General features: G+C 62.3%; 52 protein-coding genes, 1 tRNA gene and 1 pseudogene (2 of these 54 cut by a window edge). 35 read left to right on the plus strand and 19 right to left on the minus strand.

What is annotated here, in order from left to right:
- The 4 genes from yacG to AC4NN3_RS00300 all read left to right on the plus strand — a co-directional run.
- Positions 1-78: the 3' end of a DNA gyrase inhibitor YacG gene (yacG, locus tag AC4NN3_RS00285; protein WP_193336891.1), read on the plus strand. Its footprint begins 132 nt before the window's first position; 78 of the gene's 210 nt are visible here — the last part of the coding sequence; its start codon lies beyond the left edge, outside the window; it ends in the stop codon at positions 76-78.
- 270 nt (positions 79-348) lie between these two features.
- Positions 349-424, plus strand: a tRNA-Phe gene (locus AC4NN3_RS00290).
- Positions 425-522: 98 nt separating this feature from the next.
- Positions 523-1956: a site-specific integrase gene (locus AC4NN3_RS00295; RefSeq protein ID WP_491925143.1), complete on the plus strand. Its 1434-nt coding sequence runs from the start codon at positions 523-525 to the stop codon at positions 1954-1956.
- A 68-nt stretch (positions 1957-2024) separates the two neighbouring features.
- On the plus strand, positions 2025-4364 hold the full coding sequence (locus AC4NN3_RS00300; RefSeq protein ID WP_491925144.1) for a hypothetical protein: 2340 nt from the start codon (positions 2025-2027) through the stop codon (positions 4362-4364).
- A 62-nt stretch (positions 4365-4426) separates the two neighbouring features.
- On the opposite strand, the gene AC4NN3_RS00305 is transcribed toward AC4NN3_RS00300, so the two are convergent.
- The 6 genes from AC4NN3_RS00305 to AC4NN3_RS00330 form a co-directional block, all read right to left on the minus strand.
- Positions 4427-4948, minus strand: a complete 522-nt coding sequence (locus tag AC4NN3_RS00305) for a ribonuclease H family protein (protein ID WP_491925145.1) — start codon at positions 4946-4948, stop codon at positions 4427-4429.
- 185 nt (positions 4949-5133) lie between these two features.
- Complete coding sequence (locus AC4NN3_RS00310) at positions 5134-5988, minus strand: hypothetical protein (protein WP_491925146.1); 855 nt, start codon at positions 5986-5988, stop codon at positions 5134-5136.
- Positions 5989-7296: 1308 nt separating this feature from the next.
- Complete coding sequence (locus AC4NN3_RS00315; RefSeq protein WP_491925147.1) at positions 7297-8223, minus strand: tyrosine-type recombinase/integrase; 927 nt, start codon at positions 8221-8223, stop codon at positions 7297-7299.
- Between the two features lie 43 nt (positions 8224-8266).
- On the minus strand, positions 8267-8536 hold the full coding sequence (locus AC4NN3_RS00320) for a hypothetical protein (protein WP_491925148.1): 270 nt from the start codon (positions 8534-8536) through the stop codon (positions 8267-8269).
- Positions 8537-8720: 184 nt separating this feature from the next.
- Positions 8721-9350, minus strand: coding sequence for a recombinase family protein (locus AC4NN3_RS00325; protein WP_491925149.1), 630 nt, complete (start codon positions 9348-9350; stop codon positions 8721-8723).
- Positions 9351-9459: 109 nt separating this feature from the next.
- The gene (locus tag AC4NN3_RS00330) at positions 9460-10014 is read right to left on the minus strand and encodes a hypothetical protein (protein WP_491925150.1); all 555 of its coding nucleotides are present in this window, start codon (positions 10012-10014) and stop codon (positions 9460-9462) included.
- A 665-nt stretch (positions 10015-10679) separates the two neighbouring features.
- Here AC4NN3_RS00330 and AC4NN3_RS00335 point away from each other — a divergent pair.
- Positions 10680-11015 (plus strand): hypothetical protein, encoded by a 336-nt coding sequence (locus tag AC4NN3_RS00335; protein ID WP_491925151.1) that lies wholly within the window; start codon positions 10680-10682, stop codon positions 11013-11015.
- Between the two features lie 125 nt (positions 11016-11140).
- Here AC4NN3_RS00335 and AC4NN3_RS00340 read toward each other — a convergent pair whose 3' ends face one another.
- Positions 11141-12172, minus strand: coding sequence for a DUF262 domain-containing protein (locus AC4NN3_RS00340; protein ID WP_491925152.1), 1032 nt, complete (start codon positions 12170-12172; stop codon positions 11141-11143).
- Complete coding sequence (locus AC4NN3_RS00345) at positions 12169-12771, minus strand: hypothetical protein (protein WP_491925153.1); 603 nt, start codon at positions 12769-12771, stop codon at positions 12169-12171. The genes AC4NN3_RS00340 and AC4NN3_RS00345 overlap by 4 nt, the downstream gene beginning before the upstream one ends.
- Positions 12772-13358: 587 nt before the next feature.
- On the opposite strand from AC4NN3_RS00345, the gene AC4NN3_RS00350 reads away from it, so the two are divergent.
- The 4 genes from AC4NN3_RS00350 (at position 13359) to AC4NN3_RS00365 (ending at position 16362) form a co-directional block, all read left to right on the plus strand.
- Complete coding sequence (locus tag AC4NN3_RS00350; RefSeq protein ID WP_491925154.1) at positions 13359-13610, plus strand: hypothetical protein; 252 nt, start codon at positions 13359-13361, stop codon at positions 13608-13610.
- A gap of 190 nt (positions 13611-13800) precedes the next feature.
- A complete protein-coding gene (locus AC4NN3_RS00355) occupies positions 13801-14271 on the plus strand; it encodes a Ros/MucR family transcriptional regulator (protein WP_491925155.1) in 471 nt (156 codons plus the stop codon).
- A 974-nt stretch (positions 14272-15245) separates the two neighbouring features.
- On the plus strand, positions 15246-15530 hold the full coding sequence (locus AC4NN3_RS00360) for a hypothetical protein (protein ID WP_491925156.1): 285 nt from the start codon (positions 15246-15248) through the stop codon (positions 15528-15530).
- Between the two features lie 400 nt (positions 15531-15930).
- Positions 15931-16362: a hypothetical protein gene (locus AC4NN3_RS00365; protein ID WP_491925157.1), complete on the plus strand. Its 432-nt coding sequence runs from the start codon at positions 15931-15933 to the stop codon at positions 16360-16362.
- Here AC4NN3_RS00365 and AC4NN3_RS00370 read toward each other — a convergent pair.
- Positions 16359-16601, minus strand: a complete 243-nt coding sequence (locus tag AC4NN3_RS00370) for a hypothetical protein (protein ID WP_491925158.1) — start codon at positions 16599-16601, stop codon at positions 16359-16361. The genes AC4NN3_RS00365 and AC4NN3_RS00370 overlap by 4 nt on opposite strands.
- Before the next feature lie 1223 nt (positions 16602-17824).
- Here AC4NN3_RS00370 and AC4NN3_RS00375 point away from each other — a divergent pair.
- The 3 genes from AC4NN3_RS00375 to AC4NN3_RS00385 are packed head-to-tail and all read left to right on the plus strand — an operon-like array spanning position 17825 to position 19515.
- The gene (locus tag AC4NN3_RS00375; protein WP_491925159.1) at positions 17825-18265 is read left to right on the plus strand and encodes a hypothetical protein; all 441 of its coding nucleotides are present in this window, start codon (positions 17825-17827) and stop codon (positions 18263-18265) included.
- A gap of 36 nt (positions 18266-18301) precedes the next feature.
- The gene (locus AC4NN3_RS00380) at positions 18302-18649 is read left to right on the plus strand and encodes a hypothetical protein (protein ID WP_491925160.1); all 348 of its coding nucleotides are present in this window, start codon (positions 18302-18304) and stop codon (positions 18647-18649) included.
- Positions 18643-19515, plus strand: coding sequence for a CsgG/HfaB family protein (locus AC4NN3_RS00385; RefSeq protein ID WP_491925161.1), 873 nt, complete (start codon positions 18643-18645; stop codon positions 19513-19515). Before AC4NN3_RS00380 ends, AC4NN3_RS00385 begins: the two co-directional genes overlap by 7 nt.
- A gap of 106 nt (positions 19516-19621) precedes the next feature.
- Here AC4NN3_RS00385 and AC4NN3_RS00390 read toward each other — a convergent pair whose 3' ends face one another.
- Together AC4NN3_RS00390 and AC4NN3_RS00395 are read right to left on the minus strand one after the other, a co-directional pair.
- The gene (locus AC4NN3_RS00390; RefSeq protein WP_491925162.1) at positions 19622-20659 is read right to left on the minus strand and encodes a hypothetical protein; all 1038 of its coding nucleotides are present in this window, start codon (positions 20657-20659) and stop codon (positions 19622-19624) included.
- Positions 20660-20724: 65 nt separating this feature from the next.
- Positions 20725-21696, minus strand: a complete 972-nt coding sequence (locus AC4NN3_RS00395) for a hypothetical protein (protein WP_491925163.1) — start codon at positions 21694-21696, stop codon at positions 20725-20727.
- Between the two features lie 1448 nt (positions 21697-23144).
- On the opposite strand from AC4NN3_RS00395, the gene AC4NN3_RS00400 reads away from it, so the two are divergent.
- The 6 genes and pseudogenes from AC4NN3_RS00400 (at position 23145) to AC4NN3_RS00425 (ending at position 29088) form a co-directional block, all read left to right on the plus strand.
- Positions 23145-24284 (plus strand): sugar ABC transporter substrate-binding protein, encoded by a 1140-nt coding sequence (locus tag AC4NN3_RS00400; RefSeq protein ID WP_491925164.1) that lies wholly within the window; start codon positions 23145-23147, stop codon positions 24282-24284.
- Positions 24285-24347: 63 nt separating this feature from the next.
- Entirely contained in the window at positions 24348-25877 is a 1530-nt protein-coding gene (locus AC4NN3_RS00405; RefSeq protein WP_491925165.1) for a sugar ABC transporter ATP-binding protein, read from the plus strand.
- The gene (locus tag AC4NN3_RS00410) at positions 25874-26860 is read left to right on the plus strand and encodes an ABC transporter permease (protein ID WP_491925166.1); all 987 of its coding nucleotides are present in this window, start codon (positions 25874-25876) and stop codon (positions 26858-26860) included. Before AC4NN3_RS00405 ends, AC4NN3_RS00410 begins: the two co-directional genes overlap by 4 nt.
- Before the next feature lie 8 nt (positions 26861-26868).
- Positions 26869-27847 (plus strand): annotated as a pseudogene (locus tag AC4NN3_RS00415) (ABC transporter permease).
- 36 nt (positions 27848-27883) lie between these two features.
- The gene (locus AC4NN3_RS00420; protein ID WP_491925167.1) at positions 27884-28018 is read left to right on the plus strand and encodes a hypothetical protein; all 135 of its coding nucleotides are present in this window, start codon (positions 27884-27886) and stop codon (positions 28016-28018) included.
- Between the two features lie 38 nt (positions 28019-28056).
- Entirely contained in the window at positions 28057-29088 is a 1032-nt protein-coding gene (locus AC4NN3_RS00425; RefSeq protein WP_491925168.1) for a LacI family DNA-binding transcriptional regulator, read from the plus strand.
- Between the two features lie 22 nt (positions 29089-29110).
- On the opposite strand, the gene AC4NN3_RS00430 is transcribed toward AC4NN3_RS00425, so the two are convergent.
- Both AC4NN3_RS00430 and AC4NN3_RS00435 read right to left on the minus strand, forming a co-directional pair.
- A complete protein-coding gene (locus tag AC4NN3_RS00430) occupies positions 29111-30112 on the minus strand; it encodes an ABC transporter permease (RefSeq protein ID WP_491925169.1) in 1002 nt (333 codons plus the stop codon).
- 17 nt (positions 30113-30129) lie between these two features.
- Positions 30130-30870 carry an ATP-binding cassette domain-containing protein gene (locus AC4NN3_RS00435; protein WP_491925170.1) on the minus strand — a complete coding sequence of 247 codons (741 nt, stop codon included), beginning with the start codon at positions 30868-30870 and terminating at the stop codon, positions 30130-30132.
- Positions 30871-31192: 322 nt separating this feature from the next.
- Between AC4NN3_RS00435 and AC4NN3_RS00440 the strand changes: the two genes are divergently transcribed.
- The 6 genes from AC4NN3_RS00440 (at position 31193) to AC4NN3_RS00465 (ending at position 38913) form a co-directional block, all read left to right on the plus strand.
- On the plus strand, positions 31193-32164 hold the full coding sequence (locus tag AC4NN3_RS00440) for a substrate-binding domain-containing protein (RefSeq protein ID WP_491925171.1): 972 nt from the start codon (positions 31193-31195) through the stop codon (positions 32162-32164).
- An 89-nt stretch (positions 32165-32253) separates the two neighbouring features.
- A complete protein-coding gene (locus tag AC4NN3_RS00445) occupies positions 32254-33228 on the plus strand; it encodes an NAD-dependent epimerase/dehydratase family protein (protein WP_491925172.1) in 975 nt (324 codons plus the stop codon).
- 167 nt (positions 33229-33395) lie between these two features.
- Positions 33396-34343 carry a sugar-binding protein gene (locus tag AC4NN3_RS00450; protein WP_491925173.1) on the plus strand — a complete coding sequence of 316 codons (948 nt, stop codon included), beginning with the start codon at positions 33396-33398 and terminating at the stop codon, positions 34341-34343.
- Positions 34344-34443: 100 nt separating this feature from the next.
- Positions 34444-35955 carry a sugar ABC transporter ATP-binding protein gene (locus AC4NN3_RS00455; RefSeq protein ID WP_491925174.1) on the plus strand — a complete coding sequence of 504 codons (1512 nt, stop codon included), beginning with the start codon at positions 34444-34446 and terminating at the stop codon, positions 35953-35955.
- Between the two features lie 8 nt (positions 35956-35963).
- On the plus strand, positions 35964-36947 hold the full coding sequence (locus AC4NN3_RS00460; RefSeq protein WP_491925175.1) for an ABC transporter permease: 984 nt from the start codon (positions 35964-35966) through the stop codon (positions 36945-36947).
- 112 nt (positions 36948-37059) lie between these two features.
- Positions 37060-38913: an alpha-amylase family glycosyl hydrolase gene (locus AC4NN3_RS00465; RefSeq protein WP_491925176.1), complete on the plus strand. Its 1854-nt coding sequence runs from the start codon at positions 37060-37062 to the stop codon at positions 38911-38913.
- Positions 38914-39122: 209 nt separating this feature from the next.
- Here the strand turns inward: AC4NN3_RS00465 and AC4NN3_RS00470 are convergent, their stop codons facing one another.
- Both AC4NN3_RS00470 and AC4NN3_RS00475 read right to left on the minus strand, forming a co-directional pair.
- Positions 39123-39755 carry a hypothetical protein gene (locus tag AC4NN3_RS00470; RefSeq protein WP_491925177.1) on the minus strand — a complete coding sequence of 211 codons (633 nt, stop codon included), beginning with the start codon at positions 39753-39755 and terminating at the stop codon, positions 39123-39125.
- Positions 39748-40770, minus strand: a complete 1023-nt coding sequence (locus AC4NN3_RS00475; RefSeq protein ID WP_491925178.1) for a hypothetical protein — start codon at positions 40768-40770, stop codon at positions 39748-39750. The genes AC4NN3_RS00470 and AC4NN3_RS00475 overlap by 8 nt, the downstream gene beginning before the upstream one ends.
- A 324-nt stretch (positions 40771-41094) precedes the next feature.
- Between AC4NN3_RS00475 and AC4NN3_RS00480 the strand changes: the two genes are divergently transcribed.
- From AC4NN3_RS00480 to AC4NN3_RS00525, 10 genes are all read left to right on the plus strand, one after another.
- Positions 41095-42690, plus strand: coding sequence for an OpgD/OpgG family glucan biosynthesis protein (locus AC4NN3_RS00480; protein WP_491925179.1), 1596 nt, complete (start codon positions 41095-41097; stop codon positions 42688-42690).
- A complete protein-coding gene (locus AC4NN3_RS00485; protein ID WP_491925180.1) occupies positions 42687-42824 on the plus strand; it encodes a hypothetical protein in 138 nt (45 codons plus the stop codon). The genes AC4NN3_RS00480 and AC4NN3_RS00485 overlap by 4 nt, the downstream gene beginning before the upstream one ends.
- A 34-nt stretch (positions 42825-42858) precedes the next feature.
- Positions 42859-44610, plus strand: a complete 1752-nt coding sequence (mdoH, locus tag AC4NN3_RS00490) for a glucans biosynthesis glucosyltransferase MdoH (protein WP_491925181.1) — start codon at positions 42859-42861, stop codon at positions 44608-44610.
- Complete coding sequence (locus tag AC4NN3_RS00495; RefSeq protein ID WP_491925182.1) at positions 44597-45844, plus strand: OpgC family protein; 1248 nt, start codon at positions 44597-44599, stop codon at positions 45842-45844. Before mdoH ends, AC4NN3_RS00495 begins: the two co-directional genes overlap by 14 nt.
- Positions 45845-45846: 2 nt before the next feature.
- Complete coding sequence (locus tag AC4NN3_RS00500; RefSeq protein WP_491925183.1) at positions 45847-46986, plus strand: glycosyltransferase family 2 protein; 1140 nt, start codon at positions 45847-45849, stop codon at positions 46984-46986.
- 152 nt (positions 46987-47138) lie between these two features.
- Positions 47139-47885: an SDR family NAD(P)-dependent oxidoreductase gene (locus AC4NN3_RS00505; protein ID WP_491925184.1), complete on the plus strand. Its 747-nt coding sequence runs from the start codon at positions 47139-47141 to the stop codon at positions 47883-47885.
- A gap of 103 nt (positions 47886-47988) precedes the next feature.
- The gene (locus AC4NN3_RS00510) at positions 47989-49893 is read left to right on the plus strand and encodes a putative bifunctional diguanylate cyclase/phosphodiesterase (RefSeq protein WP_491925185.1); all 1905 of its coding nucleotides are present in this window, start codon (positions 47989-47991) and stop codon (positions 49891-49893) included.
- 95 nt (positions 49894-49988) lie between these two features.
- Positions 49989-50933, plus strand: a complete 945-nt coding sequence (locus AC4NN3_RS00515; protein ID WP_491925186.1) for a Bug family tripartite tricarboxylate transporter substrate binding protein — start codon at positions 49989-49991, stop codon at positions 50931-50933.
- Positions 50930-51415 (plus strand): tripartite tricarboxylate transporter TctB family protein, encoded by a 486-nt coding sequence (locus AC4NN3_RS00520; protein WP_491925187.1) that lies wholly within the window; start codon positions 50930-50932, stop codon positions 51413-51415. The genes AC4NN3_RS00515 and AC4NN3_RS00520 overlap by 4 nt, the downstream gene beginning before the upstream one ends.
- 15 nt (positions 51416-51430) lie before the next feature.
- A complete protein-coding gene (locus AC4NN3_RS00525; RefSeq protein WP_491925188.1) occupies positions 51431-52978 on the plus strand; it encodes a tripartite tricarboxylate transporter permease in 1548 nt (515 codons plus the stop codon).
- A 122-nt stretch (positions 52979-53100) separates the two neighbouring features.
- Here AC4NN3_RS00525 and AC4NN3_RS00530 read toward each other — a convergent pair whose 3' ends face one another.
- The 4 genes from AC4NN3_RS00530 to AC4NN3_RS00545 form a co-directional block, all read right to left on the minus strand.
- A complete protein-coding gene (locus tag AC4NN3_RS00530; RefSeq protein WP_491925189.1) occupies positions 53101-53271 on the minus strand; it encodes a hypothetical protein in 171 nt (56 codons plus the stop codon).
- A 232-nt stretch (positions 53272-53503) separates the two neighbouring features.
- Positions 53504-55972, minus strand: a complete 2469-nt coding sequence (locus AC4NN3_RS00535; RefSeq protein ID WP_491925190.1) for a sensor histidine kinase — start codon at positions 55970-55972, stop codon at positions 53504-53506.
- Positions 55973-56181: 209 nt separating this feature from the next.
- On the minus strand, positions 56182-56853 hold the full coding sequence (locus AC4NN3_RS00540; RefSeq protein WP_491925191.1) for a response regulator transcription factor: 672 nt from the start codon (positions 56851-56853) through the stop codon (positions 56182-56184).
- A 49-nt stretch (positions 56854-56902) separates the two neighbouring features.
- Positions 56903-57034 carry a hypothetical protein gene (locus tag AC4NN3_RS00545; RefSeq protein ID WP_491925192.1) on the minus strand — a complete coding sequence of 44 codons (132 nt, stop codon included), beginning with the start codon at positions 57032-57034 and terminating at the stop codon, positions 56903-56905.
- 250 nt (positions 57035-57284) lie between these two features.
- Here AC4NN3_RS00545 and uxaC point away from each other — a divergent pair, with 250 nt between their 5' ends.
- Positions 57285-57671 carry the 5' portion of a glucuronate isomerase gene (gene uxaC, locus AC4NN3_RS00550; protein WP_491925193.1) on the plus strand. It continues 1020 nt past the right edge of the window, so 387 of the gene's 1407 nt are visible here — the first part of the coding sequence; its start codon is at positions 57285-57287; the stop codon falls past the right edge of the window.

A 57671-nucleotide genomic window follows, 5' to 3' on the forward strand; every position in this document is an offset into this window, starting at 1 on the left:
ATCCCCGCCCGCGATGACGAGCCGCTCCCCGATACCGGCGGCGCCGATTACAGCGACGACGAAGACAACAATATCTGAGCCTGGATCTGGCCTCGGTGTGGCGTGTAGGTGCCCGGACGCGGCTGATCACCCTGGACCGCGCGGCGCAAGGACCGCTTTGCCCCGGTCCGTGGCTGGGATCCGTCAGCCTCGAGCAGGGCGCCGTCGCGGCGACCAACGCCTGCAATCCCGCCGCTCTGCCGTCCTCGATCAATCAGGTTCTCCACAAGCCCTTTTCCCGCTTGCACGGTAAAAACCCTTCCCCTATAAGGCCCATGGCTTTGAGCCGGGCGGACCTTCCGCCCCATTGCCCGGGTAGCTCAGTTGGTAGAGCAGCGGATTGAAAATCCGCGTGTCACTGGTTCGATTCCGGTCCCGGGCACCACCGCTTCCCTAGAAGCGTATAAAAATCAATGATTTCATAGAGATGCTGTTCCTTCCGGTACACAATGCGGTACACACGGAGAACACATGGGGCTCGTCTTGAAATACGTTGTAAGAACGCCAGCGGGTGCTTTTCAGTACCGCCGCAGGGTGCCCAAAGAGGTCGCCACTGTCATCCTCAAGCGCGAGTTTAAGCAACTGCTGGGGGATACCGAGCGGTCAGCTTTAGCAGCCTGGCCACGATGCAATGCACGGGTCGAGCGGGAGATTGCAGACGCCATACTTGGCCTTACTCGTGCGGGCGGTTCCGGCATCAAGACTGAGCGGGAGGACTATCTGGAGGCGTTGAAGCGCGTGGCCGCATTAGAAGCCGCTGTCACGTCCGCCGATGCACTTGAGGCTGCTGCGGACGGCATGATGGATCGTTATCGGCTTGATCCAGAGACCGGCGATCCAGTTGGCGCTGCGCCGGTTGATAGGCACACCATAAACCTCTTGCGGAACGGGACGGGGAACTACCCGGCACCAGAAGTCACCCTCGAAGACGCCAAGCGTCTCTACATTGCTGAAAAGTCGAAGGAGGCCGGGTGGGGCGACGATACCCGCGCGAGCGGGCGTGTTAACCGGGTCATCGGCATGGTTGCGGAGGCTCTTGGACGCAACCCGGTTGTAGCGGGGCTGACGAGGGATGATGCCCGCAAGGTTCGAGACCACATGCTGACGCGTCTCAAGGTCAACGGCGAAAAGATAGCGGCAGCATCCGTTGCCAGAGAGCTAAACGACATTAAGGCAGTGGTCTCTTTCGCCAAAAAAGAGATGGGATTGCTAGGGACGTTTCAGAACCCATTCAACGATCTGTCGGTGGGCAATGGCGATCAGTTTATGTCGGATGCAGAGAAACGCCTTCCACTTCCACCTGAAATTCTCAAAGACGTACGCTCCCGAGTAGTCGCGCACTCAAATCCCGAACTGGCCCTTATCTGGCAATTACTCGAAGGTACGGGGTGTCGCCTAGCCGAGATTGCGGGCCTGCGGGTGCAAGACATTGTTCTAGACGGCCCGTTGGGGAGCGCATTCCCGCATGTCAAAGTCATGTGGCACGAGGATCGTCGGGTTAAGACCCGCGCGTCGCTTCGGCACGTTCCCCTTGTGGGCGCGGCTCTGGATGCCGCTCGGGTAGCCTTGAAACTCCCCCGTGAGGCGCACATGGTATTTCCGGCTTATGGCCGACACAGAGGCTCTGACACTGCGTCTGCGTCTTTGATGAAGCATGTTCGACGCGTAACGCAGGACCGAAAACATGTGGTGCATTCTCTCCGCCACAATATGAAAGATAACCTCGACCTTGCCGAAGTCGGAGCGCTCGACCGAAATCTAATTATGGGTTGGTCGCTGGGCGGCGTTGGGGACCGGGTATATGGCGGTGACACTCGGGCACTTCGAGTGACGACGCGGGCGATGAAGCGGGCAATGGGGATACCACTGACCGACGCCGATAAGGGCGGCGCAGATACACATGACTATCGCCAGTAGACCAACCAGAACGGCCCCAAAACAAAATGTACATACCTCCTTGGACAATCGTGGCCGGTCTGGGCTCTATGAGCCGCGAAGAATTATGCCAGCTTCTTCCGCTCTTTGAGGATGCCACGCTGACCAATCTGGCGGCGGACACCACCAAGGATTTAGCCGGGAAACTGCATCGCCGTGGCCAACCTGAGACTGATCGGGCCTTCCAACGGCGAGTTGCAGCGAGTGCGGATAGGTTCGTTGCCAGCGATATTTCAGACAGCGCACTGAGGTTACTGCTTTGGGATTGGCTCAATCGGACCTTCGGTTTCGCGGCATCTATTCCACTGTCTACGCGGACGGCAAACTCTGCTGCTGCTGAACTGGGGCATCAGGCCGCATTGGTGGCAACCAGCATATCAAAGGACGATTGGGCAGCGGTTGACCGGGCAAAACTACCGGCTGCCATTCTGGCCAGACTAAAACACCGGTTTTCCGCCCCCATCGCTGATTTCAGTTCGGTCGTTGTTGCCCAGGCCGAGCTGGTGGCCCAGACGATTGCGGAGGCGGCCGCTGCTGGCGTTCTAGAACCTCGCGTGGAAGCAGAGCTTGCCGCCAAAATTAAAGCCCACCTATCCGCAATGCCCGCCAACCTGCGAGACAAGACTGCTCAAGACGCCTTGGACGGCGGTGATGCGGCCCTCATTAAGCTCATGGCTTCCGGCACTTCGCTTGTTGGGCTCGGCGTTGCCGTTAAAATGGCAGGGTTTAGCGCATACATTCTCGCGGCTCAGGCAGCAGCATTCATCCCCGTCTTGACTGGGCCGATGGTCGTCTCGGGCCTTTTCATTCTGGCCAATCCGCTGTTCATCGGTGCTACTCTGATAGGAGCGGCTTACTTCACCAGTAAGGGCGTGGCCTCAGGCCAGAAGCGGCTCGCTGCAAATCTTGTGATCCAGCTGGCCTTGCGGGGCATCTCAAGCGAGCGGGATGGTCTGGCAGCAGCCTTGAACGCTTTCAAGTCTGTGCGCCCTGGCGATCTGGCTAGCCTCCCCGCATTGCGCGGCAGGAAGATAGCGGAGGAGATTGAAGACATAAGGATAATCGTCGCAAAGCTTGAGACCACCCCAGGAATGCCTACGGGTGCAATTGCCCGGCGGGAGGACAGGGGCGGAAGTGCCCTAGATGCGGTTTTCTTCGGCAAAAGGGATGCTGGTGAAGCGTTCGTAGTCGGCGGCCTTACGCTAGGCGACGTTCTTTATGATGCCGTAGCCATTGATCCAGCTGTCCTTAGAGCGGCCGATTTTTCCCGCGCCAATGACCTTGGCAACATCTTTGATTTTGGCGCATTCGCCCACAGCGCCGGTGAGATGGCAGAGGTAGCGGCGGCGGGTCTCAGCAACAACCTGCGAGGGTACGTTGCCGAGCAGATTGTCGCGACAAAACTGGTGGAGGCGGGTCATGTGGTCAGCTTACCAGAGACCGCAAACAACGCTGGCTTTGACCTTCTAGTGGATGGGCATCCATTCCAGGTTAAATGCCTTGCCAACCTTTCCGGGCTCAGGGAGCATTTCTCAAAGTATCCTGACCTGCCCGTGTACGCAAATAGCGAGTTGGCCGCTTCGATTAAGGAGTTGGGACCTGAATGGGGTGGCAAGGTATTCTTCCTTGATGGTTTCGACCGGGAATTGACCGACTTTGTTATGCAGACGGCTCTGGATGCAGGTGCGCAACTCCATGATTTTGACGTTCCGTTTTTCGCCGTCGCCGTGTCCTCCGCTCGAAATGCCATCAACTGGTGGCAGGGAAAAACACCACTGTCCGACCTGCCTTTCTCGGTAGCTCTGGATGGCACAATTTCGGGAAGCTTGGCTACGGTAGGCGGCCTTTCCGGTCAGATGCTCGGAATGGTGGTTTTTGGGCCAGCGGGCGCATTGGTTTTTGGAGGCGTGGGAGGGGCCGGTGCCGTGCTTGCCAAAGGCTGGACGCGGGAGCAGGCGACCAAGGCGCTGTCATCAGAATGGCTAGGAGAGCTAAGGGGGGCGGTGGAAAGTTTCCGCGAAAGCCTCTCGCTGGCGACCTTTGCCAAGATCGCAATGTGGAAACAGAAGGTTGCGCTGTCGGGTGAGGCAGACGGAGAAGAAGCCGAGTGGTTCGTCGCCAAAATGTCCGATGAGCTTCTGGCGTTGGCGGAACATGCCGCGTCACTTGGCCGTGTCATGGTTTCTGGCCGCGAGATTGAAGCAGCACATTCGTGTCTCCGAATAATGAAGGAAGCTGCGGTCCATCCTCTGTCGGTGCAGGTCGAACTCGACAGGTTGCTGGACACGATGGCCCGGCGTCCAAACCTGACAACGCTGGCGGGACGCGGCATTCGTGTTCTCACCAGCATCATTCCCAAGACGCCGAAAGCCCCGCGAAAATCGGGATAGAGGAGGCCCCAAGAGGGTATCTCTCGGGGCCGTGGAGGGGAGTAAGTAGGTTGCGGCAGCCTTTATGCTGCTTGACTAAAAGAAGCGCCCACGGCCTTCCACATCTGCTCACCAGCAAGCTCATCGGCCCGCTCGTTGCGCTCATTTCCGGTGTGGCCTTTGACCCATAGCCAATGAACGGTCTTTTCCTCGGCTGCTTTGATAATGCGTTCCCATAGGTCTCGGTTCTCGACGGGCTTTCGGTCGCTCTTGCGCCACCCACGCTCAATCCATCCGGGGAGCCATTCGGTCATTCCTTTGACGATGATTTCGAGATCGGGACGGACAATGATGGGCTGTGGCTCACCAGGCTTAATAAGCTCCAGCGCTTCCGCCACGGCGGTCATTTCCATTTTGATGTTTGAGACAGTGTTGGGGTTGAACCCCTTGCGTTCGACACGCTTGAGTTCGGTGTCGCCGTCCATGCGGCAGATGACTGCCCCCCAGCCACCGGGGCCGGGGTTCTTATGTGCTGCGCCATCGGTGAACATGGAGATATGCAACCCCGCATGTGCGGTGCTGATTGCGTCGTCTAGAATAGTCATTGGGTTCCTTGGTGAGTGGGACCGCCAACTTCGCTTATGGGCCTCGCTATGGGCTCTTTTGGGTTCATATAGGTTATCAATGCGAGGTCCGAACGGTCAGCCAACGGTGGGCGTGGGGTGTTCGATATGATGAGGTAGGGTGCCCTAGATCGACGGAAGACCGACGAAGGTCCGAACCAATAGGGCTATGACTTGAGGGCGACAGGAATGGGCACCCCGGCAATGCGGAGCGCTTCCCGTTCCATGATCCCCTGGGCGATACCGACCACGGAGATAGGGACTAGGACGGCGTCATGGATGGGCAAGGCGACGATGCCCTGTCCAAGGCAGGCCAGCATGACCGCAACCAGAATGTTGCTTTCCATGCGAGACAGCAGATAGCCGGAGATACGGTCCGGCGTGAGAAAGTGAGCAATGGCGGGGTGCCGCAATACAAGCTCCTTGCGGAACCGGCTTACGGGCCATGTTCGGGGCAACAATGGGGTGATCTCGTCATTCCAGCGTTTGGTGCCCCATAGCAGGGCACTGAAACCCCGCTTCACTCCATCTCTGCATGCGTTTCCTGCCTCTGCCTCAAGTGCGGGAAAGGCGTAGAGGTCGCCCCCAGCCGGTGGAACTGCGCCAGCCATCGCGTAGGCCAGCCGGGGAAACACCTGCCCATAGTCAAGTTCGGCCAAGGGCTCCCCGCCGATGCGTAGGTTTGCCCGCAAGTGCTTCTCCATGTTCTGCCAGCAGCCGCCGTACAGTCTCCCGCCATAGTCGAGACAGGGAATGTCAACGGCGATTGGGTGGGAGAAATGCCGAACCAGATAGCGGTCCCCTACGTCCACCGGCGTGTTGCCGACATAGGTGATGTTGGCCTCAGCGAGGCCTGCATTAATGGCATCAACCTGCTCCCTGACTAGCTGCGCCTCTGCCGTGTCGGGAACCGGGATATAGGTCCGAGTTTTGTCCTTATGTTTTCGGGAAAGGCGAAGCCGATCGAAGGCATTTCTTCGGCCAATGTCTCCACCGGACACACCCGCTGCCAAGACCTTCATGCGGAACGCAGCCGTAGGCGCTATGGTGGTCGCCTGACGGGCGTGGCTAGGCTTTTGGAGGGTCAGTAGGCCGATTGCTGAAAGCCCCTCCACTGTCTCACGGAGGCCTTTGCCGAACCCCGCCTGAGGGGCCTCTGCTTGTACCCCCCGTGGGTGCCCCATGGGAAGAATTAGGCTGACGCCATCTCCCGGTGGAAACAGGGTGAAGTGAGCAAAATTGGCGATGATAATGTGGACGGCATTGACCGATCCCGAGAGGTCAGCGGGTTTCCGCCGTCTCTGGCGCACTCCCTCCCTTTCCTCGTGAGCTAACAAGTCGATCATAGCGGCAGCGGCAAGGTCCAACAGTGCGGCACCTTGGGGGACGAGTTCGAGGCGGAACTTGCGGTCCCGCTCCCGCTCAATTGTCATCGGCTCTGTAGAGGGCTTCCGCTATTTCGCGGGGATTGGTGACTGGATCTGAAATTTGCATTGATATTCCTATGGACAGGTTGGAGACGAGTGGGATGCGGCGGCGCGGCAGCTGGGGGGCACTGAATGCCCCCTTTGGGTGAGTTGAATGGGCTCCGTGAGTGTTTTGGGGGGCTGCCTTGGCTTATGCAGCAGGGGATCGTTGAAACAGATAGACGCGCATTGAAGCGGGTCGGTCAGACGTTGAATGGGTACACGCGACGGTCCACCAATTGGACGAGTGGCGTGCGGTGGGATTTCGGCCTTCTTGTCATCGCAGCACATGCTGCTACCGGTAGGCGCACTTGACCGGCTCCCCGCCTCACGGCAGGAATTTCATTTTCACAATGTCAAAGAGCCGACCCCCTCGGCGTTGGCCGAAGGCGTCTTGCGGCGCGAGCCGCGAAGGGTTGGGAAGGATGCTGAGAGGGGCGCATAAGGTGGCCTACGTGCCCGTGCAGGGCGCATGGGTGGCCCTTGGGCAGTCTCAGCTTGAGTGGACGGGGAGCGTATTGCGGCGCCCGGCTGTCATCGTGGTTGTCGGGGTCACGGCCCCATATGGCTTTCACGGGGCGCAGTGGACTGCCCGATAGATGCAATATGGAGCCTGCACGGCAGCCCGTCAACCGAAAGCTCTTTCATTTCAGCAGCTTGGAATGGGTGTCCCTAGACGATATATCTACAACCCAGCCAGCCCCACCAAGGATTTAGCGGCCCCACCTGTGACCCAAACCGGCGCCTTGTGACCAAGGAAAGTGCAGTAATAGCGGCAACCGTGCTGTTTGGCATAGGTCCCGCCTCTTCCATAGAGGGGCACATAATCACCAACCACCGGCAGGCCGGCATCCGGGCAGCTGGTCAGCCAGCATTCTCCAGGACATGAAGCACGTCCTCTAGTCCGCTCGGCTTCATATGCATGTAACGCATGGTGGTGTTGATCGAGCTATGCCCCATCCACTCCATGACGCGTTTCACATCCACCCCGCCAAGCACCAAGCGGGTGCAGCAGGTGTGCCGTAAGGTGTGCGGGTTCACGTCCTCGTAGTTCAGGACCCCCTTCATCTGTCGCCAACGCTCGACCATGGTACTTCTATGGAGCCCCGAAAAGGGTCCCAAGCTGCCCGGCATGAGCTTGCGGCGGACGGTTAGGATTGCGCGTGACCGCTTGGTGAGTGGCACAGTGCGCGGCTTGCCGGTCTTGGTTAGCCAGAACGTGATGGAGGAGAAGTGCGGACCGAAGGCATCCCAGCGGACCGGGCGCATCTCCGACCAACACCGCGCTCCAGTGTCGATCAACAGGACAGTGAGGTCGTGCATGTCCTCATGGCCAGCCGCGCTCCAGTAGTTGAGCAGGACCCGCTCTTCGGTCGTGTCGAGAAAACGGTACTTGGTCTTATCCTCCCGGTTCCAGCGAATGGCTGGCATTTTCGAGATGGCTCCAGCCTCGTAGGCAACCTTGAGCATCTTGGAGAGAGCAGCCACCTTGCGATTGACCGTCGCAGAGGACAGTCCGGTCTCGGCTAGGTCGATCTTGAGTTCGGCAATGTCCGCCGCTGTGATCTCAGCGAGGCGCTTGTGTCGCCCGTAATGCTCCACGATGGTCTTTGCGTTGATGCCCGCTGTCTTGGCAGACTTGAGGGTTGCCCAATCGGTGCGCCATACGTGGTCGAAACAGTTACCTAGCAGGGACAGATCACGGGCGCCGCTATGGCGTGTAAGGTTGCGCGTTGGGGGCAACGGGCTGCCCCTCTCTACCGCCCACCGGGCCCCGTCCTCCCACTCCATGGCCTCCTCCTCAGTCCCGAAAGTGGGCCGGAGGCGAGAGCCGTCAGCATCCCGCACGTCCGCCTGCCAGCGCTTTCCACGCAACCGCACCATGGTACTCTGCTCCGTCCCAATAATGGGATACGGGAAATGTTGATGCGATAAATGCGGTTGCGACAACCAAATATAACGTCACCATATGGCGACAATTCCCAAATAACGTCACCATAAAGTGATGGCTTGTTGATTTTCCACCCTGAACATCGGGGTTTTTAGTCATAATAATTGTCGCCATGTCGTGATGATTATCGAATGTATGGTGACGATTATTCATCAACGGCTTTAGAGGGGTAGCCCTTGACCGAAACACATAGACCGTAAGGGCTGCCTCACGGCTCCCAACATGCCCTAGCGGTGCTGCTGAGGTGTCTACAAAAGGCCCCGGATGACTGCGACCACTCCGCCAATCCCCATGCAAACGATCGAGGTCCATTGGATAATGCCGAGCAGGCCTTCCATCATGGGGTGGCGCCTTCCTCGTGAACCCGCTTTGCCAGCCGTGCCAGCGTGGAGCGGGAGCATTTCGTGGCCGCAACAATCGTGTTCCAGCTTTGACCTGCCCGCAGCATTGCCATGATGGCAGCATTCCGCTCCCCGTCCTCGGGTCGCCCTCGGTACTTGCCATCGGCCTTGGCCGTGACGATGCCCTGAGCCTGCCGCCGTCGCCTGTCGTCATAGTCCTTGCGGGCGATGGCGGTCAGCATGTCGAGGAGCATCCCGTTGATTGCTTCTGCCATGCGCAAGGTGAAATCATCGGCATCGGGCGCAGCCATGCCCCAGGACGTGGGCAGATCAAGCGCCACTACTCGCAGCTGTCGCTGACGTATCTCCGTCTTGAGCTTATCCCAATCGGCCGCATTGAGGCGGCTCAGGCGGTCCACTTGCTCAATCAGCAGAATGTCGCCCGGCTCGCTGTCCTGTAGGAGGCGGAACAGTTCCGGCCTCGCCAGAGATGCACCGCTCTCGTTCTCCATGTACCAACCAGCCACCCGAAGCTTTCGCTCCTTTGCGAAGGCAACTAGGTCAGCCTTGGCCCGGCTGGCATCCTGCTCTTTGGTGGAAGCGCGAAGGTAGGCCCGTACCAGCATCCGATTTCCCGATCAGTTCGTTTTGACTGGTCTGGTATTAATTGGTACGTTTTGGGTAGTCAATGAGATTTATCGAACCATGTTTCCCGTGGTTCGCTTGAGGCATACCCTAATGGTGGGACTGCGGGAGGTTCAGCCCCGTAACCCCACCTTCCCGGTCCACCAGCGCAATTTGTATGCCTGACGCTTTGAGCCGGGGGCGTTCCCGCCAGTCGGCAGCAATGCGGCGGAAGGTTGGTGTGTCCGGCACTGCCGCCACCAGAATGTCCGCAGGGTCAGCCCGAAAGAGCAAGGCTTGGCCGATTGCGGTGGTCAGCAGGGGATACTCGGGGCTACCCGGCTTCCTAACCAGGGGCCCCTTCTTGCACTCCGCGATGACGCGCCCGTTGCCGATCATGGCCTCAACGTCGCCAATGCCCGAGCGTGAGTGAATACGCATGGAGGCGCCGCCACGGCCATATTGCGCTGCCCAATCATTGCGCCCCGTCGCGCTGCCCGCCACCGGCTCCCAGTCGTGTGCGCAGAGGTAGCCCCTTATGTCGAAGACCTCCGCACCACCGACGACCACCGATGCACCGTCAATCGCCACGTCCACTTGCCCATGGAAGCCGGGCTGTTCGGCAAGGAACTCGGCAAGACGGATTGCGACCTCCGCCTCGGGCATCCTATCTGCGGGGCCGTTCCAACCGTACTTCATTGGTCACTCATGGTGTTGTGGCGGGGCACAGGGGGGTTGCGCGGTTCTTCGACTGTCGAGTTCGACCCCTGACATTTTTGGGTCATTTTTAGGCGACCCGCCTCCCGAGACGATAGCGTAGGGTGGCTGTTGTGTGGGGTCGGACCTTCGTCCGTCCTCGGTCGATCTAGGGCACCATGAGCGCCTGTTCAGGGAGGCAGTGGCTCTCCATAACGGGCATACCTAAGTGCCCCATTAATCCCTCTACATAACCTATATGTAACCCGGGGGGAGGTCCTAGTGCGCAACCTAATTGAATAAGGCCTCTCCTCCATGGAGGTATGCCGTCTATAGAACCAGGCGCGGACCTGTGTCACCAAGACGCCTGAGCGCAAATGGACAGCGGCTGGCATTGGGCTGGGGTTTGGCGTTGCCCTGGCGCCCACCTGCCACCGAGTAATGCCAACAAAAAATCCATGCCGCAAAGCACTGCCACCCCTTACGGGCACCTGCTGATGGCCCGGCGGGCCGTCCATAAAAGCATGCTCTGTGGGCACCAGGAGCGAACTACCGAAGTCCGAATACAATCGGGCATTTGAAGTCTGCTCGATGATTGATAAGGACTAGATATCAGTGCGTGATGGGGGCTCGGGATGCGTACGTTTTTGGCGTTAGCCTTGGTGATTGTGGGCACCGGCGCGGGCCGCTCTCAAGAGGAGGCGGGGACTGTCGCGGGGGCGGGATGGGTCTCCTGTGCCGAGTTCGCGCAGCGTTATCAGGCGGACCCGCAAGGCACAGAGCAGTACTTTTACGCTTGGGCGCAGGGGTATATGTCCGGCGTTAATCAAGCGTCGTGGGTGCGAAAAAACCTGCGCGGCTGGCGGATTGAGCAGCAGAAGCAACGCATACGGTCCTATTGCAACGAGCATCCGTTGGCAAATGTGGCTGCTGCTGTTCAGGATGTGTGGAACAATCTGCCAAACCGATAGCGGTTTGCAGCCGGAGTGAATTGCAATGGAACTTCATGCACTGCGGGATACTTCGCGGCGGCTTTGGAACAGGGCGCGGGCCTACGTCACCAAGCATGCCATCATCCTGGCTTCGTAACTGAGGTCTAGTTTAGCATTTGCTCGGCGAGCTTTTCCAAGATCTGCTTGTGTGTCTCGTTGCGCAAAACTCCGCTAAAAATGTAGGCTCTTCGTAGGCGATTGCCACGGTCATTAGACGCTTGAAGCGCAGCTTTGTAGTAGATGCCATGAATTTCTGTCGATTGGGCATCTACGCTATTGTAGAAATCTACCAAAGTTGAGAGGACTTGTCCCGGATCTAAAGCAATACCATCGGCGCCAACTGCCAAGTCCAGCTCAATTATGGCCGTTAATAGGTCGGCCTTTTTCCAAATTCGGCACTTGGGGTCGAAGCCACACTCCTCGATAAAGCCGAAGATCTTGTCGAGCCGGTTGCGAATGTCTTCCGCCTCGGGAAATGTTTCGTTGTAGCGGCTAAGAAGATTTTCATGTTCGCTGTCGCGGTTGAAATACCCCACAAGCATGGTTGCAACCATAGTAAGACAGTACGCAACGTCGCCCATGCGACGCCGGTCAGTCGCAGTAAACACGCGCTTGTCATCAAAGAAGTCATCTTCTGCTATTAACTCACAGAATTTCTTCATCTCACCCGCGTATACCGCGTTGTTGACTTCCATGTCTTTTAAGCCGTACTGGGTGGAGTTAAGTCTCTTAAAAACAGCAACGATCTGCTCTTGACTAAGCTCTCCCAAGTCTCGCACGACCACGGAGTATGCCAAGAAGCTTGCCTTCTCTTCCTCCGAGAGAAACTTGTATGGCTTCGACAAGGAAGGCGTAAAAGTGGGATCTCCGGCAAAATACTCCACCAAGGTGCTAACACGCTGGAGCCCGTCCACCAAAAGCTGTGTCCCGTCTCCCGTCTCCGTGTTCACCTCCCCGTTGGCAATGTAGATTTCTGGAAAGGGAAAACCACGCAGAACTGTATCGATGAAGAAATCTTTGTCCTTGCTGGTCCATACTAGCCGACGCTGAAATTCCGGTCGCGGGATCAACGTGCCGTCCTTGACCATCTTCACGATTTCGCGGACGCGCTTGTTTGTGGCAGTTGTGTTTATCATTTTGCCGCTTCCAGTTTATTTTTGCACAGCCTTACACTGCGGACTTGATACTGCCGGAGGTGTTCTACGCTGTAATATAGTGCAACCGAGGCTGATGGGTGCCCGCGATGCCTGTCTCGTCTGAACTTTCCAACTGTCTCATAGAACCGATCACAATGGATCAGCGCCTTCCCTTTCGGAAACTTGTCTGGCCTTAGCCACCCATAGATCAGATAGCTGGCCAGCTTGTCTGGGTTCCAGGGCATAACCGATTGGAAGCAAGCGTGTGCCGAAAGCTCGTGCCATATCAACCTGAACAAGGCCGGGTTGCAGATCGATATGTCGAGATCCGATGATCCGCCGAATTTTCGGAACGCCGGTAGGCTAAAATTAGGTTTGCGCTTCTCATGCAGAGCGAAGCCCAGTTTTGCCGACCCCACAAGAACGATATCGGCTTCGGGAATGGCAACCTTGAAATTGTTGGAAAATGTCTCGCAAAAAAAGGCTACTTTGTCTGCGGAGAAGTGCGCCGACTGTTTACCAATTATATGTTCGTCGAAGAAATTTTCTGGCTCCAACGCGTTAATAGCGGCTTTCAGATCTTGTGCATTGCCAAACATTGGTCCCCCAAGAAAAGGATAGCCGATGTTTATGCCTAGTGGAAGACTTGTACGAGTGGCTCACTGGCACCGGCGGACCTCTAGTTGCCCGGTTGCCCGTCAGAGAGAGCCGCTAAGACCCACTCATGTACCCGTCGTGCCTAACGAGGGGCAATAAAACTTACCGGGTGATTGCCCGCTCGGCCGCGGTCCTAACCATCGGTGGAATGAGTGGAAGATCACGGGTTTGCGCCGCTGGCCTTCACGCTTGTCGCCTACGCCTTGAGCCCGGCGCTATAATGCAAAACGGTTCCCGAATGCATCGGCAGGGGCTCGCTTGTCAAAGGTACACAAATCATCCACTCTGGGTACACACAGTCAATCTGGCCGGAAAAGTGGAAGTCTCATAAGTCGTTGATGGATAAGGTTTTTATGGCTTTTCGCTTCGGTTCGATTTAGCTCGCCGTCGCCGGTCCCGGGCACCATCGCTATTTCCCTTGAAATCAATGCATTGCTTAGGTAACGGGCGCCGTTTTGTCTGCACACGTCGCCCGGGTGGCATTCACTTGAGCCCTGATGGCGGTCTCATTCGCCAGGGGCCGCGCGGCATGGCCGTCTTGCCTGAGCCGGTCAGACTGCACCGGGCCTGGGCCGGTGTCGGCGTCGCCGGCAACGAGGACGATACACAGGACCAACGTGCCCCTGATCAATCGGAGATTGCCGAAGACACGGCTTGTCGCCCGGGCAATCCTCGGTCTGGCCAGACGCTCTTCTTGCTGTCTAAACAATTGCCTGTCACCCGGATGAACAGTCAAAACCGCTCGTACGCAGCCGAAGCCGCCTTTGGCGTGCAGAACTAAAGTTCGTCCGTTACAGGCGGAGTAATTACGACAAAAGGTCGGGATAACAACACAACCATTGAATTTAGGTCGAAAATTATTTACCCAAAGGACTGTCAGAACCTAGCAAAATGGTCTTTGCCGGTCTATCTAATGGCGCCTCGACATTTCTAGCCAGGTTCGCGGCGCCTTCTATGCAAGAGATCTTTGGATGGATGACTCTGCTGAACTTGATGTGACGAACAATGAGCGACTGGTTCAGGTCGTTGATATCGTTTCTGCATTTGTTTCACACAATCCGCTGTCTCCCGGTGACTTGCCCAGGCTGATTGTCGAGACGCATCGGGCATTGCGCGCATTGTCTACCGGCGAAGGCCAGCCCGGCGAGCAGCAGCCTGTGCCGGCCGTACCCGTCAAGAAGTCCGTGACGGCAGAGTTCCTGATCTGCCTGGACGATGGCAAGAAGTTCAAATCCCTCAAGCGGCATTTGGCGGGCCTGGGCATGACGCCCGATGAGTATCGCGCCAAATGGGGCCTGCCGCCCGACTATCCCATGGTCGCGGCCAACTATGCGGCGACTCGCTCATTGCTGGCCAAGTCCAATGGTCTGGGCCGAAAGCAGGGCCAGCTCACGGCCATCAAACGCCCGGCAAGATCGCGCGGTGACGACCAGACATCCTGATGCCACGGCCGCCAGCCGGGGCTGGCGCTGTGGATCGGCCGGACGAGGGACAGGTGGGTCACACCGGGGCGTAGGCGTGCTCCAGTTCTGGGCGCGAGGATGCGCAGGCTGGAAATGGGTCCCTGCGGCAACCTGAACGGCCTGTGTCACCCACCCCATATCCGGCAGTTACGCCGGCGGCCTATAGCGCCAGCGGCGCAGGCAGGTGCATTGCCACGCCGTCGGCCGTGCCGTCGCATCGGGGCCAGGTCGTCGCCGTCCGGTGAATCGCCGGGAGAAAGCCTTCGGCTTGGCGCGCAATGGCAGCCGGAAAGGATACCGGCGGCGCGACCACCGATGCCACAGTGATCTGTCTGTCCGTCGCCTCCCTGGCATGCACTCCTGCCCGGAAGCCCTGGCCAGGCGTCCGGCACGGCGCTTCGCTGCCGCCCGTCCTGGGGTCGAAAGCCGCCACTGGTCTGACAGGCAGGCGGCCATCCACTGCCAGTGCCGGCCACCGGGACCACCAAGGCCATGGCCAATCTGAAAGGTCCGCGCTCACAATGTCCGGGGCTGCGCCGGGTTGTGCCTTCTTGCCCGCCTCCCAATAACATCTCTTCTTCTGGAGAGTTATTAATACGAAAGAAGGAGAAAAAGTTCCTGATAATATTTCAAATGACGGAAATTTGAATAATATGATGTTCCATCAGTGATAAAATATACGCATTTTTATTATCGGTATGACATTTCAAAATTCGACCCATGTCAATTTTGCGGCAATGCAAATTCAAATAATTCATGTTATTGCGTGGATATACATATTCTGCATAGAAAAACGGAATCACATTGCAAATAAGGCATATTTGCTCTATTGGAATCAAGATTAGTTTTTGACTGTGTAGCTGATTTTTATTGGGGAAGAAATAAACCCTCAATTTGTGAGGTCCGAAATGGAATGCTTGTCCTATGACAAAGGGCCGGTGTTTGACGGGTGGATGCATGCTGTCAAAAACGGCAGCGCTTCAGACCACGTAACCAATGCCCGCAACGCCCGGCATGCTGCAGAGACCATCAAACCGAAGGTCAACCATATCGTCGGTGGCCAGATCGATGCCGCCTTGAGGGCGAGCCTGGCCTATTTCTCGAGCCAGGGGCGGGTGCCCGAAGCGCCGGACTGGTTTCTGCGACACGAGGCCCTGCGCGCCCTGAACAATCTGGGTGCCGCGTTGGCAGAAGCCGCCGTGGCCTCACACGCTGCCGCCTTGCGACGCAGGTCCTAGTTCGGGAGCGGAGAATGGATGACCAGCTTCCAGCCTCGTCCGGGCATTCGAGCCGTACCCCTGTGCCGCCATGTTCAGGGGCGGCAACCGATGGGGCGCTTGATCAATTTGCCCATCGCGGCAGGTCGCCGCTGAATATGATGCGCCCCGGCGGATCGCCGACCCCGGATTCAGACCAGGACAAACGCCGCGTCCGCTCTCTGGAATCTGATGACCCCGAGGGGTGGCAGATGCAGGTTCCACGACGACCACGGGGGTGGATCATCCTGGGCTTGGCCCTGGCCAGTTGGCTGCTCGTCGCCCTGGTCACCTGGGGTATCTGGGCCTGGATGTCGACCTAGCTCTGTCGAAGCCGTTGTCGGGTGAGCCGGAAAACGGGGTTGCATGCCGGCGCCGCACCATGGCCGACATGATCGCAGTCCAGCGGGAGGTTGCCATGGATGTCGTGCATTGCACCATAATCGACCTGTACCGGCATCCAAGACTGACCGACCGCACCAAGGCAACCGTGCGTGTGCTCCTCAAGGAAGTCCTGGGCGGGGTGCCGGCCGTTCACGCGATCGATCTGCACCTCGTCGTGATCACTGATTCCGACGAGCAGGCCGACACGGTGCGCCGGATCGTGTTGACCAAGACGGCCAAGCTGTTGCTGCGGCTGCTGCCTGCACTCGACGCGTCCGCAGCCGCAGCAGCGGCGGCCCACTTCGCGCGCGCGAAGCCCTTGCTGCCCTCGGCGACAGATCCGGGACGCCAGGACGCCCCTGCAAAGCCATCGCCAATGGACGTGTCAGCCCAATGTGGTCTCCGCCATATCGGGGCGACTGACCTTTAGTGCTCTGGTCCTGGCTTGAACCGCCGGCGTGAGGGCAGGGGCCTGGCCTTGAGTTCCATTATGCGCTCCGCCAGCAAGGCCCGCATCAGTTCGCCTACGGGAACATGGCCGCACAGGGTGGCTTGATGCCAGCCTTCAATGTTGGCGTGCAGGATCCCGCCCTCAACGTAAAATTTCGCCCGGTAAACGGTGCCGTGATCGCTGATTTCCATAGTCTGGACCTTGGAAGTGGCTTCCATAGTCTTCCCCAAGAATACGTTTCAGCTGAGCATTCAAGATGCCTCTTATTCAATGCCTGCAAGCGGAGCGATATGGACAAGCATCAGTAGTTGTATGGCAGGGCAGCAAGTTCTCTCTATTTGGATCGCCATTCCCGGCTGCCAGTATTTTGCCGGACGGGAGCCGCGCTATCTGCACTAGGTCTCGGCGTCCCCAAGTGCCTTGCGCTCAACGGTTTGGGTCGAAAGGCCGGCGTCTAGGAGTGTGGCTCGATGGAGGTAACCGCTTGGGCGAGGACCGAAAACTGCGTCCATTCCGCTTTGTAGGCCGCGCGCTTCTTGATTAAAACAAATCCATCCTTGCACAAACTTGTTGTAATATCCTCAAGCGTTCTTGAATCCTCCGCTATTATAGCCTGATTTGTGACCAGAGTTATTTTATAGACTGGCAAAACTGATCTCCTCTCGTTTCTAATGCGCGATAACGTACGCGCATAACGATTTACACGCCAAGTAAAAAGACGTCTACGTTACGTAAATAGCGCATCACAATTTACCGGGCTGTAAACCGATCCAGTTTTTATGGCCATGACAGTACAGCAAGCATGGGGTCGTCAAGCGCATTGTGGCCTATTTTTCACAAATAAGTTGACGAAATCCGACAAGTCTAAAATAAGATCTGGCAGATGTTGCCAGTTCTCTCAACAAAATAGCGATTCAATTGGGGATGCCTTTCATTGGCGAGTTGGGCCCGCCCCCTAAATCTGGGCCCTCGAGGCAAGGCGTGGTCCCGTCCGAGCGACCTCGCGCGACGGGGCGACGATTTGGAAATCCACCAGCTGAGGGGGTGGGATTGCCGCGCTGCAACGGAAGCCGCCGTCGAAACGTCGAATGAAGGCCTTGGTCGTGGTCAATATTTGGGAATGTGGCCTAGTAGCATTTCTAGTGGTGCGGTTTGCAGATGCCAAAAGCCAAATCTGGAGAATTAAAAGAAGTATTTAATTCGCATATTTACCTAGGTACGATTCACCTTGCTGCAAGAGATGCAGAAAAGTGTCGTGGATATTTTGGCAATTTGGATGGGGTTTCCGACGGGAAGAAATAATTATCGCAACGTTCTGTTTCTGATTCTATTTGGCGTTGAAATGACTTGGACGGGATTTTTCGCATAATAGTGTTGCCAAAATGTACTAGACGCGTCCTTTGTCGCGAGTATGGTGACTCCGCCAACACAGGATAGGATTGTGTCGACACGAATCATTTTAGCGCTGGTGTTATTGTTCGGCGGTTCGCATCTGCAGGGTGCTTATGCGCAAGATGAGGATAATTCTGGATACAATCCAGAACCGTTTCTGTCGGCAATGACCACGCTCGTTACGGCAGTCAGTACGTGTGATCCATTTGTTGCAGGCAAGCCGCTTGCTGCGACCGCGGGAGTCCAGGACTTCTTCGAATCTCTCGGCCAGCCTTTGCCTGTTTTGACGGACTCGAGCACCCAGGCAAGCCTGAATAGATTTGTTGCCTCCCAGGCGGCGCTTCTATGCAAGGAAAAAATTGATGCCGCGATGTCCGCCTACGGCGTTCAGTCAAAAGACTACATGGAAAAAAAGCCGGAAAGCTGGCCGCCCGCGCCCGCTGTGAATTTGGCGCCGCTGTGCAGTACCGAGAATTGCCTCGAGTTCTAGAGCGCAGGACGGATCGGGTTTTCTGAGGAGATTCACGTGATTGACAAATTTGCTATTGTGGCCGTTGTCGCCTTCGCTGCGATAACGCCTGTCTCCGCCAATGGATTGGGCGAAAGCCGTCCCTATCAGTTTCGATCCGATAACCAGCGCCAGGTGAATCTGACGATCGAGCGCACCCGGCTCGAGCTGCTGGGTCTGCTCGGCAGTGGCAGTTCCTCGGGCAATGGTTCGGGCACCGGACAGATCGGCAATACCACCTCGGTCAATGTCAGCGGTTCGAACAATGTCATATCGATCACGCAGACCAATAGTGGCGCGCAGACGCAAACGCGCGACTGTTCCGGCGCCAGCTTCAACGTAACCGGGGGTATGTTCGGATGCTGAAATTGCTCGGCATGGGTCTTGCGGTCATGGCATTGGCAGGCTGCACGGCCCTGACGCCCATGACCCGGCCCAAGGCGGAATTCCACGGGCCGGTCCCGATCGCCAATTCGACCCCCCATGATGCCGCGCTGGCCTGCCTCAGCCGGACCTCTGAGGTCAAGAATTCCGGCATCATGCTGGCCGTCCACACGATCACCGACCAGACCAACAAGTTCAACTCCGAAGAGGGGAGCTTTGTGCCGCGCGACGTGGCCGCCATGCTGATCACCGCCTTGCAGAAGGCCGGCATGAAGCAGGTCAACCGGACCAATACGGTGGTCACGGAGTGGGAGATCGCCAGGGCAAAGGAACAATTGCTGGGCGATGGCGGCCAGACCACGGTCGGCAATCAGACTGTCGAGTTCCGGCCCGTCACCAAGGGTTCCATCCGCGGCTCCGACTATGTCATCGACGGCGCGCTGACCCAGCTCGATTTCAATACCTATACCGGCGGCGCAGAGGCGCTGGTGGGCGGGGTTGGCGGCGGTGCCCGCGCCTTCGCCCTGACGGCGGCGGCCGATATCCGGGTTACCGACACCAGGACCACGCGCATCGTCCGCGCTGGTTCCTATTCGAAACAGGCGATCGGCACCGAAGTATACGCCTCGATCTTCCGCTTCTTTTCCAATGACCTGTTCGACGTCAAGATTGGTGACAAGTCGCAGGAGGGCCTGCATGCCGGCGTCCGCTGGCTGATGGCCGAAGCGGCCTATGACATTGTGGCGTCGCTGGTTCATCACCGGGGCGCCTGTGACAAGTTTCTGCCGGCAGCCACGCAGGAAATTCGCGCCGAGCAGGCTGTCGAGACGGCAGCGGTCCGCCCCTAGATCGACTCGCCGGGCCCCGCCTGCCGCGGCACGGTCCTGCCCGCGGCAGGTCGACCGGCCCCGGCATGGGCAGGCCGATCGCTGGGGCGCCTTTGCCTGGTCGATACTATCGGTCGATCGATACCGCATTGCCGGTCTGCGAGCTGGCGCCATTGCCGCTTGAGTTCTGCGGGAAGTCGGCATTCTGTTCGACGCCGATGGCGGCGTTGTCGCCGCCCTCTGCGGGCATGGTCAGCACCGTCAGGTTGACGTAATTATCTGCGGTTTGGACGATATTGCCCCCGCTCACCAGTTGCCCCTGCGCGTTGAACACCTCGTTGATCACCTCCTGCCGGCCAATGGATGTCTGGGACAGCATGCCGATGCGGCTCGACATGATGAGGTTGGCGACATTGGTGCCATGCTGGCTGATGGCGCCGGGGTTATCGTCGCCGAGCTGCACGACATTGTGCACGATCTGGTCGCCGGCAAAGTTGCGCGTGACCGTCTCGACCGTTTCCGAGATCATGATATTGCCGAAATTCTCGCCGCTCTGCGCGATACTGGACGTGACGGCAGACATCGCGGCCAGGTGCAGCCGGTTGTCCACCCGCTGTTCCGCCCCCAGCTCGATGGTCTGGGAAGCGGTGCCAATGGCCAGTGCCGCTTCGGCATAATTGGCCGTATTGCTGCCGTACTGCGTCACCGTGCCATAGAGAATGGCGATTTCGGCGCTGTTGAGAATCTGCTGGCGTCCGTCAGCGCCAAACAGCTGGTCGGCGAAACTTAGGGTTTCCGATACTGCCGAGCCCGCCAGGTTGGTGCCGCGCTGGTTTATGCTGCCATAGATGTCGACCACGCCCAGGGCGGATCGGTTTTCCACCGACTGGATACCATGGAAGCGTTGCACGACATTGCCCAGCGCGCCGGCATAGACGACGGAATTGACCGTGTTGGATCCATACTGCGCCAGGTTGCCGGTGGAGCCGAACTGCAGCATCGTGCTCATATAGTCGTCGGTCAGGGCCCTGAGCGTGGTGATGTTGATCACATTGCTGGCCGTCTGGTTGCCCTCGGCGCGTTGCTCGACGGACGGCAGTGCCTCCTGGCCCATCGCCATGGTGGGCAGCAGTGCCGCAATGTAGGCAAGCCAAAGCCGGCGCATGTCCCGCACTCCCCGCAATCCTTAAGGAAAAGGGGCTGCGCGGGAGCGCAACCCCAAGGCTTGTGTCAGTTGCTGGCCGGCGGCGTAGGCAGGCCGATCGAATTGGCAACATTGGTGGCCGACTGAACGATATTGTGGACGTCGCCCATGGTCGACAGCACGTTCTGTGCCAACTGGTTTGCGTTGGCATACTGCTGGATCTCGAAGTCGCAGGCGCAGGCGCCGGAGAGGTCGATATTGCCCACCGAGACCGTGTTGGTCACGTTGGTCGCAGACTGACCAAGATCCCAGACGTCCGGTGTGTTGAAATACGGACCATGCCAGCCCCATGCGAGCGAGGACTCGAAGGTAGCCGTATTGAGCGCGGTCTGGCTGCTGTTCGAGTACTGCTTGATATCGTTCTTGAGCGTGTCAAGTTCGACCAGGTTCGAGGCGTTGACGGCCGTCTGGGTGAGCGCATCCGCCAGATCAGTGTCGCCAAGATCGGCATCGTAGCCACCAGAGCCACCAAAAATCTCGTTCTTGGCGATCTGGGCATTCTTCACGCTCTGATCGATATTCCAGGCGAGATCGCCGCTGATCGAGTTGACCACATTGGTAGCCGCTTGGGACAGGTCGTCAAACTCGCTGAGCTTGCCCCCATCGATCAGATTGTGCGCAACCTGGCGCACATCTGCCTTCTGGATCAGCGTGCCCAGACCGATATCCGGGTCATCACCGGTGGCCATGTCGATCAGGTTGCCGGCATTGACGGCCTTCTGCACCACATCGATCGCGTCATCGATGTCGACGATCTGGTTGATCGCCTGCTGGATCCCGTAGAGCTCCTGCTTGTAGTCGTCGCGCAGGGGGTCGCACAGGGTATCGCAGCTCGAGCTGTCGGTGGTCGGTGGGATATAGATGGGGGGCATCCAGCCGCCCCAACCAGTGGCAAATGCGCCGGGCGCCATGGCGGCGGTCGTTCCCAGCAAGGCGACGACAAAAACAGTCTTTTTCATTTGAGTTTCTCCAGTTTCTCGTTGTTGACGCGCTGCCATCGCCTTTCTGTGTGAGGTGATTGGCAGCCTTTACCCGAGCGACCTGGAAAAATGGGAAACAGAGTCTCACTGGCCGACAACATGTCAGCCACCAGGTCTCCAAAAATCGCTCGAATTCATATAGAAGGACCATCTTTTTGGGCGCGTAATTATCGCGCGAGACGATACTTCGTTTAATTGTTAAGCAAATAAATAGGCACTAAAAGTTTAGTGTTGCTTGGTCATGCTATCGAGCTTTTTTAAAAACGCGAACGTGAAGCAAAATATATTTTGAGCTGGTTTCGGTTCTGTAGTTTGCGTGCCTAATTCCAACTACGTTATGGCCACAAATATGCCACAACTTCTGTTGCGAGTCCACGAGTGATTAATTTTTGGTTAACGCTAAAAGGGCAAAAATTGCTATTGAATAAAGCCCGTACCGGGAGCTGTGTAAACTTGACAGTTGCTTCATATGCACTTCAAGGGCGAAAGCAGCCAAGTCAAATTTTCGAACAGTCCGGATAAAGATAGCCATAATAAAAATTCTTAGAATCGATTTATCTATTGAAATGCAAGGAATTTACAATCTGTACTGACTTGATTTCCGTCTATGTTGCTTATGCATTGAGTTCGCTTCAAATAGGTTTTAAAAATATGGGAATTGCATATTGATCAGGTCGCCGGGTGGCCATGTCTGTGCGAAAAAGAATCCATGAGAACAATTTTAATGATGACATTGTTATTTCCGAACGAAGTGGCGCTGCATCTTTGCTGAGACAATTATTGAAATAATTAGTTCAGTTTCGTGGCTTATTGCAGAATGCAGCTTGAGCACGCGCTGTCGGTGTGTGTTGATCAATACATGTTTTGTCATAAGGCTGAGTTGTTGATTTTAAACTGAGAAGTTCACGGCTATTATGCAACTATTGATACATCAATACTGCAATTCCTGGTGTCGGCTGAGCTAGATCTACGCGCGGTTGGCTCATGCGCAGCCGACCACTCTGCCGTCCCCATATTGAACTGGGCCCAACTATCTGCGGCTGGCGGGCGGACTATATTGGCAGACGTCCGCCTGGCGCCGTGGCTGAGACCCGTTGCTCGACCGACCTTGCGTGGATCTGAGCGGGTAGGGGCTGCCGGGGTCTGGCGGCTGCAGCGGCGACACCGTCCTGCCCAATGCCCGCTTGACCCCAGGCTCATCGATCGGCGACAGGCCGGCCCTTGTCGACCTGCCCCATCCTTGCGCCGGCCTGATTGCTCCGGGCGACCACCGGCGGCCGCGCAGGATATGGCGTCGCGCCGGTCTGCTCCGCGAGTATAATATATGTGATAATATTATCGCGCTGCGCTTGATGATATCATCGCTTCGCCGTATGGATGGGGCGTTCGGGGAGCGACGCATACAGCCTGACAAATCGCTGCTGCGGCAAAAACGGCTTGTCCTGAATGTCTTGGGAGGGAAACCGATGAAATTGTCAGCATTGCTCAAACTTGCCTGCGGCACCGCGTCTGCACTGGTGCTGTCTGCGGCCCTTGGCACCATCGCCATGGCCGAGCCCGCGGTGGTCGCCGGCCCCGCTACCGATCCCGAATGCCATGTGCCCTGGGCCGAAGACACCCAGTTCTTCCAGTTCCCGGCCAAGCAGGGGCCCTACCGCATCGCGCTGGCCAATGGCTATATCGCCAATACCTGGCGCATCCAGATGATCCAGACCGCCAAGGCCTATGCGGCCCAGCCCGACGTCGCCGCCCAGCTCGCCGAGTTCAAGGTGGTCTCGACCGGCGAGGACGTGGCAGCGCAGATCTCGGCCATCAACAATTTCATCGACAGCGGCTATGACGCCATCGTCGTCAATGCGCAGAATCCGCAGGCCTTCGCCCCGGTGATCAAGCGCGCCAAGGAGGCCGGCGTGGTGCTGGTGGCCTTTGACAATATCCTCGACACCACCGACGCCATCAACGTCAATGTTGACCAGAAGGGGCTGGGTGAACTCTGGGCAAACTGGCTGGTCCAGCACCTGCCCGAGGGCGGCAAGATCCTCGAAGTGCGAGGCGTCGCCGGCACCTCGGTCGATACCGACCGCCATAACGGTATCCACGAGACGCTGACCGCCAGCGGCAAGCCCTTCGAGGTGTTCGAGGTGGTCGGCAAGTGGGATGACGGCACGGCGCAGAAGGCCACGGCCGACGCCATCGCGGTGCAGGGCGCCTTTGACGGCATCACTGCCCAGGGCGGCGATACCGGCGTGGTGCAGGCCATGATCGATGCCGGCCACGCCTTCGTGCCCTTTGGCGGTGAAACCGAAAACGGCTTCCGCAAGTTCTGCGCCGCCCATGCCGCCGAGGGGCTCAAATGCTCTTCCGCCGGCACCGGCCCGGCCCAGGTGGCGGTCGCCATCAGGACGGCCATCGATGCCCTGCAGGGCAAGGTCGTGCCGCAGTCGGTCAAGCTGCCTTTGGCCATTGTCGAAGATCCCGACTTCAAGGACGGCGTGAACTTTTATGCCGACCAGTCCGACAACTTCTTCGTCGGCAATGACTTCCCCACCTGCGGCATCAACTTTACCGCCCAGGAAATCATGGGCCAGTCGGAAGCCAACCAATAGCCGCTTGGCTGGGCAACGGGCCGCGGGATGTCTCCCGCGGCCGATCGGGCAGGGGACGTTTGCATGGATGACGCCGTACCGCTTTTCCGCATGGAAGCCATTTCCAAGCGCTATGGGGGCGTGCATGCCCTCGACCAGGCCGACCTCGTGGTCCGCGCCGGCAAGGTGCACGCCATCCTGGGCGAGAACGGCGCCGGCAAGTCCACCCTGATCAAGATCATGGCCGGCGTCGTGGCGCCCGACGCGGGGCGCATGCTGCTCGAGGGCCGCGAGGTGCGCTTCGCCGATCCCGCCGCCGCCAACGCCGCCGGCATTGTCTGCATCTTCCAGGAACTCTCGCTGATCCCCGACCTGTCGGTGGCGGACAATATTGTCATCTCCAATCCACCCACCTGGCTGGGCATGATCGACCGCAAGGCCCAGCAGGCCATCGCCATGGCGGCACTGGAGCGGGCCGGGGGCGGCGACATCCACCCCATGGAACTGGTCAAGAACCTGCCTTTGTCGCGCCGCCAGGTCGTCGAGATCGCCAAGGCCCTAGCCCGCAAACCGCGCCTGCTGATCCTTGATGAGGCCACCTCGGCCCTGACCGCCGCCGATGTCGAGACGGTGTTCGGCGTGCTCAAGCGCCTGCGCGACGAGGGTATCGCGCTGCTCTACATTTCCCACCGCATGCACGAGATCGCCGAATTGGCCGATGACTGCACGGTGTTCCGCAATGGCCGCAAGATCGCCACCTATCCCGCCGGCAGCAAGACCGATGACGAGGTGGTCGAGCTGATGATCGGCCGCGAATATAGCTCGGTCTTTCCGCCCAAGCAGGGCCATGTCGACCGCACCACCACGCCGGTGCTCGAAGCGCGCAACCTGACCTGGATGCAGCGCCTCAACGGCGTCTCGCTGACCGCCAGGGCCGGCGAGGTAGTGGGTCTGGGCGGGCTCGATGGCCAGGGGCAGCGCGAATTGCTGCTCGCGCTGTTCGGCGTGCTGCGCGGCGTCACCGGCGAAATCCTGATCGATGGCCAGCCGCGCCGCATCAACAGCCCGCGCGCCGCCAAGGCCGATGCCATCGGCATGGCGCTGATCCCCGAAGATCGCAAGACCGAGGGCCTCATGCTGCCCATGAGCGTGCGCGACAATCTCTCCTTTGCCGCCATGAGCCAGGTTTCGCATGCCGGCATCCTCGACCGCCGCGCCGAGAGCGCCGCCGTCGAGCGCATGATCCGGCTGCTCGCCATCAAGACGGCGAGCCCGTCTCTGCCGGTGGGGTCGCTGTCGGGCGGCAATCAGCAGAAGGTGGTGATCGCCAAATGGCTGATGACCGACCCGCGCATCATCCTGCTCAACGATCCCACCCGCGGCATCGATGTCGGCACCAAGCAGGAAATCTATGCCCTGCTGCGCCAGCTCGCCGCCGCGGGCGCGGCGATCATCCTCTACTCCACCGACTATGACGAGCTGATCGGCTGCTGCGACCGCGTGCTGGTGCTCTATGACGGGGCGGTCAGGCGCGAGCTGGTCGGCAGCGAGATCACCGAGCACGCGCTGATCGCCTCGGCGCTCAATATCGACCAGCAGGAGCAGGTGGCATGAACGGGCTGGGTTACCGCCTCGCCGAGCAGCGCGGCATGCTGCTGGCATTGGCCATCTTCATCGCCATGTTCGCCCTCTATGCCGCCAACCATCCCGCCGGCTTCACCCCCAATGTGGTGCAGACCGCGGCCAACAAGGGCGTGCTGCTGGCCTTGGTCGCCATGGCGCAGACCTTCGTCGTGCTCACCGCGGGCATCGATCTGTCGGTCGGCATGATCTTCATCCTGGCCAATTGCCTGGCCTCCTACCTGCTGGTGGGCACGCCGCTGACCGTGGCTTTTGGCGTCGGCGGCGTGCTGCTCACCGGTCTCGTCTGCGGCGCGCTCAATGGCCTGCTCGTCATCTATGGGCGGCTGCAGCCCATCGTCATCACCATTGCCACCGGTGCGGTTTTCTTCGGCATCGCTTTGTGGATCCGCCCCTATCCGGGCAGTGCCCCGGACTTCTCCGCCGATCTCGCCGATGCGCTGACCGGCAAGGTCTTCGGCATCTTCCCGGCCAGCCTGCTCTTCCTCATCGTGCTGGTGTTGCTGGTCTGGGTACCGTTCCGCCGCTCGGTCATTGGCCGTGCCGTCTATGCGGTGGGCTCGTCCGAGCCGGCGGCCTATATGTCCGGCCTGCCGGTGCAGCGCGCCAAGTTCACCGCCTATGTGCTGAGCGGCCTCTTTGCCGCCATGGGCGGGCTGTTCATGACCTTCTTCACCTATTCCGGCGAGGCGTCCCTGGCCAATGGCAATACCTATACACTGAGCTCCATCGCCGCGGTGGTGCTGGGCGGGGTCTCGCTGTTCGGCGGCCGCGGCAGCGCCATCGGCGCCATTTTCGGCGCGCTGGCCTTCCGCGCCATCGGCGATCTGCTGTTCGTCTTCGATTTCGATCCGCTCTGGCAGCCTCTGTTCCAGGGCGTGGTGCTGCTGCTGGCCGTATCGCTGGGGGCGGCCCGCCTGTTCCAGGTGCGCAACCGGCTTGATCTGTTCACCTGAGGCGCAAGATGACCACCGACAAGCTCGACCCGCCCGCCGCGCTCCGCAATTCCTGGACCAGCCGCATCGACCTGCCGGTCGCAACGGCCTTTGGCTGCATCCTGCTGCTGCTGCTGATCGGCAGCCTCTATTCGCCCAATTTCCTGTCGCCCGAATACCTGCTGCAGCAGCTCAAGGTCGGCGCCTTCCTCGGCGTCATCGCCACCGGCATGATGCTGGTGATCCTGCTCGGCCAGATCGATCTGTCGGTCCCCTGGACGGTGACGCTGGGCGCCATGATGGCTTCAGCCGCCACCGCCTATGGCCCCATGGGCGAGGTCTTTGCCATTCCCTTCGGCGTGCTCTGTGGCGTGCTGGTCGGGCTGGTCAACGGCGTCGGTACTGCCTATCTGCGCATTCCCTCCATGATCATGACGCTGGCGGTAAATGCCGTCGCCCAGGGGCTGATGGTGGCCTATACCGGCGGCTTCGCCCCGGTCGACAGCGCCTCCCCGGCCATGCGCTATCTGGCCGCCGGCACCATTCTGGGCATTCCCAATGCGGTCATCGTCTGGGCCCTGACCGGCGCGGTGGCCGTCTTCCTGCTCGGCCGCACCACCTTTGGCCGGGCCGTCTATGGCATCGGCAACAAGGAGGCGGCGGCCTATCTCTCCGGCGTGCCGACCCAGCGTGTGGTCATGATTGCCTTTGCCGTCTGCGGTGGCCGCCTTCGGCGGGGTCCTGCTGGCCGGCTATGCAGGCAAGGCGGCCCAGTCCATGGGCGATGCCTATCTGCTGCCCGCCATTGCCGCGGTGGTGCTGGGCGGCACCTCCATCCTGGGCGGCCGCGGCAGCTATCTCGGCACCACGGCCGGGGTAATCCTCATCACCCTGCTGCAATCGATCCTCTCGGTCATGCAGATCGCCGAATTCGGCCGCCAGATCATTTATGGCGGCGTCATCATCACCATGTTGCTGCTCTATGGTCGCGAGAAATCCGGCCGCTGACGCATGGGCGACTCGCCGCTCCCCGGGAACGCGCTCATGACGTTGACCTCGGCCCTGCACACCCTTAGGAACTTGGGCAGCTTGACCACGCTGCAGGCCGGCGGCTCGGGCCGCGGCGCCAGGCGCGCACGGGCCGCATTGGGTGAACTGGACGAGGACGACTGCCTGTGACGACTTCAAAGCGACGCTCGCCGACCGGGCGACCCACGATGATGGATGTCGCGGCCGCGGCTGGCGTGTCACAGGCGACGGTGTCGCTGGTGCTCAGCGGCGGCAAGAGCGGCCGCCTGGCCGACGCCACCCGCAAGCGTGTGCTCGAGGCCGCCCAGACCCTGGGCTACAAATTCGTGCGCCGCGAGCAGCGCGCCGTGCCGGGCCTGCAATCCACCATCATCTTCATCGCCGACGAGACCATCACCGATCCCTGGATGTCGCTGGCCTTCGAGGGCGCGCGCAACCGGGCGCTGGAAGCGGGCATCAACATGCTCATGGGCGTCAGCCATGCCGATGCCGATGTCGAAACTAGCCTCTTGGCCGGTCTGGGCAATGTCCCGGTCCTGGGCCTGATCTATGGCACCATCCTGACGCGCGTGGTGCAGGTCCCGCCGGCTCTGGCCCGGCACCGGCTGGTGCTGCTCAACTGCTATGATGAGGCGCACAGCGCCCATTCCGTGCTGCCCGGCGATGTGCTCGGCGGTCGCGCTGCGACCGAACATCTGCTCAACCGTGGCTGCCGCCGCGTCGCCCTGATCAATGGCGAGCAGGGCGTTGACGCGGCGCGCGACCGGCTCAAGGGCTACAAGCAGGCTCTGGCCAGCAATGACGTGCCCTTCGATCCGGCTCTGGTTCGCCCCGGCAATTGGGAGCCGTCGGCCGGCTATGACATGACCAAAGAGCTGATGGCGCTGGACAACCCGCCGGACGGCATCTTCTGCGCCAACGACATGATGGCGCTCGGCTGCTACGACGCCCTGCGCGAGCTTGGCCACCGGGTCCCCGACGATGTGGCGGTGATCGGCTTTGACGATCGCGAAATCGCCCAATACATGCATCCCCCGCTGAGCACGCTGGTGCTGCCGCTCTACGAAATGGGCCGCACCGCCGTGGAGCTGCTGCTCGACGATGTCGGGGGCCTCCATTCCTCTTCCAGTCGGATCAAGGTGGAATGCGTGCTGGTCGAGCGCCAGTCGACCGGGCCGGCCGCCGCACTCAGCGCCGCGCCACGCCGCCGGGCCCCATAAGCCAGGCGGCGCGGTCTTTGCGCTAGTCGGACGAGCGGGCGCTGCGGAAGCGATCAAAGGCCACCGCGATGATAATGAAGGAGCCGACAAAGGCTCCCTGCCAGAAGGTGCTGATGCCCAGCAGGATAAGGCTGTTGCGGATCACCTCGATCAGCAGGGCGCCGACAATGGCGCCAAAGGCACTGCCGACGCCCCCCGCCAGATTGGCGCCGCCGATCACGGCCGCAGCAATCACCGAGAGCTCCATCGCCTGCCCCAGATTGGTGGTGACGCCGCCCAGCCAGCCCACTTCCAGCACGCCGGTAATGCCGGCCGTAAACGCCGAGAACATATAGACCGAGACCTTGAGCGGCCGCACCGCAATGCCGGTCAGCTTGGCGGCCTGCTCATTGCCGCCCAGGGCAAACAGGTGCTGCCCCCAGCGCGTCCACTTGAACAGGAACCCCGTCACCCCGGCCAGCACGGCCAGTACGATCAGCGGATTGGGCAGGCCCAGCGTCGAGCCGCCGCCCAGCCCGAGCAGCGTGGCGGTATCGGGGCCGAATTCATAGATCATCTTGTTGTCCGACAGCACCATGGCCAGCGAACGCACCACCGACAGGCTCCCCAGCGTGACCACGAAGGGCGGCATGCCGGCATAGGCGATGAGCACGCCATTGGCCGCACCCACCATTAGGGCGGCCAGCAGCGCTGCGGGGATGCCGATCCAGATCGGCATGCCGCCCGACATCAGCACCGCCACCGTCATGGCCGACAGCACCACGGTCGATCCCACCGACAGGTCGATGCCGCCCGAGGCGATCACCGCCGTCATGCCGATGGCGATGATGCCGACAAAGGCGAAATTGCGCGACACGTTGAACAGGTTGCGCTCGGTGGCAAAGGTGTCGGTGAGCAGCGTCAGCGCCAGGCAGGCCAGCAGCGCCGCCACGAAGACCCAGAAGGTCTGGTGGCTGGTCAGCCGGCCGAGCATGCCGCGATATTCGGAGTGGTCGATAACCTCGGAGAGGGAAGTGCTGGGCATGGGACGGTCCTGTCGTGTCACGCGAATTCAATGGCGCCGGTGATGAGGCCGGTGACCTCTTCGGGGGATGAAGCCGCCGCCTTCTTGTCGGCCACCAGCACCCCCCGTCGCAGCACGGCGATGCGGTCCGCCACATCGAACACATCGGGCATGCGGTGGCTGATCAGGATCACGGCAATGCCATGGTCGCGCAGCTGGCGGATGAGGTTGAGCACTTCGGCCACCTGCCGCACCGAGATGGCCGCGGTGGGCTCGTCCATCAGCACGATGCGGGCATCGCTCAGCAGGGTCCGGGCAATGGCCACGGCCTGGCGCTGGCCGCCCGACATGCGCTTGACCAGGTCGCGCGGTCGCGTTTCCGATTTGAGGCGGCCGAACAGCTCGGCGGCGCGGCTGCGCATGGCGGCATAGTCGAGAATGCGGAACGGACCGACCTGCCGCATCAGCTCGCGCCCGAGGAACACATTGGACGCCGCTGACAGGTTGTTGCAGATCGCCAGGTCCTGGTAGACCACCTCGATGCCGGCGCGCTGCGCATCGATGGGGCGGTGAAAGCGGACCCTCTTGTCGTCGATATGCATCTCGCCCGCGGACGGCGCGAAATTGCCGGCAATGACCTTGACCAGGGTGGACTTGCCCGCGCCATTGTCACCCATCAGGCCCAGCACCTCGCCGGGCTCTATGCTTAGCGATACATCGGTCAGTGCGCGAATCGCGCCGAAATTCTTGCTGATATTATCCAGTCGCAATGCGCTCATGCGCCTCCCCCTCCATTGCGCTCCCCCGGTGTCGTGGCCGGCGGTTTTGCTTTTATGTCGGAACGCCGGAGCTGCCGTGGCCTGCGATTGCCGGTACCAGCTCCACGATTCCAGCTTGACGTCCACGCACGTTCGATGGTGATATTATCACATAATATCATCGGCGCTATCGGAATGATGCAGTAGCGACCAGGACGCAAGTCCGGGACTGGAGTTATGCTGCCGGAATGCCGGGAGCAGCAGGAACGGCGATCGGACGTCAAAAGACGCCGGACGGCGGATCCACAACATGGGAGGACGTAAATTGAGGTACGCAAGATATATGGCTGCGGCCGCAGCCGTGGTGGCGCTTTCGGCCGCCGGGGCGCAGGCCCAGGAGAAAAAAACCCTGGCCATCGTGGTCAAGGGCTTGGACAATCCCTTCTTCGAGCAGATCAATCTCGGTTGCCAGGACTGGGCAGCCAACAATCCGGATTCCGAATACGAGTGCCTTTATACCGGCCCGGCCTCCAGCGCCGACGAGGCCGGCCAGGTGCAACTGGTGGATGACCTGATCACCCGGGGCATTGCGGCGATCGCCATTTCGCCGTCCAATGCCCCGGCAATGGCCAACCGGCTCAAGGAAATCGCCCCCACGATCCCGGTAATGACCGTGGATGCCGATCTGTCTGAGGCCGATCGCGGCCTGCGGGCGACCTTCCTGGGCACCGACAATTATCTGATGGGCGTGATGATGGCCGAGCAGGCCCAGCGCCTCAAGCCAGAGGGTGGCACCGTCTGCCTGCAACTGGGCAACGTGGCCGCCGACAATATCAACGCCCGCGCCGCCGGCTTCCGCGACACCATTGCCGGCGCCAAGGGCACCGATCGCCTGGCCGGCGAAGGCGGCTGGAGTGAGATCGAGGGCTGCCCGGTCTTTACCAATGATCAGATCGATCTGGCCAACCAGCAGATGGCCGACGTCTTCACCTCCAATCCCGATCTCGATGCCTTCATCCTGATCGGTGGCTGGGCCCAGTTCGCCCCCCAGGCCTATGCCCAGGTCACCGACCAGGTCATGGACCGGCTCAAGAGCAATGATCTGATCATCGTTGCCGGCGACACGCTGCCGCCGCAGGTGCAGGCCTTCAACGAGGGTCGCAGCCATGCCCAGATCGGCCAGCGGCCGTTCGAAATGGGGCAAAGGGCGCCCGACGTGATGATCCAGCTGGTCAATGGCGAGGCCGTCGAGGACCCGCTCTATACCGGGCTGGACGTCTGCACCCACGAAGAACCCGGCTTCTGCGCGCAGTAGCCCTCCTGTCCTCCACGTCGCAGCATGGCGCATCCGGCGCCATGCCGGCCGCATGGGGTCGAACGCAGGACAGTTTCGAGGAAACATCAGTGAAACTTCTGGTAACCGGCATGACCGGCAAGGTCGGCCTCAATTTCCTGCCCGCATTTCTGGCCGAGCCTCGCTTTGCCGGCTGGAGCATCCGCGCCCTGTGCAACAACCGCGTCATCGATCACCCCGCCGTCGAGGTCGTGCGCGGCTCGCTCGCTGATGGCGCCGCTGTGCACGCCGCCCTGCAGGACGTGACCCATGTGCTGCATATGGCGGCGGTCAAGGAAAGCCCGGATCTTGCCATCGATGTCGGCGTCAAGGGCATGTTCAACCTGCTCGAGGCCTTCCGCACGTCGCCTACGGCCCGCCAGTTCATCCTGATCGGCGGCGACTGCTCCGTCGGTCACATCTTCCACCAATACGATGCGCCCATCACCGAACAGGCGCCGCGCCGGGCCTATCCCGGCTGCTATGCGCTGACCAAGGTGATCGAGGAGGTGATGCTCGAGCAATACCGCTTGCAATACGGCATCAATACCTGCTGCCTGCGCGCGCCCTGGATCATGGAAAAGGACGATTTCCGCCATGTCCTGAGCTTTGCCGACCAGTTCGGCGGCCCGCTGTGGAGCGAATTCTTTAGCGCCGCCGAGATCGCGCGCCTCGCCCAGGCGGAGACGGTGCCCGTGCTGCATGACGCGCAGGGCACGCCGCTCAAGCGCAATTTCATCCATGTCAGCGACCTCGTCCGCGCCATCCTGGCTGCGCTCGACAATCCCGCTGCCACGGGCGAGCTGTTCAATATCGCCATGACTGAACCGGTCGATTACGGCCAGGTCGCGTCGATCTTGCAGCGCGCGCAGGGCCTGGATTCCGTCGCAGTGCCGACCCCCTATTTCAGCAACTGGCTCGACAATGCCAAGGCCGGCCAGCTCTTGGGCTGGCGGCCCCTCATCGATCTCGAACAGCTCATCGAGCGCGCCTGGAGCTATATCCGCGCCCCCGATGATCCACGCATCGTCTGGTACCCGGGTTAGGGCAGGCGCGCACCGATACCGCTCGCAGGCGGCAAGGCGGAACCACCGACCGCCGCCGCATCCGAAGGGACAGCGATGGGTATGCACCGTTCTTCGGCACTGACGCCGCAGGACATCACACAGACGTCGCGCGGCAGGCTCAACCCGCTGGCGACAGGGAGGACGAAATGAACTGGAAACACACCATCTCCATGGCGGCCCTGGCTACCATGCTGGCCGGCCCCGCTCTGGCCCAGGACAAGCAGCAGCTGGCCTTCGTCGTCAACGCCGCCTCCGATTTCTGGAAGCTGGCCGAGGCCGGGGTCAACAAGGCGCAGGCCGAATTGCCCAATTACGAACTGCAGTTCCGCTATCCCGCCCAGGGCACCGCCGCCCTGCAGAATTCCCTGATGGATGACCTGGCGGCGGCCGGCACCGATGCGATCATGATCTCCTCGGCCGATCCCAAGAACTCCATCGATGCCTTCAACCGCATTGCCGCCCAGGTGCCGCTTTTCACCACCGACAGCGACGCCCCCGACAGCGATCGCATCGCCTATCTCGGCTCCTCCAATACCCTGGCCGGCGAGCAGGCCGGCGAAATCGCCGTCAAGGCGCTGCACGATGGCGGCAAGTGCATGGGCTTTGTCGGCTTTCTGGGGGCCGACAATGCGATCGAGCGCATTGCCGGCTTCCGCTCGGCCATCGAGGGCTCGGGCATCGAACTGGTCGACGTGCGCGGCGACGATGTCGACTTTGCCCGCGCCCGCTCCAATGTCGATGACGTGCTCGCCGCCAATCCCGACATCACCTGCATGGTCGGGTTCTATTCCTATAATCCCCCCAAGATCTACGAGGCCCTGCAGGCGGCCGGCAAGCTGGGCCAGATCACCGTCATCGCCTTTGACGAGGATCCCATCACCCTCGGCGCTGTCCGCGAGGGCAGCTTTGCCGGCACGGTCGTGCAGGACCCCTATCAGTGGGGCTATCAGGGCATGCTCCTGATGGCCAAATATCTTGAAGGCGACATGTCCGGCGTGCCGGAAGACGGCCTGATCATTGTCCCGACCAAGGTGATCGATGCCGCCAATGTCGATGCCTTCGAAGCCGAACTCAAGGCGCGGATTGGCGGCTAGTCCTCCCCGCCGATCCAGCCGCACCGGGCCTTTGCCGGCCTGGTGCGGCCCCTTAAAGCTCCGACAGTGCCGCTGGCGCCGTCCTTGTTAGGCACGCGACATGACACTTCATCTGCTCCCGTCACCACCCTTGCTGGCGCTCGAGAACATCTCCAAGGCCTATCCCGGCGTCGTGGCTTTGTCCGACGTCTCCATGACCGTCAATGCCGGCGAAGTGCTCGGCCTCATCGGCGAGAACGGCGCCGGCAAGTCGACGCTGATGAAGATCCTCGGCGGCGTGATCGCGCCCAGCGCCGGCCGCATCGTCATCGATAACATCGCTCATCAGCACCTCAGCGTCACCCAGTCGCAGGCTGCCGGCATTGCCTTCGTGCACCAGGAACTCAATGTCTTCGACAATCTCGATGTCGCCGCCAACATCTTCCTCGGCCGCGAAAAGCGGTCGCCGCTTGGCCTGCTTGACCTGCAAGGCATGCGCGCCGCGGCCCGGCCGCTGCTGTCCCGGGTCGGCGCCCATTTCGGCCCCGATACCCCCGTACTCGACCTGTCGTTGGCCGAGCGGCAACTGCTCGAAATCGCCAGGGCCTTGTCCATCGAGGCGCGCGTTGTCATCATGGATGAGCCGAGCTCGTCCCTGACCCTGTCTGAAACCCGCACCCTGCTGCAGGTCATCGCGGACCTCAAGGCGCAGGGCATCGCCGTCATCTATATTTCCCACCGCCTCGGCGAGATCGAGGCCTGTGCCGATCGCGTGCTCGCTTTGCGCGATGGCCGTGTGGCGGGCGAACTGGCCCGCCAGGACATCCGCCATGATGCCATGATCCGCCTGATGATCGGCCGCGACCTCAAGGCGCTCTATACCCCGCCCGCCACGCCACCCGGCGACGTCATCCTGTCGCTCACCGGCGTCTCGACCACGGCCTGGCCACAGGCCCGGGCCGATATCCATGTCAGGGCAGGGGAGATCCTCGGCATTGCCGGGCTTGTCGGCGCCGGCCGCACCGAACTGGCCGAAACCGTCTTCGGCATCCGTCCGCTGGTGGGTGGCCAAATCCGGTTGGCCGGACAGCCGCTGCGCGCCGCCACCCCGCGCCAGGCGATCGAGGCCGGCCTCTATCTGGTCCCCGAAGACCGCAAGCGCACCGGCCTCGTCCTCGAAGGCGCCATCGACGAGAATATCGCGCTGGCCGATCTGCCGTCCCTGGCCCGGCATGGCCTCGTCCACTGGCGCGGCATTCGTGATCGGGCCGAGACCCAGCGCAGCGCCCTCGGCATCAAGGCCGCCGATCTAACGCGGGTCGCCGCCGAACTGTCCGGCGGCAACCAGCAGAAGGTGGTGCTGGCCAAGTTTCTGTCCATGCGGCCGCGGCTTATCATCTTCGACGAGCCGACCCGCGGCATCGATGTCGGCGCCAAGGCGGAGATCTATCGTCTGCTGCGGGCTTTGGCCGATGCCGGGATCGGTGTGCTCATGATTTCGAGCGACATGGAGGAGGTGATCGGCGTCTCCGACCGCATCGTCGTGCTGCGCGAGGGCGGGGTCGCCGGCACCCTGGAACGTCCGCAATTTTCAGAACAGGGCGTGCTGCGGCTCGCCGTTGGGGCAAACTAGGAAAAGTCATGCAAAAAAAGGACATGGGACTGGCCGTGCTGATCGTCATCGTCGGGGCCGTGGTCTATCTGCGCAACCCGCTCTTCCTCTCGCCCATCAACCTGGGCAATACCGCCAACCTGATCGGCCTGTTCGGCCTCTTCGCCATCGGCCAGGGCTTTGTCATCATGACCGGCGGCATCGACCTGTCGGTCGGCTCGATGATTGCGCTGCTCGGGGTGCTCTTCGTGGATATGGTCGGGCGGTTCGGCGTGCCCTGGCCCGCGGCGGTGCTGCTCACCATCGGCATCGGCACGTTGATGGGGCTGGCGCATGGCCTGTTGATCACCCGGCTGCGGATGCAGCCCTTTGTCGTCACCCTCTGCGGCCTGCTCATCTATCGCGGCGTTGCCCGCGGCTATACCGGCGAGGCCACGGCCGGTTTTCCCTTCGGCGCCAGCTTTCCCGAGCTCGAATGGCTGACCATTGGCCGTTCCTTGGGCATCCCGCATTCCTTCATTGCCATGCTGCTGGTCGGCGCGCTCTGCTGGGTGCTGCTGCATCGCTCGGTATTCGGCCGCCACCTTTACGCCGTCGGCAAGAACGAGGAGGCGGCCCGCTATTCGGGCATCCGCACCGGCCTCGTCATCACGCTGGCCTATGTCATCTGCGCCGTACTGACAGCCATTGCCGCGATCTACTTCGCCATGTTCACGCGCTCCGTGCAGCCCTCATCACATGGTAATTTCTACGAGCTCTATGCCATCGCCGCCGCGGTACTGGGCGGCTTCTCCCTGCGCGGCGGGGAAGGCTCGATCATCGGCGTCATCCTGGGCGTCGTCCTGCTGCAGGAACTGCAGAACCTGGTCAACTTGCTCGGCATTCCGTCATCGCTGAACTTTGCCGTCATGGGCGCGGTAATCCTGGCCGGTGTGCTGGCCGAACAGCAGTTCAACCGCTACCGCGCCACCCGCCGGGCCGAGCGCGCCATGGAGCCACGGCCCTTGCCCTGACCGCCGCGCGTCTTCAAATGCCGCATCCGACCCGACGCTGCTGCAGCAGGGAACGGAACGAACCCACCTGCGAGCCGTTCCGCCTCCACCCTTGCTGGCCATAGCGATGACCATGAACCCCAGACCTCTCGGCGCCCACCTCGAAAACGGCCAGACCCACTTCAACGTCTGGGCGCAGGGTCGGCAACGCGTCGACCTGGACATCGAGGGCAGGGGCCTCCTGCCGATGCAGAAGCTGGGCGACGGCTATTTTACGACGACGCTTGCGGATCTTGGCGAGGGCGCCCGCTACGGCTTTCATATCGACGGCGGACCGCGCCTGCCTGATCTGGCGTCCCGTCGCCAGTCCGGCGATGGCGGAGACTGGTCCGTGGTCACCGCCAACGCCTTCGCCTGGACCGATCAGGCCTGGCGCGGGCTCAGCCGTTTCGACCAGGTGATCTACCAGCTCCATATCGGCACCTTCACCGTCCCCGGCACCTGGCTTGCAGCGATCGAGCGGCTCGATCATCTGCTCAGCCTTGGCGTCACCGCCATCCAGCTCATGCCGGTGGGCAGTTTCAAGGGGCGGTTCGGCTGGGGCTATGACACCATCCTGCCCTATGCTCCCTTTGCTCCCTATGGCGCGCCCGACGACATGCGCGCCTTCATCGATGCCGCCCATGCCCGCGGCATCGGCGTCCTGCACGACGTCGTCTACAACCATGTCGGCCTGGGCGATCACTATCGCGCCTATAGCGAGCACTATTTCACCAGCCGCTACGCCAATGAGTGGGGCCCCGGTTTCAATTTCGATGGCCCCCATGCCGCACCCGTGCGGGATTTCATCACCCGCAACGCCGCCTACTGGATCGAGCAGTTCCATCTCGACGGCCTGCGCCTCGACGCCACCCAGGCCCTGCATGACGATACCGACGAGCACATCATCGCCGCCATCGCCCGCGCCGCCCGGGCGGCAGGGGAAGCGGCCGGCCGCTCGGTCTATCTCATTGCCGAAAACCAACCGCAGGATCGTCGCCTGATCACGCCTATCGCCGAAGGTGGCTTTGGGCTCGATGCCCTGGCCAGCGATGATTTCCAGCATGCCGCCCGGGTCGCCATCACCGGTCACAACGACTTCTACTACCGCGACTATGCCGGCACGCCGCAGGAACTGGTCTCGGCGCTCAAATATGGCTTCCTCTACCAGGGTCAGCGCTCCGACATGCGCGACCAGCCCTATGGCACCTTCAATCTCGATACCGGCCCCGAGCGGATCGTCCATTTCCTCGAAAACCACGACCAGATTGCCAATTCCGCCCGCGGCTTTCGCCTCGCGACGCTCGCCACGCCGGCGCGTATCCGCGCCATGACGGCGCTGCTGCTGCTGGGGCCCCAGACGCCCTGCCTGTTCCAGGGCCAGGAATTCGGCGCCGACAATCCCTTTCTCTATTTTCTCGGGCTGGACGGCGACGAGGCCGCCTCCGTTGCCAAGGGGCGGCGCGACGGCCTGACCCATTTCCCCAGCGTCGCCGACCCGGTCATGCAGCAACGCCTGCCGGCGCCCGATGCCAATGAAACCTTTGCCACCAGCAAGCTCGACTGGACCCAGGCCGACCGTCACGCCCCCCTGTTGGCTTTGCATCGCGATCTGCTGGCGCTGCGGCAGTCTGAAACCGTGTTCTCGTCCACGGGTAGGGGCCGCATCGATGGAGCGGTCATCGGCGATGCCGCCCTGCTGCTGCGCTTCTTCGCCGACGATCCTGCCGACGAACGCCTGCTGCTGCTCAATCTCGGCCGCGATCTGCCGCTCGGCGTCATCGCCGAGCCGCTCTTCGCCCCGCCCGCCGGCCGCAAATGGGGTCTGGTCTGGTCCAGCGAGCATCCGGACTATGATGGTGCGGGCCGCCGGCCCTTCGACACCGACCATTTCTGGATCCTGCCCGCCGACACCACGCTCCTGCTCGGCAGCCAGCCCAGGTCGTAAACCGACGCCGTCCAGCTGGATCGCTTCACCCTTCACCTGACGCGAGGCCTTGCGCCTTCCTCCCCCTTGTGGGGAGGGACGGAGGGTGGGGGGCGTAGCAATGACCACTGAGGCCCCCAACCCGACCCTCCTTACGAGCCCGCACCTGCCGCGACGCGACCCGGATGGGGAGGGGCGACAGAGCCTGGGCAGCTTACGCGTGAAGCGAGTTAGGGCGGTGTGGGCCCACTCGCCAGCCGTGCCGACAGCAGCTTGATCGAGCGCATCCGCGTATTGCTGTCGCTGGGCGACATGGCGATGGCGTCGGGATAATCCAGCACCAGCTCCAGGCTGTCGGGATGGGCGGCAACGACGTCGCCGGGAATGACCAGATCGACCGCCAGCGGCACCCCTGCCAGCACTGTCACCGTCTGCAACGCTGTACCATTGACGCTGATCGCCACCCGCTGTGACGGATAGCCCTCACGCTCGACTGCCACCAGTTCCAGCGCCAGCGTCAGCGGCCCGCTCCTGTCCGGCGCCAGGGCGAAGCGCAGCCGCGAGGTCTGCCCCACCGCATGGGTGCCGTCGCCGGCCGGGCCGGTCCAGCCACACACCCGCAGCGGCTTGGCCTGCTCGTTGCCTTCGCTCAGGAACGACACCGTGCTGCCCAGCACATAATCCCCCGATACCGGCTGGTTGAGGCAGGTCGTGCTCTTGTCGATGTAATAGGCGCGGTAGTCCGGCGGCACCTGCGGATGCAGCATCCACCAGACGACGATAAGCTCGAAGGCAATGGCCAGCGCGACCACGCCATAGGCGGCAAGGCGGAGCGGCTTGTTGGTCAGGGCGGTCTCAGACAAGGGTCAGCACTCCGGTAAGCCAGCCGACCGCGCCGAAATAGCCGCCGACCACGATGACGGCCAGGGCCAGATAGGCGATCCAGGACCGGTGGGCGAGCAGGCTCATCGCCGTCACGCTCACCGGCGCCAGCCCGACCACAAAGCGCAGCATGGAGGCGAGGCCGGCAAAGAGCGGCAGGCCCAGGCAGATCAGGCAGAACAGCGCTGCGGCAAACTGCCGGCGCACCGCCATCACGATCACCATGGCCATGCCGACCAGCCAGGCCACGGATAGTTGCTGGGCGACGCTGGGCATCCAGCTGTCCTGGCGAAAGCTGGTCAACCCGTTCCACAGATAGCCCAGTGGATTGCCGGTGGCGCGGCCCCAGGCGCGCTGCACATGGCTGAAGGCCAGCGCGTCGCCGATCTGCCAGTGCAGATAGGCCATATAGGCAAACAGTCCCAGCGGCGCGATGAAGATGGCTACCAGCACGTCCGGCCGCTGCAACACCGCCGGCACGAAGTCGACAAGCTTGCCGCCGCGCTCGCGGTGGTCGAGCCAGGCCTGCAGCACGATGGCCAGCACGATGAACACGCCCACGATACGCGAGCCCGACAGCAGCGCCGCGAACAGGCCCGCTGCCAGATAGTGCCGGCGCTGCAGCGCCGCAAACACGCAGGCGGTCAGCAGCATGAAGGCCGCTTCGCTGTAGAAGGTGGTGAAATAGACCGAAAACGGTCCCGCCAGCAGGAAGGCGCTGAACAGCATATAGGCCCGTATGTCCTTGCCCAGCAGCGGCCAGGCCACGCGCACGGCAGCAATGGTGAGCACCAGCGAGGTGGTCGACGCCACCACCATGGTGGGCAGGCCGGTCAGGGTGCGCAGGGCACCCACCAGCAGCGGAAACAGCGGAAAGAATGCCCAGTTGCCGGCATTGACCATGCTGGGCACCGGAAATGGATCATAGCCCTCTTCGGCAATCCGCACATACCAGCCGCAGTCCCAGCGGCACATGCCGCTGACAAATCCGGCCATAGATGCGCCATCAACGGTCTGCACATAGGCCAGGTACCGGATCAACAATCCCAATAGCGCGAAGCCGATTGGGATGAGCAGAAGTACCAGATGACGGCCCGGTTTTTGCTGCCGCTGTGCGGGTTGAAGCGACGTCATCATTAGCTTTCTCGGGGCCGTCTCATCGGGCTGGTGCAGTAACACGCCCGCCGTCCCGCCGTTGCGGGTCAAACCATGCACTGGACGCATAGGACACATGCATCAACTTTTTCACTATAGAGACGTTGGAAGCCCTACCGAAGCACCGCCGCCGCGTTATGGTGGTCACAGACTTGCAGGTACCAGGTGAAGCGCCCCCCCCATTCCTCCCATAGCCGCCGCACTGTCCTCAAGGGCATCGGCGCTTCGCTGCTGCTCTTGTCGACCACGGCCATGACACAGCCTCTCATGGCGCAGGATCAGGGCAGCTTTGCCTTTGATTTCGACAGCTTCAGCGCGCGCATGCAGACTCAGGCCGGCACGCCCTATGCGCCGGTCAGCGTGGTCATTCCCGATCCCCTGCACGATCTCGACTATGATGCCTATCGCCGCATCCAGTATCGCCCTGAGGCCAGCAAATGGGCCGCCGATGATCTGGGCTATCGGCTGCAGGCCTTCCATCTCGGCTGGCTGTTCAACGATCCCGTCAAGGTGTTCGAGATCGAGGCAGGCATGGCCCGGCCGGTCGACTTTAGCCCACGCGATTTTCAGTATCATGACAACGCGGTGGAGGCGGGCGCGCTGGCCAATCCCTTCCCCGGCGTGGCCGGTCTGCGCATCAATTATCCGCTCAATCGCCCGGGCGCCTTTGACGAACTGGTAACCTTTCTCGGCGCCAGCTATTTCCGCTCGCTCGGCCGCGACAACATCTATGGCCTCAGCGCCCGTGGTCTCGTCATCAATTCCTGGGTCAGCCTTCCCGAGGAATTCCCCAGCTTTACCGAATTCTATGTCGAAAAGCCCCAAGCCGGCGGGTCGCTCACCATCTATGCCGCGCTCGACAGCCAGAGCGTGACCGGCGCCTACCGCTTCGTCATCACCCCGGCCAGCGACGCGGCGCAGGAAACCGTCATGGACGTGACGGCGCGGCTCTATTTCCGCAGCGACGTCCAGGAACTGGGCGTGGCGCCGCTGACCTCGATGTTCCTCTACGCCGAAGCCAATCGCGGCGGCTTTGACGACTACCGCCCCCAGGTGCATGACAGCAATGGCCTGCTGGTGGAGCGCGAAAGCGGCGAGGTCATGTGGCGCGCCCTCAACAATGGCGAGACCCTGGGCAATTCCTATCTCTGGGAAAACAACCCGCGCGCCTTCGGCCTTTATCAGCGCGGCCGCGATTTTGAGACCTATCAGGATGCGGGCGCCCATTACGAACGCCGGCCTTCCCTGCGCGTCGAGCCGCTCGGCAATTGGGGGCAGGGCATGGTCCGCCTCATCGAGATGCCGGCCAAGATCGAGGCCGACGACAATATCGGCGCCTTCTGGGTCCCGGCCGAGCCCGTGCTGGCCGGCCAGAGCCGCGAATTTTCCTATCGCCTGATCTGGGGTGATCTCAATCCGGACGACAATGCCGAAACCGCCTATGTCATGGAGACACGGGCCGGTGCCGGCGGCGTGTCCGGCGTCTTGAACGAACACGATCTGCGCAAATTCGTTATTGATTTCAAGGGCGGCGAGATCGCCGGCTTTGACGAAGATACCCCGATCGATGTGCTCACCACCGTCAGCGGCGGCGTGGTGCGCGACACGGTCCTGTTCCGGGTCGAGGCCAATGGCGCCTGGCGTCTGGTGATGGATGTCGAGGTCAATGACGGCGCCGCACTGGAACTCAAGGCCTATCTGGTCGGTTTGGGAAAGACGCTCACGGAAACCTGGCTCTACCAGTGGAGGCCTGCCGCATGAAGTATACCGCAGAATTCACTTTCGCCAACGCCCTCCCGGACGCGCCTCTCGACATGCCCAAGCAGCAGTTGCAGTACCGGCGTTCGCTGATCCGTACCCTGCGCGACACCTTCATGGCCTTCACCGGCCGGTGATTGAGACCAGATCCCAGTGATGCGCAGGTCAGTATTGTTTCGATGGTTGGCACTGCTGACCACCTTGGCGCTTAGCCTGGGTGGCAGCTACCTGTTCCTGCGCTTTTCCGGCGAGGGCAGCATCAGCCTGCTCGATATTGTGCGCACGCTGCTGGTCGCCTTCAGCGGCTTCTGGCTGGTCTGGGGCAGTGCGGCGGCGGTGATGGGCGTGTTCGCCACACATCGCCGCGCCGCTGAAACCGGCCCGCCGGCCACCGGCACCACGGTGATCCTGGTCCCCATCTATAACGAAGATGCCATGGTCACCTTTGCGCGCATCGCGGCGATGAATCGCAGCCTGATCGCCGAAGGCGTCGCCGACCGCTTCCACTTCGCCATTCTCTCGGACTCCCAGGCCATGGAAAGCGTGGCGCAGGAGGCGGTGTGGTTCGAGCGACTGCTGCAGGAGCCTGAGGCCGCCGGCCGCATCTTTTACCGGCGGCGCGAGCGCAATGTCGGCCGCAAGGCGGGCAATGTCGAGGATTTCATCACCCGCTCCGGCGCGGCCTATGACTATGCGCTGATCCTGGACGCCGACAGCCTGATGGAAGGCACCACCATTGCCACCATGGCGCGGCGCATGGAGCGCGATCCGGACTTGGGCCTGCTCCAGACCGTCCCCCATATCATCAATGCCCGCACCCTGTTTGGCCGCTCCATCCAGTTTGCCGCCGCCTACCTCTCACCCACCTTCGCGCGCGGTGCCGCGCTCATGCAGGGCGATGAGGGCCCCTATTGGGGGCACAATGCCATTGTGCGCGTCCGCGCCTTTGCCGCCAGCTGCGGCCTGCCCGAACTGTCCGGCACGCCGCCCTTCGGCGGGCATATCCTCAGCCATGACTATGTCGAGGCGGCCCTGCTGTCGCGCGCCGGCTGGAAGGTACAGGTCGATCCCGGCATGCCGGGCTCCTATGAAGAGGGCCCCGAGAACATCATCGAATATGCCAAGCGTGATCGCCGCTGGTGCCAGGGCAACCTGCAGCACGGCCGCCTGCTGGCCGCGCCGGGCCTCAAATGGTGGAGCCGGTTCACCTTCATCCGCGGCATGATGGCCTATCTGGCCTCTCCGCTGTGGCTGGTCCTGCTGGCCACCAGCATCGTGGCCGCCGTCGTTCCCGACTGGCCCAGGGTCTCTGCCGGCCTTGGCCCGGCGCCGGTCCCGGTCTGGATGCTCGGCGTTGCTGTCGCCGCCACGCTCGTCCTGCCCAAGGTGCTGATCCTGCTGCGCGGCATGTTCGATGGCCACAATCGCCGTTTTGGCGGCACCGTGGTCGCGCTGCTCTCGGTGCTGGGCGAAATCGTGCTGTCCACCCTGCTGGCCCCCACCATGCTGCTGCTGCAGAGCCGAGCCGTCGCCCAGGTGCTGCTTGGCCTTGACGGTGGCTGGCCGGCGACGCGCCGCGGGCAGAACTACGTTCCCCTGGTCGACGCCTTCCGGGCCAGCTGGTGGATCGTCGCGCTGGCCGCCCTGGCCCTGGGCGGCACCATGGCATTGGCGCCCGCCGCCGTCATCTGGCTGGCGCCGGCCACGCTGCCCGCTCTGGTGGCGCCCCTGCTGATTTCCGCCACCTCCCATCCGACGCGCCGCGCGCTGCCGATCCTGTTCCGCACCGAGATCGAACTGGCGCCGTCGCCGGTTCTGGTCGCGCATCGCACCATTCTTGCCAATTGGACCTCCGGCGACATGACCCTGGAACATCAGGCTGTTCTCGCCTCCACGAGCATGTCCGGTCATGTCCCTGCCTAACCTCCGCACCGACCAGGCCGCCAGCCTGCTGGGCACCGGCGCCATGCGCGCCGTCCGGACGCGCCCCGTCGTCAATGACCGCATTGCCGTTCCGGCCGGCCGAGACCTCCGGCTCGACATGTTCCGCGGCATTGCCCTGGTGATGATCTTCATCAACCACGTCCCCGGCACGGTCTACGAGACGCTGACCAGCCGCAATTTCGGCTTTTCCGACGCCGCCGAGGCCTTTGTCTTCATGTCCGGCATGGCTGCCGGCCTGGCTTATTCCAACGGCTTCCGCAGTGGGCCGCTCTGGCTGGCCGTGGCCAGGGTCTGGGCCCGGGCGCGCCAGCTCTATTTCGTCCACATCACCATCACCATGCTGTGCCTGGCCATCTTTGCCGCTGCGGCCCTGTGGTTCAACCTGCCCGAGGTGATGCAGCGCAACAACGTCACCGCCATCTATGGCAAGCCGCTGGCCACCCTGATCGGCATTCCCCTGCTCGGTCACCAGCTCGGCTACCTCAATATCCTGCCGCTCTATACCGTGCTGCTGCTGGCCACGCCGCTGCTGCTCATTATCGGGCTTGTCCGACCCTGGCTGCTGCTGGCGCTGTCGATTGCCCTGTGGGTCGTGGCTGGCCAGCTCCGCTTCAATATTCCCAGCTTCCCCAATTCCGGCGGCTGGTTTTTCAACCCCTTCTCCTGGCAACTGCTCTTTGTCGTAGGCCTGCTCTCAGGCGCGGCCATGAAGGTCGGCAAGCGTTTCATCCCCTATCACCGCGTGCTGTTCGGCCTCGCTGCCGCCTTCCTCGTTCTGGTGCTGCTCTGGGTCAAGGTGCCGCCGTTGGGCGGTCTTGGCCGCGCCGGCCTGACCTGGCTGTCCAGCATTGGCGCGCCCTTCTACATCACCTGGTTCGACAAGACCTTCCTGGCCCTGCCGCGCCTGCTGCATGCTTTGGCGCTGTTTTATGTGTTCGGCCACCTGCCGGTCATGCGCACCCTTGCCAGTTCAGTCTTTGCCGCGCCCTTCCGGCTGCTCGGCCGCCAGGGCCTGGCGGTCTTTGCCACCGGCACGGTCATCAGCATGTTCCTGCAGGTGGTCAAGACGCCGCGCCAGCCCGATCCCCTGTTTGACGGGTTGATCCTGGGCGCCGGCCTTCTGGCGCTACTCGCCCTCGCCTGGATGCTCGACCGCACTGCACAACTCAAAATCTCCGCCCGGACCGGCGCGGATGTCGCCCTTAGGAAATGACCATGGACAGCCTGATCAAGACGTCTTCCGACCAGCTTGCCACCCGCCGTGGCCGCAGCCCCGAACTGGCCGTCATCGTGCCCACCTTCAACGAGCGCGCCAATGTGGCCGCCGTTGTCGAGCGGATCGCCGTGGCGCTGGACGGCATCGATTGGGAACTGGTCTTTGTCGACGACAACAGCCCCGATGGCACGGCCGATGCCGCCTGGGACCTGGCCCGCCAGCATGACAATGTCCGCTGCATCAAGCGGCTGGGCCGGCGCGGCCTGTCCTCGGCCTGCGCCGAAGGCATTCTCTCCACCAATGCCCCCTTCGTGGCGGTGATGGATGGCGATCTGCAGCACGACGAATCCATCCTGCCCGCCATGCTGGCCAAGGTCCGGGCCGGTGCCGATATCGCCGTCGGGTCCCGCTATAGCGGCGAGGGCTCCTCGGGGCAGGGCCTGTCGCCTATCCGCCAGTGGGGCAGCAATCTGGCGACCCGCCTCTCCACCCTGGTGGCCGGCCAGGAACTGGCCGATCCGATGAGCGGCTTCTTCATGGTGCGCCGCGATCTCTTCGTCGATGTCGCGCCCCAGCTCTCCGACGAAGGCTTCAAGATCCTGCTCGATCTGGTGGTCACCGCCGCCCGCAAGGGCACCCCGCCCGCCATTGCCCAGGTGCCCTATGTCTTCCGCCAGCGCCAGGCCGGCGAAAGCAAGATGAGCCCCCTGGTGGTGCTGCAGTTCCTTGGCCTGTTCCTGTCCAAGCTCACCGGCGGCCTGCTGCCCACCAGTTTCCTGCTGTTTGCCCTGGTTGGCTTCAGCGGTGTGGCGGTGCATTTATCCGTGCTCTGGCTCTTCACCAGCGTCGTGCCCGAGACCTTCATCGTCGCCCAGATCCTGGCCACCATCACCGCCATGACCTGGAACTTCTTCCTCAACAACTCGCTGACCTATGCCGACCGCAAGCTGCACGGCCTCAAGCTGTGGACCGGTCTCTTAGGCTTTTACGTCGTTTGTTCCATGGGCGGCGTGGCCAATATCTCCATTGCCTCGATGATCTACGAAGCCCGCCCCGCGCCCCTGATCGCCGGCCTGGCCGGTGCACTGATGAGCTCTGTATTCAACTACGCCGTCACCCGCATCTTCACCTGGAAATAGGCTGACGCCGCCACTGCGGCCACCCTGCTTGAAGTCGCCGCGATCGGGCCTTGTGTCGGTGCCGGTCGCGGCTTCACAATGGCCCCGTGCATGGAGTCGGCCCGCTGGCCGGTTCCGCACGGGGTCAATCCGTCCAGGGAAAGTGCAGCGCCGTGAACCAGATCGATCTTGCCGGCCAGGTTGCCGTGGTCACCGGCGGCGCCCAGGGCCTCGGCTTTGCCATTGCCAGGCGGCTTATTGAGAGCGGTGCCCAGGTCAGCCTCTGGGATTCCAATGCCGATGTGCTGTCGCAGGCCACCGTGGCGCTCGGCGCCGCTGCCTCCTCCATGGTTGTCGATATCACCGACTATCCCGGCCTGATTGGCGCCCATGCCGCCGTGGAGCGCGATATCGGCCCGGTCTCCATTCTGGTCAACTCCGCCGGGATTGCCGGCTCCAATGCCAGCGTGGAGGATTACGATCCCGACGAGTGGCGCCGCGTGGTGGAGGTCAATCTCAACGGCACCTTCTACGTCAACAAGGTGGTCATCACCGCGATGAAGGCACGCAATTACGGCCGCATCGTCAATATCGCCTCGGTCGCCGGCAAGGAGGGCAATCCCAACCTCTCGGCCTATTCGGCCGCCAAGGCCGGCGTCATCGGCCTCACCAAGTCGCTGGGCAAGGAACTGGCCCGCTTCGATATCGCCGTCAATGCCATCACCCCGGCCACGGCCAAGACCCGCATCCTTGACACACTCACCCCCGAATTCATCGACTACATGCTGGTGCGCATTCCACGCGGCCGCTTCCTCGAGGTCGACGAGGCTGCCGCCATGGTCGCCTGGCTGGTCAGCCGCGACAACAGCTTCACCACCGCCAGCGTCTTTGATCTCTCGGGCGGCCGCACCACCTATTGAGGCGTCCGGCAGCATCTGCGCCGTTTCGGTAACGCTCACCTAACCACTGCCTTTAACGACTGTCTCAACCTTATGGCGCACACTGGGCGCTTCATGAGGCGTGGTGGAACAGCGTCTGGAATGCGTTGCGACCGGCGAGTGGAACCACATGGTCACCGATAGTGCATTGCTGCTGCACCTGCAGACCGAAGTCCTTGAAGCGGTGGCCCGCGGCGAGCCGCTCATCGCCATTGCCGATCTGCTGTGTCGCCGGGCCGAATCCCTGGCGCCGGAAACCCATTGCACCCTGCTGGCGGTCGATGCGCAGGGCTTGGTCCATCCGCTCGCCGCGCCCAGCCTGCCATCGACCTTTTCCGCTGCCGTCGATGGGGCCGCCATCGGGCCCAAGGCTGGCTCCTGCGGCACCGCGGCCTGGCGCAACGAGCCGGTACTGGTCACCGATATCGCCACCGATCCCCTCTGGGATGACTACCGTGCCCTGGTGCAGCCTTTGGGCCTGCGCGCCTGCTGGTCGAGCCCCATCCGCGACAGGGATGGCCTGGTGGTGGCCACCTTTGCCTTTTATTATCGCACCAGTCGCGGTCCTTCGGTCATGGAACGCGACATCGTCCAGACCTGCCTGCACTTGTGCACCCTGGCGCTCGACCACGAGCAGGGTCGCCAGCGCAACCATCGCCTGGCCTATTTCGATGCCCTGACGGGCCTGGCCAATCGCGGCAACTTCATCCACATGCTGGCTCATGCGGCCGCGGCCGGGGTGCCTTTCGGCCTGCTGCTCATCGATATCGATCACCTCAAGGTGGTCAATGACACGGTCGGCCACGTCTTCGGCGATCTGATGATCCGCACCATCGCTGAACGCATTGCCGGCGCCCATCCCGATCTGGTGGCCTGCCGCCTGGGCGGCGACGAATTTGCCGTCCTGGTGCCCGGCTGCGGCACGCCCACCTGCCTGGCCGACGCCGCCCATCTGGTCATCAGCGCCGTGCGCGGCCTGATCGAGGCGGACGGCCAGACCATCGATCCCCATGTAACGCTCGGCGGCGCCCTCTACGGCCCCGACGGGACCGATGGCGACGCCCTGCGCCAGAACGCCGATTTCGCCCTCTATCACGCCAAGGAAACCCGCCGCGGCGGCTATGTCCGCTTCACGCCCGACCTGCGCACCTCCATGCTCGAACGCGCCCGCATGGTGCGCGATGTCGACCTCGCCCTCGGCCAGGGGCGCATCCTGGTGCACTATCAGCCCGTGGTGCGGCTCGACACCGCCGAGATCATCGGCCTTGAGGCGCTCGCCCGCATGCGCATGCCCGATGGCCGCATTGCCAGCGCCGGTGAGTTCCACGCCGCCTTTGCCGATCCGCGCATTGCCTGGCAGCTGACTGGCCAGGTCCTGCGCCAGGTCGCCGGCGACATTCGCTACTGGCTCGACCTGGGCATCGATGTCCAGCATGTCGGCATCAACGTCACCTCCGGTGATTTCCTGCGCGGCGACCTCGAACAGCGCATCGTCGAGACCTTCGGCCGGGTCGATGTGCCGCTCCATCACATCGCGCTGGAGGTCAATGAGGCCGTCTTCATGGGGGGCAGCGATCAGGTGCCGGTAACGGTGCGGGCCCTGCGCGCCCGCGGCGTGCTGGTGGCGCTCGACGATTTCGGCACCGGCTTTGCCTCGCTGACCCATCTGCTCAGCCTGCCCGTCGATGTCATCAAGATCGACAAGTCTTTCGTCGATCGCCTCGGCAGTGATGCCGCCAGCGCCGCCATTGTCGGCTGCATCATCGAGCTGGCGCGCAAGCTCAGCATGACCGTGGTGGCCGAGGGCATCGAATTGTCCACCCAGGCCAATGCCTTGGCCGAGCTCGGCTGCAAGCTGGGGCAGGGCTTCCTGTTCTCCCGGCCCTGTTCCACCGAAGACACCACCCATTTGCTGTCCGTGTTCGCCCAACAGCGCGACAAGGTCGATCTGCGCGACAAGCCCGGGCAGCCCAACAAGCGCTCCGCCTGATCCTGCAGGGCCGTCCGCGACAGGACGGTGACAGGGAGCGGGGTCTATGGTCCTCCCACGAACGCAACGACGTTCCGGATTCTTTGGGAGGACTTATGAACAAGCTGCTCTTGGCTGCGCTGCTCACCGGCGCACTCGCGACTTCGGTTTTCGCCGCCGATTACACCATCATGGCGCCCGCCGCGCCCGGCGGCGGCTGGGACCAGACCGCCCGCTCCATGCAGGAGGCCCTGCAGGCCGAGGCTATCTCCGGCAATGTGCAGGTCACCAACGTGCCTGGTGCTGGCGGCACCATTGGCCTGGCCCAGTTCGTCAACCAGTCGGCCGGCAATCCCGATGCTCTCATCGTCGGTGGCTATGTCATGGTCGGCGCCATTCTCACCAATGCCTCGCCGGTCACCCTTGACCAGGTCACCCCGATCGCCCGCCTCACCGGCGAAGCCGTGGTCATCGTGGTCCCCGCAGCTTCCGAGCTGCAGACCCTCGATGACCTGATTGCCATGCTCAAGGCGGATGCCGGTTCGGTATCCTGGGCTGGCGGCTCTGCTGGCGGCGCCGATCACATCACGGCGGGCCTGATTGCCAAGACCGTCGGTGTCGACCCCACCACCATCAACTACATCGCCTATTCTGGCGGTGGCGAAGCCCTCGCTGCCCTGCTCGGTGGCCAGGTGACCGTCGGCATTTCGGGCTATTCGGAATTCTCCGGCCAGATCGCTGCCGGTGAACTGCGCCTGCTGGCCGTGTCCAGCGATACCCGCATCCCCGGTGTCGATGCCCCGACCCTGCAGGAAGCCGGCGTCGACATGGCGCTGCAGAACTGGCGCATGGTCGCCGCTGCCCCCGGCATCACCGACGAGCAGAAGGCCGCCATCACCGCCGACATCGAGAAGATGGTGAATTCGGCGACCTGGAAGGCCACGCTCGAAACCAAGGGCTGGGTCAATACCTACCTGGCCGGCGACGCATTCACCGCCCAGCTGGCCGCCGATACCGAAGCCACGGCCGCCATCCTGAAAGACATCGGGCTGGTCCAGTGACCTCTGGCGAACCCAACCTCTCGCGCCGCCCCGATGGGGCGGCGCTTTTCATCGCCGCCATTCTGGCCGCCATCGCCATCGTCATCATCTGGCAGACCAGCCAGATGCGCGTGCCGCCCATCCAGGCCCGGGTCGGACCCACGGTTTTCCCCTATATCATCGCCGCCGGGCTGCTGCTGCTGTCGGTCGGCACGGTGTTCTCGGCGCTGCGCGGTGGCTTTCCGCCCCGCGAGGCCGATAATTACCAGCCCATCATGTGGATTGTCGGCGGCCTCGTGGCCCAGATGCTGCTGATGTCGACCGCCGGCTTTTCCATCGCCACCGGTGTGTTGTTCGCCTTTACGGCCAAGGCCTTCGGGCGCGGGCCGCTCTGGCAGACCATTCCCATCGGTGCGGTGTTTGCCTTCCTCGTCTGGTTCGCCTTTGCCAAGGGCCTGCAGCTCTCGCTGCCCGCCGGTCCGCTCGAACGCCTCATTCCCTGATCGGAAGCTGCCGCCATGGATACTTTCGGACTTCTCGCCCAGGGCCTGCTGACCGCTTTGCAGTGGCAGAACCTGCTCTATGCCCTGGTCGGCGTCACCCTCGGCACTGCCGTTGGCGTGCTCCCCGGCATCGGCCCGGCGCTCACCGTGGCGCTGCTCCTGCCCGTCACCTACAAGCTTGATCCGGCCGGCTCGCTCATCATGTTTGCCGGCATCTATTATGGCGGCATGTATGGTGGCTCCACCACCTCCATCCTGCTCAACACACCCGGTGAAAGCGCCTCCATCGTCACCGCGCTCGAGGGCAACAAGATGGCCCGCAAGGGCCGCGGCGGCCCCGCTCTGGCCACCGCCGCCATCGGCTCCTTCGTCGCCGGCCTCATCGCCACCCTGGCCTTGGCCTTTGTCGCACCCTGGGTGGTCAAGTTCGCGCTGTCCTTCGGCCCGGCCGAGTATTTCGCGCTGATGGTGCTGGCCTTCGTCACCGTTTCCGCCGCCTTTGGCGACTCTGCCCTGCGCGGCCTGACGGCATTGTTCATCGGCCTGGGCCTGGGCATTATCGGCATTGACCTGCAGACCGGCCAGACCCGCATGGCCTTCGGCATTCCCGATCTGCTCGACGGTATCGAGGTCACCACCCTGGCTGTCGCCCTCTTTGCCATTGGCGAGACCCTCAAGATGGCCGCCGATCGCCACCTCGCCAAGGAGGAGGTCATTTCGGTCAAGGGCTCGGTCTGGATGACCAAGGAAGACTGGAAGCGCTCCTGGATTCCGTGGCTGCGCGGCACCGCCATCGGCTTTCCCATCGGCGCCATGCCCGCCGGCGGCGCCGATGTGGCGAGCTTTCTGTCCTATAGCGCCGAAAAGACCTTCGCCAAGCGGCCCGAGGAATTCGGCAATGGCGCCATCGAAGGCGTGGCCGGCCCCGAAGCCGCCAACAATGCCTCCGCCGCCGGCACGCTGGTGCCCTTGCTGACCCTGGGCCTGCCCACCACGGCGACGGCGGCAATCATGCTGGCCGGCTTCCAGCAGTTCGGCCTGCAGCCCGGCCCGCTCCTGTTCGTCAACAATGCCGGCCTGGTCTGGGCGCTGATCGCCAGCCTGCTCGTCGCCAATCTGATGCTGATCGTGCTCAACCTGCCGCTGATCGGTCTGTGGGTGAAGCTGCTGACCATTCCCCGGCCATGGCTCTATGGCGGCATCCTGGTCTTTGCGACGCTCGGCACGCTGGGCGCCAATGGCGCCGTGTCGGGCAACCTCCTCGGCATCCGCTTTTCCTTCGAACTGCTGTTGCTGCTCGCTTTCGGCATCCTGGGCTATCTGCTGCGCCGCTTCGGCTATCCCATTGCCCCGGTGGTCGTCGGCCTGATTCTGGGGCCCATGGCCGAGCAGCAATTGCGCCGGGCCCTGGCCATCTCTCAGGGTGACTTCAGCACCCTTGTGCACTCGCCCATCGCCATCGTGCTCTATACGCTGGCCGCCACTGCCGTGCTGGTCCCGCTCTGGTTCCGCCTGCGCGGACAGGGTGGCGTTCTCGGCCAGCTGGCCAGCGACGAAGACTAGTCTGGCCGGACCAGACAGACAAAAGCCCGGGCACCCTATCAAGGGTACCCGGGCTTTCTTTTGTCGGATGGCGGGCTCGGCGCCGGACGCCTCGGAGGAGACGCGTCCCGCTGCCGGGAGACTTAGAGCCTGCCGATCGACCGGAAAGCGTCGGCATCGATACCGAGGGACTTCAGGTGCCGGGCCTTGGGAGCACGGCCGGCCTCGACGGCGTTGGAGACGGCAGCAGCGCTGCCAAACACTTCAACGAAGGTGCCAAGGGTCGCAAAGAATGACTTGCGGGGGGTGCTCATTTGTCCGGTTCCTCAAAAGACCCAACCGAATTGCCGGGTCGCTTTCATGACTAGACAGATGGGCCCATGCGGCCCGCTATACTAGGGCCTAAATGGCACCTCAGCCATGCGCTGGCTGCAATATGGTCCCGTCCGGCCATCGAAAGTGGTTGTCAATGCATGATTTATGCCGTTTTCGCCTTGTTCATGCATTTGGTGCATGCCTGCCCGGCCCGCTTCGCCCTGCTGCGGTCTAGCGGCCGGGCGACACGATCTCGTTCCAGGTATCCAGGAACCGCTTCCGCCGCTGCTGGTCGAGCGATACCATCAGCGAGGGTCCCAGCGCGATCGGCTGGATCACCCCGCGCCCCTGCGCGGCGATGGTCTCGCTGGTCCATTCTCCCCGTGTGCCGCTGACCACGGCACCGAGCGCTGTCTGCCCCGCGGCAATGGCCTGCCCGGCCGGCGACAGCGCGAAATCGACAAAGTCCTTGCCCAGTTCGGGAAAGGGCGCATCGCGCGGGATCAGCATGGCGCGCGTCAGCACCAGCACATAGTCGTCCGGCACCACGATCTCTATATTGGCGCCACCCGCCTTGCGACCGAACGCATAGGAGCCCAGCACGTTGAATCCCAGCGCCAGCGACCCGTCGGCCACGCCATTGAGGATGGCTGGGCTCGAGCCGCTGAACTGCGCCTCCACCCGGCCAAAGGCCGCCGCCAGCCGCCAGAAATTGGACGAGATCACCTGGTCCTGCGCCGCCAGCAGATAGCCCACCCCGCTCAGCGCGATGTCATAGGTGGCGATCTGCCCGCGAAAGCGCTCGCTCTGGCTCTCCAGCATTTCGGCCAGCCGCAGATGCGTGCGCGGCACCTCTTCGGCCGCGATCAGGTCGGGATTGTAGATGATCACCGCCGGCTCGAAGGTGAAGCCGAACACCTCGTTGCGCCAGTGCGCCCAGTCGGGCAGGGCGCCCAGAAACGGGGTTTCATAGGCCATGGCATGGCCGTCATTGGCCAGCTTGATCATCAGGTCGGCCGCCGAACTGATCAGCAGGTCCGGCTTTGGGTCCATCGTGCCGGCCAGATAGCGCTCATAGAGCGGCAGCGAGTCGGTCTCCTCATAGACCACCGTCACATCGCCATGCAGGCCCTGGAAGCCAGCGATGAACTGGGCGAAGAGCGGCGTGTCGGTCACCCCCACAATGGTCAGCACGCTGTCGCTGCTGCCATCGCGCGCCGGATAGGTCGTGGCGGCCGCCTGTGCCTCGTGCGGCTGCGCCAGCATCAGGCAGACCACCAGTGCCGACAGGCTCCCCAGCGCCTTGCGCATCTGCTCTGCCTTGGGATTGCGGCCAACGGTCGGCAGGTCGATTTCCACCACCAGCCCGCCGCCGGGCCGGTCGAGCAGGCGCAACGCGCCGCGATGGGCTTCAACCACGCGCTTGACGATGGAAAGCCCCAGCCCCGATCCCGCCGTGCTGCCGCTCGCCGTTCCGCGCTTGAATCGTTCCAGCACGCTCCCCTTTTCGCCATCGGCAATGCCGGGGCCGCGGTCGCGCACCGCCAGTGTCATCATCCCCTGCTTCACCCTGCCATCCACCTCCACCACGCCATCCGAATAGACCAGGGCATTGTCCACCACATTGCGCACCATTTCGCGCAGCGCCACCCGGTCGCCGCGGATGGCGGCCTCGGCAGCCACCGGGTCCATCGCCACCACCAGCCGCCGCGCCTGGTCCGGGTCCAGCCGCTGCCGCACCTCCTCGACCACCGCGCCCAAAGCCGTGGCGTCGCTTTCCTGGTTTTCCAGCCGATGGGTAATGGTGGCTTCCATCAGCAACTGGCTCACCAGCTGGCTGGCCTGCACCGCGCCCTGATGGATGCGGCTCACCCTTCGGCGCAGCGCCTCGGGGTCCTGCTCGTCCATCGCCACCTCCGCCTGCGCCCGCAGCGAGGCCAGCGGCGTGCGCACCTCATGCGCCGCCTCGGCCACCAGCCCCGTCACCCGCTCCATGGCGCTGCCCAGCCGGCTCATGAAGGCATTGAGCCCGCTCACCAGCTGGCTCACCTCAACCGGCACCGGCAGGTCTACCGGCGACAGGTCATCGGGCGCCCGCCCGCGCAGTTCCTGCTCCAGCTGATCGAGCGGCGCAAACATCCGCCCGATGCCGAACCAGACGAGACCGATGGCCAATAGCGTCAGCGCCACCACCGGCACGATGGCATTGCCCAGGATTTCCGCCGCCAGCGCCTCGCGCTCGCTCTGGGTTTCCGCCACATGGATGGTCACCCAGTCCGCGTCGCCGCCCGACGAAGTCAGCCGCCCGACGCTGGCCACCCGCACCAGCTCGCCGCGATACATCGTATCGGTAAAGACCGGCCCGGCCGCAGTCAGCTCCGGCAGCTCGGCCGACAGGTCGGCATAGCCGGTCACCGCCGCGCCGCCCGGCGTCTCGACCGCGTAAAATACCCGGTCGCGCCCGGAAAACATGCCGAACGAGGCAAAGGGCAGCTCGACGATCACCGTGTCGCCCTCCACCTGCACCGCCCCCGCAATGGTCAGCGCCGAGGCCGCCAGCAGCCGGTCGAAGGCCCGGTCGGCCGAGCGCTCGGCATAGTCGCGGATGAACACGATCAACACCACCGCCGCCGCCAGCAGCAGCACCAGGGCCAGCGCCAGGATGCGCCGGCGGATGGAAAAGGACTTACCGACCGGCATCGGTGCCTCCGCCATCGCGATGGGCACCCTGCCCGCAAGGGGGCAGGTGCTGCGCGGTGGTCGTGGTTAGAGACCGTTTCGAAATTCGCTGTGGCGAGTCAAATGTCGGTGTTTTCGAGAACCGGAGCGCAGCGTACATGTGTACGTGAGCACCGGAAGCGGAGAAAACGCCGACAGTTGGCCGGCGCAGTAGAGTTTCCAAGCGGTCTCTAGCCATGCGGCGCCCGCACCACATAACCCACGCCGCGCACCGTGCCGATCTCGATATTGGCCGGCTCGAGCTTCTTGCGCAGCCGCGAAATATGCAGCTCGAGCGCATTGACCGATACCGCCTCGTCGAAATTGAACAGCTGGTTCATCAGCCGCTCCTTGGGCACCACCTTGCCGGCATGGGTGACGAGGATTTCCAGCAGCCTGAACTCCCGCCGCCCCAGCTCCAGCGAGCGCCCTGCGACGCTGGCATTGAGCCCGGCCAGGTCCATTTCCAGGTTCCCCACCGCCAGCGTGCTGGTGGTCTGCCCCCCGGTGCGCCGGATCAGCGCCCTTAAGCGCGCCTCCAGCTCGCGCAGGTCGAACGGCTTGACCAGGTAGTCGTCCGCGCCAAGATCGAGCAGGCTCACCTTGTCGTCGATTTCCGATCGGGCGGTAATGACCAGGATCGGCGCGGCAAATTTGCGCCGGCGCAATTCGGCGATCAGGCTGATGCCGTCGCGATTGGGCAGCATCAGGTCGAGCGCCACCGCGTCGAAGTCGTCGCCCTCGGCGGTGGGCACGACGTCATTGCCGTCGCGCACCCATTCTACCGAATGGCCGGCGCTGCGCAGGCGCTTCTCGATCGCCTCGCCCAGGTCTTCATTGTCTTCAACAAGCAGAATACGCATGGCGGCCGGCTCTCCCCGGCCGCACATTAGTTACATGCAGACGTTCTGTCTAAAGCAGAGTTGTCATCATCGTCGCGGCAACCGCCACGATGCCGGCCGCCGCCAGGCTCGCCGCCACCAGCATGATCTGTGCGTGATGCACATAGCCTGCCTGTCGCGCCTGCAGCCGCGTGTGGCTCATTCCGTCTCGCGCATGCTCAATGTCCAGTTGTGCCATCGCAATCGTCCCTCTGCCTTCCGATCCGTCATGGATCGGCGTGCTCGTGGGTCGCCGCTTTGCGCTCTTCTCACCCCGTTTGCAGAGGGTAATCCCGCTTCCGTCGGCGACGAATGCGATCCTCTTAACGGGGTTAATTTACATAAAAGGGCACACAGTTTGATCTTGTATGGAAGATGATTGATTCCGGCCGCGGATCATGGCAGAAAACGCCATGACCCATCTGCACCCAGACCGCCTGCTGCCCGCATCCGAGCCCGCCCAGTCCATCGCGCGCGACCTCTATGCCGGTGTCAAAGACCTGCCGCTGATCAGCCCGCATGGGCATACCGATCCGTCCTGGTTCGCCAACAACCAGCGCTTTGCCGATCCGGCGAGCCTCTTCCTCACGCCCGACCACTATGTCCTGCGCATGCTGCGCAGCCGCGGCCTGAGCTATGACGACCTCGGCGTCCCCCGCAAGGATGGCAGGCCGGTCGCCCAGGGCCGCGATGCCTGGCGCCTCTTTGCCGCCAACTATTACCTTTTCGCCGGCACCCCCTCCAAGACCTGGGTCGATCACGCGCTGCACGGCACGTTCGGCATCGAGGAAGAGCTCTCT

This window comes from Devosia sp. MDV22-iso42 (assembly GCF_058629155.1).

Coding starts and splice junctions, on each gene's coding strand:
- AC4NN3_RS00300 (WP_491925144.1), top strand. CDS start 2,025: ATGAGCCGCGAAGAATTATGCCAGCTTCTTCCGCTCTTTGAGGATGCC.
- AC4NN3_RS00305 (WP_491925145.1), bottom strand. CDS start 4,948: ATGACTATTCTAGACGACGCAATCAGCACCGCACATGCGGGGTTGCAT.
- AC4NN3_RS00310 (WP_491925146.1), bottom strand. CDS start 5,988: ATGAAGGTCTTGGCAGCGGGTGTGTCCGGTGGAGACATTGGCCGAAGA.
- AC4NN3_RS00315 (WP_491925147.1), bottom strand. CDS start 8,223: ATGGAGTGGGAGGACGGGGCCCGGTGGGCGGTAGAGAGGGGCAGCCCG.
- AC4NN3_RS00320 (WP_491925148.1), bottom strand. CDS start 8,536: ATGAATAATCGTCACCATACATTCGATAATCATCACGACATGGCGACA.
- AC4NN3_RS00325 (WP_491925149.1), bottom strand. CDS start 9,350: ATGCTGGTACGGGCCTACCTTCGCGCTTCCACCAAAGAGCAGGATGCC.
- AC4NN3_RS00330 (WP_491925150.1), bottom strand. CDS start 10,014: ATGCCCGAGGCGGAGGTCGCAATCCGTCTTGCCGAGTTCCTTGCCGAA.
- AC4NN3_RS00335 (WP_491925151.1), top strand. CDS start 10,680: ATGCGTACGTTTTTGGCGTTAGCCTTGGTGATTGTGGGCACCGGCGCG.
- AC4NN3_RS00340 (WP_491925152.1), bottom strand. CDS start 12,172: ATGATAAACACAACTGCCACAAACAAGCGCGTCCGCGAAATCGTGAAG.
- AC4NN3_RS00345 (WP_491925153.1), bottom strand. CDS start 12,771: ATGTTTGGCAATGCACAAGATCTGAAAGCCGCTATTAACGCGTTGGAG.
- AC4NN3_RS00350 (WP_491925154.1), top strand. CDS start 13,359: ATGGCCGTCTTGCCTGAGCCGGTCAGACTGCACCGGGCCTGGGCCGGT.
- AC4NN3_RS00355 (WP_491925155.1), top strand. CDS start 13,801: ATGGATGACTCTGCTGAACTTGATGTGACGAACAATGAGCGACTGGTT.
- AC4NN3_RS00360 (WP_491925156.1), top strand. CDS start 15,246: ATGCATGCTGTCAAAAACGGCAGCGCTTCAGACCACGTAACCAATGCC.
- AC4NN3_RS00365 (WP_491925157.1), top strand. CDS start 15,931: ATGGCCGACATGATCGCAGTCCAGCGGGAGGTTGCCATGGATGTCGTG.
- AC4NN3_RS00370 (WP_491925158.1), bottom strand. CDS start 16,601: ATGGAAGCCACTTCCAAGGTCCAGACTATGGAAATCAGCGATCACGGC.
- AC4NN3_RS00385 (WP_491925161.1), top strand. CDS start 18,643: ATGCTGAAATTGCTCGGCATGGGTCTTGCGGTCATGGCATTGGCAGGC.
- AC4NN3_RS00390 (WP_491925162.1), bottom strand. CDS start 20,659: ATGCGCCGGCTTTGGCTTGCCTACATTGCGGCACTGCTGCCCACCATG.
- AC4NN3_RS00395 (WP_491925163.1), bottom strand. CDS start 21,696: ATGGCAGCGCGTCAACAACGAGAAACTGGAGAAACTCAAATGAAAAAG.
- AC4NN3_RS00400 (WP_491925164.1), top strand. CDS start 23,145: ATGAAATTGTCAGCATTGCTCAAACTTGCCTGCGGCACCGCGTCTGCA.
- AC4NN3_RS00405 (WP_491925165.1), top strand. CDS start 24,348: ATGGATGACGCCGTACCGCTTTTCCGCATGGAAGCCATTTCCAAGCGC.
- AC4NN3_RS00410 (WP_491925166.1), top strand. CDS start 25,874: ATGAACGGGCTGGGTTACCGCCTCGCCGAGCAGCGCGGCATGCTGCTG.
- AC4NN3_RS00420 (WP_491925167.1), top strand. CDS start 27,884: ATGACGTTGACCTCGGCCCTGCACACCCTTAGGAACTTGGGCAGCTTG.
- AC4NN3_RS00425 (WP_491925168.1), top strand. CDS start 28,057: ATGATGGATGTCGCGGCCGCGGCTGGCGTGTCACAGGCGACGGTGTCG.
- AC4NN3_RS00430 (WP_491925169.1), bottom strand. CDS start 30,112: ATGCCCAGCACTTCCCTCTCCGAGGTTATCGACCACTCCGAATATCGC.
- AC4NN3_RS00435 (WP_491925170.1), bottom strand. CDS start 30,870: ATGAGCGCATTGCGACTGGATAATATCAGCAAGAATTTCGGCGCGATT.
- AC4NN3_RS00440 (WP_491925171.1), top strand. CDS start 31,193: ATGGCTGCGGCCGCAGCCGTGGTGGCGCTTTCGGCCGCCGGGGCGCAG.
- AC4NN3_RS00450 (WP_491925173.1), top strand. CDS start 33,396: ATGAACTGGAAACACACCATCTCCATGGCGGCCCTGGCTACCATGCTG.
- AC4NN3_RS00455 (WP_491925174.1), top strand. CDS start 34,444: ATGACACTTCATCTGCTCCCGTCACCACCCTTGCTGGCGCTCGAGAAC.
- AC4NN3_RS00460 (WP_491925175.1), top strand. CDS start 35,964: ATGCAAAAAAAGGACATGGGACTGGCCGTGCTGATCGTCATCGTCGGG.
- AC4NN3_RS00465 (WP_491925176.1), top strand. CDS start 37,060: ATGAACCCCAGACCTCTCGGCGCCCACCTCGAAAACGGCCAGACCCAC.
- AC4NN3_RS00475 (WP_491925178.1), bottom strand. CDS start 40,770: ATGGCCGGATTTGTCAGCGGCATGTGCCGCTGGGACTGCGGCTGGTAT.
- AC4NN3_RS00485 (WP_491925180.1), top strand. CDS start 42,687: ATGAAGTATACCGCAGAATTCACTTTCGCCAACGCCCTCCCGGACGCG.
- AC4NN3_RS00495 (WP_491925182.1), top strand. CDS start 44,597: ATGTCCCTGCCTAACCTCCGCACCGACCAGGCCGCCAGCCTGCTGGGC.
- AC4NN3_RS00500 (WP_491925183.1), top strand. CDS start 45,847: ATGGACAGCCTGATCAAGACGTCTTCCGACCAGCTTGCCACCCGCCGT.
- AC4NN3_RS00515 (WP_491925186.1), top strand. CDS start 49,989: ATGAACAAGCTGCTCTTGGCTGCGCTGCTCACCGGCGCACTCGCGACT.
- AC4NN3_RS00525 (WP_491925188.1), top strand. CDS start 51,431: ATGGATACTTTCGGACTTCTCGCCCAGGGCCTGCTGACCGCTTTGCAG.
- AC4NN3_RS00530 (WP_491925189.1), bottom strand. CDS start 53,271: ATGAGCACCCCCCGCAAGTCATTCTTTGCGACCCTTGGCACCTTCGTT.
- AC4NN3_RS00535 (WP_491925190.1), bottom strand. CDS start 55,972: ATGCCGGTCGGTAAGTCCTTTTCCATCCGCCGGCGCATCCTGGCGCTG.
- AC4NN3_RS00540 (WP_491925191.1), bottom strand. CDS start 56,853: ATGCGTATTCTGCTTGTTGAAGACAATGAAGACCTGGGCGAGGCGATC.
- AC4NN3_RS00545 (WP_491925192.1), bottom strand. CDS start 57,034: ATGAGCCACACGCGGCTGCAGGCGCGACAGGCAGGCTATGTGCATCAC.